The following is a 51,945-nucleotide window of genomic DNA, read 5'->3' as shown; positions in this document are numbered from 1 at the left end:
GCGGGTACTTCACCCTGCTCAACCTGTCCAGCCTCGAAACCATTCCGCCCACACCGGCGAAGCTCAGCTGGGACTGAGCAGGGAGTCATCCATGAACCTGATCGACTGCTACGTCACGAAGATCCTCGGCGAGCCGTACCGCAAGTTTGGTCACTGGTGGGTGTCGGCCGAGTACGAATCAGAAGGCCGCCCAGGCAAAACCGAACTCATGTTCCGCACCGAGGAAGCCGCCCGCGCGGCGAAGGTCGGGCACCACTTCTTGGCCTGAGGAGGCCGCAGGAGAACACCATGGCAAACGCCAGCGCGGCACCGGCCGCACGCATTCAGCCGCGCATCATCCGTGCCGGCGATGCCCCTCACTACCTCGGCATGTGCAGATCCGAATTCAACAAGACCGTCAGGCCGCATGTCAGCGAGTTCCCCATCGGGGAGCGCGGCATCGGCTTTGACCGGGAAGAACTGGACGCCTGGGTGAACGACTACATCCAGGCCATGGCAATTGCGAAAGAAGGCGCTCAGGGACGACAATCACCCGGCAGCGAGCGCCCATCAGGAGATAAGGGATGGCGCGAAAGACAATCACAGGCCTTTCCCAAAGGAACGGCATCTGGCACATCGACAAGAGGATCAACGGCGAGAGACTTTACGAAAGCACTGGAACTTGTGACCGGGCGGAAGCGGAAAAGTACCTGATCCACCGACTCGAGCAGATCCGCCAGCGCAAAGTGTATGGTGTTCGGCAGGTTCGGACGTTCCGGGAGGCGGCTACCAGGTACCTGCTTGAGCACAAGGATCAGCCGTCAATCAAGCTGACTGCCCTGTGCCTCCAGCAACTTGATCCATACCTGGGCGACCTGCCGCTGACGCACATTGACGACCAGGCGCTGGCCCCGTTCATTCGGGACCGGCAGACGGACGAAGATTTGCCGAATGGGAAAGTGAGGAAGGCGGTCAGCAACCGGACGGTGAACATTGCGATCGAGCGGGTGATTCGCGTTCTGTCTCTGGCTTGCCGGAAATGGCGGGATGAAGAGCGCAGGCCCTGGCTCGACAGCATTCCGCTGCTGGCCAAGCTGGAGGAGAAGAGAGCCAGTCGAAAGCCCTACCCGATGTCCTGGGATGAGCAGTCGATTCTCTTTGGGGAGTTGCCGGAGCATCTGCACAAGATGGCCCTGTTCAAGGTGAACACGGGCTGCCGCGAGCAGGAGGTCTGCAAACTGAGGTGGGATTGGGAGATTTCGGTACCCGAGCTGGGCACCAGCGTTTTCCTGATACCTGCCGATTTCGGGGGACGGCACGAGAACTCAGGCGTGAAGAACCGAGACGAGCGTCTGGTGGTGTTGAATAGCGTGGCAAAGTCGATCATCGACGGGCAGCGCGGGATCAGCCGGGAATGGGTGTTTCCCTATAACGGCACCGGAATGCACAGGATGAACGACTCGGCCTGGAAGAAAGCGAGGGTGCGCGCGGCAAAGCTCTGGCAGGAGCAAAATCTGAGGCCAGCACACCCTGGGTTCGCTTCCATCAGGGTTCACGACTTAAAGCACACCTTCGGCAGACGCCTGAAAGCAGCAGGTGTAACAGAGGAAGATCGGAAGTCGCTACTTGGCCACAAGAACGGCAGCGTGACCAGCCACTATTCTGGCGCGGAGCTGGGACAGTTGATAGAGGCGGCAAACAAAGTTTCAGCGACGGATTCGCGTGGGCCGGTGCTGACCATTTTGAAGAGGAGACAGGCTTAAAAACCTGAGAAGTCACGCAAAAGTCACGCACATGAAATAGGCCACCCCTTTCGGAAATGGCCTAAGTCATTGAAATATATGGTCGGGACGGAGTGATTCGAACACTCGACCCCTTGCACCCCATGCAAGTGCGCTACCGGGCTGCGCTACGCCCCGACTGGGCTTGAAGCATGTTCTCAATCCTGCCGAGAACGTTGAAGAATGTACCCTAACCTCCTGATAAATGAAACCTTTTTCTCAACAAAATTTCCACTTATCAGAAAAAAACCAGAGTCACTTCTTCAACACCACCAACACATCCTCCAACTCGACAATCATCTGCCGAATCAGCTGCTTGTACTGGCTCGATTCATCCTTCACCTCATCACTGGAGAGCCTTAACCGCGCCCCGCCAATGGTAAACCCCTGGTCATACAGCAGGGCGCGGATCTGGCGGATCATCAGCACATCCTGCCGCTGATAATACCGCCGGTTGCCCCGCCGCTTCACAGGGTTGAGCTGAGGAAACTCCTGCTCCCAATACCGCAGCACGTGTGGCTTTACGGCACACAACTCGCTCACTTCACCGATGGTGAAGTAGCGTTTGCCCGGTATGGGGGGCAGTTCGTCGTTATGGCTTGGTTCCAGCATAGGCCTCAACCCGGGCTTTCAACTTCTGCCCTGGACGAAAGGTGACGACGCGCCGTGCGGTGATCGGGATCTCTTCCCCTGTCTTGGGGTTGCGGCCCGGCCGCTGGCGTTTGTCGCGAAGGTCGAAGTTGCCGAAACCGGACAACTTGACCTGCTCGTTCTCTTCAAGTGCGTGCCGAATTTCTTCAAAAAACAGCTCGACCAGCTCCTTGGCCTCACGCTTGTTAAGCCCCAGCTCCTCGTACAGCCTTTCGGCCATCTCAGCTTTCGTCAGAGCACCCATGCCGTTATTTCCTTAACGTGGTGTTCAACCTTTGTTCGAGCGAGGTGAGGATGTTTTGCAGGGTAGTGTTCACCTCATCGTCGTTAAGAGTGCGCGATGGATGCTGCCAGGTCAAGCCAACGGCAAGGCTTTTTCTATCAGGATCAATGCCTTTACCTTGGTAGACATCAAACAGCCTGAGGTCTGTGAGCCATTCGCCTGCATTGTCACGAATTACTTCAAGCACGTCTTGAGACGCCACATCACGTCCGGCGATCAAGGCCAGGTCGCGACGGGTTTCCGGGAACTTGGAGAGTTCGCTGAATTTCGGCAGGCGGCCTTCGACCACATCACCCAGCACCAGCTCGAAGACGAACACCGGGCGGTCCAGGTCCAGGGCTTTGGCCAGCTCTGGGTGGAGGGCGCCGAGGTAGCCGACGTCCTTGCCGTCGCGCTGGATCACAGCGGTCTGGCCAGGGTGCAGGGCTGGGTGCTTGCCGGCGGCGAAGGTGTAGTCGCTCAGGGCGCCGCTGTAGCCCAGCAGGGCTTCGACATCGGCCTTGACGTCGAAGAAGTCGATGGTGTCACGACCGTTAGCCCAGCCTTCTGGCAGGCGGCTGCCGGTGACGACGCCGGCGATCATTGGCTGCTGCTGCAGGTTACCGAGCTGGCCGACGAAGCGCAGGCCGCTTTCGAACAGGCGCACGCGGTCTTGCTGGCGGTTGAGGTTGTGCTGCAGGGCCTTGACCAGGCCTGGCCACAACGAGGCGCGCATGGCGGCCATGTCGTTGGAGATCGGGTTGGCCAGCAGCAGTGGCTCGACGCCTGGGCTGAACAGCTCGAACAGCTTCGGGTCGATGAAGCTGTAGGTGATGGCTTCCTGGTAGCCGCGGGCGACCAGCAGGCGGCGCAGGTTTGGCAGCTCGCCGCGGGTTTCCGGGCGGGCTTGCGGCGCGAGGCGGGCTTGGGGGTAGCGCACGGGCAGGTTGTTGTAACCGTACAGGCGGGCCAGCTCTTCGATCAGGTCGACTTCCAGGCTGATATCGAAGCGGTGGCTTGGGACTTCTACAGTCCACTGCCCTGCCCCACTAGCTTTGGTAGCCAGGCCAAGGTTGTTGAGCAGCTGCTCGACCTGGGCCGGGTCCATCTCCATGCCGAGCATCTGGGTGATGCGGTCGGCGCGCAGGGTGACCGGGGCGACATTTGGCAGGTGCTGTTCGCTGACGGCTTCGACGATCGGGCCGGCTTCACCGCCGACGATGTCGAGGATCAGCTGGGTGGCGCGCTCCATGGCTTCACGGGCCAGCTGCGAGTCGACGCCGCGCTCGTAGCGGTGCGAGGCATCGGTGTGCAGGCCGTAGGAACGGGCCTTGCCGGCGACGGAGATCGGCTCGAAGAAGGCGCTTTCGAGGAACAGGTCGCGGGTTTTTTCGGTGTTCACACCGCTGTGCTCGCCACCCATGACGCCGGCGATGGCCAGGGCGCGGGTGTGGTCGGCGATCACCAGGGTGTCGGCACGCAGGGCCACTTCCTGGCCGTCGAGCAGGACCAGCTTCTCGCCCTCTTCGGCCATGCGCACGCGGATGCCGCCGTTGATTTCGGCGAGGTCGAAGGCGTGCATCGGCTGGCCGAGTTCGAGCATCACGTAGTTGGTGATGTCGACGGCGGCGTCGATGCTGCGCACGTCGCTGCGGCGCAGGCGCTCGACCATCCACAGCGGGGTTGGCTTGCTCAGGTCGACGTTGCGGATGACGCGGCCCAGGTAACGTGGGCAGGCCGCCGGGGCGCTGACTTCGACCGGGCGCACTTCGTCGTGGGCCGGGGCAACGGCGGGTACCACCGGGCGGGTGACCGGGGTGTCGTACAGGGCGCTGACGTCGCGGGCCAGGCCTGCGATGGACAGGCAGTCACCGCGGTTCGGGGTCAGGCCGATCTCGATGCTGGCGTCGTCCAGGCTCAGGTACTGGCGGATGTCTTCGCCCACCGGGGCGTCGGCGGCCAGTTCCAGCAGGCCGTCGTTCTCTTCGCTGATCTGCAGCTCGGCGGCCGAGCAGAGCATGCCGAACGACTCGATGCCGCGCAGCTTGGCCTTCTTGATCTTGAAGTCGCCTGGCAGTTCGGCGCCGATCATGGCGAACGGGATCTTGATGCCTGGGCGGGCGTTAGGCGCGCCGCACACGACCTGGAAGGTTTCCTGGCCGTTGCTCACCTGGCACACGCGCAGCTTGTCGGCGTCCGGGTGTTGTTCGGTGGCGAGGATCTCGCCCACGACGATGCCGCTGAACTGGCCGGCAGCGGGGGTCACGCTGTCGACTTCGAGGCCGGCCATGGACAGGCGGGCGACCAGTTCGTCACGGGAGACTTGCGGGTTTACCCAACCGCGCAGCCACTGTTCACTGAATTTCATGCTGTTCTCCTGGAAAAGTGCGTCGATGGGGCCTAGCGGAATTGCGCCAGGAACCGCAGGTCGTTATCGAAGAACAGACGCAAATCGTTGACGCCATAGCGCAGCATGGCCAGGCGCTCGGCGCCCATGCCGAAGGCGAAGCCCTGGAATTCTTCAGGGTCGATGCCAGACATGCGCAGCACGTTCGGGTGCACCATGCCGCAGCCCATGACTTCCAGCCAGCCGGTCTGCTTGCACACGCGGCAGCCCTTGCCGGAACACATCACGCACTGAATGTCGACTTCGGCGGACGGCTCGGTGAAGGGGAAGAACGACGGGCGGAAGCGGACGGCCAGTTCCTTTTCGAAGAACACCCGCAGGAATTCTTCGATGGTGCCCTTGAGGTCGGCGAAGTTGATGCCGCGGTCGATCAGCAGGCCTTCGACCTGGTGGAACATCGGCGAGTGGGTGATATCCGAGTCGCAGCGGTACACGCGGCCCGGGCAGACAATGCGGATCGGCGGCTGGGTGGACTCCATGGTCCGCACCTGCACCGGCGAGGTGTGGGTGCGCAGCAGCATGTTGGCATTGAAGTAGAAGGTGTCGTGCATCGCCCGGGCCGGGTGGTGGCCGGGGATGTTGAGCGCTTCGAAGTTGTGGTAGTCGTCTTCGACCTCGGGGCCTTCGGCGATGCCGTAGCCGATGTGGGTGAAGAACTGCTCGATGCGCTCGAGGGTACGGGTGATCGGGTGCAGCCCGCCGGTGGTCTGGCCACGGCCTGGCAGGGTCACGTCGATGCATTCGGCGGCCAGGCGAGCGCTGAGCTCGGCCTCTTCAAAGGCGGCCTTGCGTGCGTTGAGCACGACGGTGACGCGCTCTTTGGCGTCGTTGATCAGCGCGCCGACTTTCGGGCGCTCGTCGGCTGGCAGGTTGCCCAGGGTCTTCATCACCTGAGTCAGTTCACCCTTCTTGCCGAGGTACTGAACCCGGATCTGTTCCAGGGTATTGATGTCTTCAGCGCGCTCGACGGCCTCTAGGGCTTGGGAGACCAGCGCATCCAGGTTTTCCATGTACAGACTCCAGATACGAAAATAGGGGAAGAGCTTTGAAGGCTCTTCCCCTATCGATGACGTTCAATGCCCGGCGCCGCTAGCGCCGCCGGGTGATTGTCGCGGGTACTTAAGCCAGAACGGCTTTAGCTTTCTCGACAATCGCAGCAAACGCCGCTTTTTCGTTCACTGCCAGATCGGCCAGAACCTTACGGTCGATTTCGATCGAAGCCTTTTTCAGGCCAGCAATCAGACGGCTGTAGGACAGACCGTTGGTGCGGGCACCGGCGTTGATACGAGCGATCCACAGTGCGCGGAACTGACGCTTCTTCTGACGACGGTCACGGTAGGCATATTGACCTGCCTTGATGACAGCCTGCTTGGCAACGCGGAATACGCGCGAGCGTGCACCGTAGTAGCCTTTAGCCAGTTTCAGAATTTTCTTGTGACGCTTACGAGCGATGACGCCACGCTTAACACGAGCCATGAGTAACTTCCTCTATCTAAACCAGAATTAACGTACGCGCAGCATGCGCTCGACTTTTGCCACGTCAGACGGGTGCAGCAGGCTGGCACCGCGCAGTTGACGCTTACGCTTGGTCGACATTTTGGTCAGGATGTGGCTCTTGAAAGCGTGCTTGTGCTTGAAGCCGGAAGCGGTCTTCAGGAAGCGCTTCGCAGCACCGCTCTTGGTTTTCATTTTTGGCATGTTGGAACTCCGCATTCGATAAAATTACACAATAATCATCAGGCCTGCCGTGCCCGGGAGATTACTTCTTCTTTTTGGGGGCGATGACCATCATAAGCTGGCGTCCTTCCATCTTAGGATGCTGCTCAACGGTGCCGTATTCGGCGAGGTCGGTTTCGACCCGCTTCAACAGCTCCATGCCCAGCTCCTGGTGGGCCATCTCACGGCCGCGGAATCTCAGAGAGATCTTGGCCTTGTCCCCATCGGTAAGGAAACGTACCAGGTTGCGTAGTTTTACCTGGTAATCCCCTTCTTCCGTCCCTGGACGAAACTTGATTTCCTTGATCTGGATCTGCTTCTGGTTTTTCTTGGCTTCGTTAGCCTGCTTCTTCTTCTCGAAGAGGTGCTTGCCGTAGTCCATCACCTTGCAGACAGGCGGTACCGCGTCTGCAGAGATTTCCACCAGATCCAGCTTCGCTTCTTCAGCGATACGAAGCGCTTCATCAATCGAGACGATGCCAACCTGCTCGCCATCAGCGCCAATTAACCGAACCTCGCGGGCCGAGATATTCTCGTTGATCGGGGCCTTCGGTACAGCACGCTTATCGTTTCTCATTTCACGCTTAATAGTCATTACTCCGATTCTTGGCGTCCACGCCGGGAAACCGCTTGTGTCAGAAGCTCAACGAACTGGGCGACGGGCATGGAGCCCAGGTCTGCGCCTTCGCGAGTACGCACAGCGACGGTTCGTGTTTCGACTTCACGGTCCCCTATAACCAAAAGGTACGGGACCTTGAGCAAAGTATGCTCGCGGATTTTAAAGCCGATCTTCTCATTTCTCAAGTCCGACTTGGCACGGAAACCGCTACCGTTCAGGGCATTTTCCACTTCGAGGGCGAAATCGGCCTGTTTGTCGGTGATGTTCATGATCACCGCCTGGGTCGGTGCCAGCCACGCTGGGAACACGCCAGCGTAGTGCTCGATCAGCATGCCGATGAAGCGTTCGAACGAACCGAGGATCGCACGGTGCAGCATGACGGGGCGAACCCGGCTGTTATCTTCGGCGATATAGCTGGCATCCAGGCGTTCTGGCAGGTTCGGGTCATACTGCAGGGTACCGCACTGCCAGTTACGGCCGAGGCAGTCGCGCAGGGTGAACTCGATCTTCGGGCCGTAGAAGGCGCCCTCGCCCGGCTGGTATTCCCACTCCAGGCCCGACTCGTTCAGGGCGTCGGCCAGCGCGCCTTCGGCACGGTCCCACAGCTCTTCGGAGCCGACACGCTTGGCCGGGCGGGTGGACAGCTTCATGGCAATGTCGGTGAAGCCGAAGTCCTTGTACACGTCCAGGGTCAGCTTGATGAAGTCGGCGGCTTCTTTCTTCACCTGTTCTTCGGTGCAGAAGATGTGCGCGTCGTCCTGCACGAAGCCACGCACGCGCATGATGCCGTGCAGCGCGCCGGAAGGCTCATTGCGGTGGCAGGCACCGAACTCGGCCAGGCGCAGCGGCAGGTCGCGGTAGCTCTTCAGGCCCTGGTTGAACACCTGCACGTGGCACGGGCAGTTCATCGGCTTGACAGCGTAGTCACGGCTTTCCGACGAGGTGGTGAACATGTTTTCGGCGTAGTTCGACCAGTGGCCGGAGCGCTCCCAGAGGATGCGGTCGACGACCTGCGGGGTCTTGATTTCCTGGTAGCCGTTGACGCGCTGAACCTGGCGCATGTACTGCTCGAGCACCTGGTACACGGTCCAGCCGTTGGCGTGCCAGAACACCATGCCCGGGGCTTCTTCCTGCAGGTGGAAGAGGTCGAGCTGCTTGCCGATCTTGCGGTGGTCGCGCTTTTCGGCTTCTTCGATGCGCTGGATGTAGGCGGCCAGTTGCTTCTTGTCGGCCCAGGCGGTGCCGTAGACGCGTTGCAGCTGCTCGTTCTTGGCATCGCCGCGCCAGTAGGCGCCGGACAGCTTGGTCAGCTTGAAGGCCTTGAGGAAGCGCGTGTTCGGCACGTGCGGGCCACGGCACATGTCGACGTATTCTTCGTGGTAGTACAGGCCCATGGCCTGCTCGTCCGGCATGTCTTCGACCAGGCGCAGCTTGTAGTCTTCGCCACGGGCCTTGAACACTTCGATGACTTCGGCGCGCGGGGTCATCTTCTTGACCACGTCGTAGTCTTTTTCGATCAGCTCCATCATGCGCTTTTCGATGGCGGCCATGTCTTCAGGGGTGAAGGGGCGCTCGTAGGCGATGTCGTAATAGAAGCCTTCGTCGATCACCGGGCCGATCACCATCTTGGCGGTCGGGTACAGCTGCTTCACCGCGTGGCCGACCAGGTGGGCACACGAGTGGCGGATGATCTCCAGTCCCTCTGCATCTTTAGGGGTGATGATCTGCAGGGTGGCGTCGTGGTTGATCAGGTCGCAGGCATCGACCAGCTTGCCGTCGACCTTGCCGGCCACGGTGGCCTTGGCCAGGCCTGCGCCGATGGATGCGGCGACGTCGGCGACGGATACGGCGTGATCAAACGAACGTTGACTGCCATCGGGAAGAGTAATAACGGGCATGGCGCCTCCTCTCCTAGTGGTGACCCCTACCAAAGGTCACGTGGGTTGGGATGAGCCAGTACAAGATCCGACCTGCCTTCCCTTGGGGGAAGCCTGCCTCACAGTGGCAGAAGCCTTTGAGCTTGCCAGGGACGAACCAGAGTGACTGGAAAGAAAAAACATCGCAGCAAGGGCCTTGCTGCAAGCCGGGCATGCTAGCACGCGGGTTGCGTGGCCCGCAGAAATATTTGGAAATTACACCGCTTCGGTGAACTATCCCGGAAAAATCCCTATCAGACCTTGGGAAGCAACCTACTCTTGATGAGACCTTAACCCAAGGAGTAACTGGTTATGCGAGTACCGTCTCTTCTGGCCCTGGCGGCCGCTGGCGCCCTGCTGCTGCCCGTGGCTGCGAACGCTGGCAACTTCCCAGCCGGGAAGGAAGCCGGCTACATGGCCCAGTGCACCCAAGTCGCCAGCAGCCAAGGCGTCGACGCCGCCACCGCGAAAAAGCACTGCGACTGTGGTGCCCAGGCGATCAAAAAGAATTTCACCGACGCGGAAATCGCCGACCTGGACAGCAACGATGGCGTCGATGCCAAGCTGATGCAGAAGGCGCAAACCGTGGTGAAACAGAGCTGCGCGCCGAAGGGCTGAAACCTTAAAGCCAGAGCAGGCCCGGCATTATTTGCCGTGGATCAATATCCTGCGAAGGTAAAAGGCGCTAGATGCGCAGAATTAGACTATGATGTACCCCGTGCTCCGTAGCCTCGGCCGCATTGCACCACTGAAAAAACTAAATGTTCTGGAGATTCACCTCATGTCCAATCGCCAACAAGGCACCGTCAAATGGTTCAATGATGAAAAAGGCTACGGCTTCATCACCCCAGCAGGCGGCGGCGACGACCTGTTCGTACACTTCAAAGCCATCGAATCCGACGGCTTCAAGAGCCTGAAAGAAGGCCAGACTGTTTCCTTCGTCGCCGAGCGCGGCCAGAAGGGCATGCAGGCTGCGCAGGTTCGTCCGGAGTAATTCGGGCAGCTGTAAAAAAACCCGCCACATGTGGCGGGTTTTTTTATGGGTGCCTGTCAGCCCCAAACACATGCTTTTTTGTGGGAGCGGCCTTGTGTCGCGAAAGGGCCGCAACGCGGCCCCGGCATTTCATGTGGCGAAGCTGCAATTCTGGGGGCGCTGCGCCCCCCTTTCGCGACGCAAGGCCGCTCCCACAAGTGGGCAGTGTGCAGGCTTGGCCTATCAACCGCAGTTGACGCGGGTCACCACACCTTGCTCGTCCACGTTCAGGTTCAGGCGCTCGGAGCGGTACTCCAGCGTCACCACGTCGTGCGGCTTGAGAATGCGTGCCATCTGTGAACCACTGGCCTTGCGCGCCTGCTCCAGCAGGGCGGCGCTGCCCGGCTTGCCGATGGCGAAGTCGGCACCGCTGGCCTCGCAGCGGCCATCGTTGCCGGCCGGCGCCTCAGGCGCCTTGCCACCCCCCGAGTTGCCGCCAGTGCTGCAACCCGCCAGCACAGCAGCCACCGCCAGGGTTGCCAGGAAAGCACGGGTACGGAACATGAATCCTCCTAAATCGATCTGGGAACTGCCTGATCCGACAGCTCCAACAAGAGTTTGTTGCACAACCGGGAAAGTCTGCCTGATCTGACCAGCAGTGGCCAAAGGCAATCGTGACCGAATTTTACCGCGCAACCGACGAGTCGCTTGGTTGGCGCCGCAAAGTCATGATTTACTTTAGGAAGTGAAGGCACAGTGCCTTCTGCGAACACCAGGATCCGGTGTCCGCCCCTCCGCCCCGGCCCCCCAGCGAGAGCCTCTCATGAGCAGCCACAGCATCGACGCCGATATCAAGGTCAAATGGGCCGAAGGCCAGAGCGCCTACAGCCCCAGCACGCCCGAAGAGTTGCTGTTGATCGCCATCGACCTGTTGGTGCGCGACCGCGGCGGCGAGGCAGCGCGCAGCTTCATCGATCAGGTGTTCGAGCGCTACGCGCCGCATGCGGCTATTGCAATCGAGCCAAGCGCGCGCTGAGCAGGTCGAAAAAGCCCTGGGCGTCAGCCTCGTTCACCCACAGCACATTGGCCGGCTGCCTGAGCACGCCGTACCAGTCGGCGATGGTCTGGCCGAAGGTCGGGCCTTCGCGGCTGTCGACACTCATGTGGATACGCCGGCCGCTGAACAGCTCGGGTTTCAGCAGGTAGGCGATGACGCTGGCATCATGCACCGGACCACCGGGCATGCCGTACAGGTCCATGTCGTGCTTGATGTAGGCCTGCAGAATGTCCACCACTTTCTTGCTGGCCTGGTTGTTCACCGCCGCCAACTGCTTGAGGCGGGCGTCGCTGGTGAGGACTTTGTGGGTGACGTCCAGCGGCAGGTAGGTCAACTGCACGCCACTGGCCAGCACCACCTCGGCGGCATGGGGGTCGGCGTAGAGGTTGAACTCCGCCGCCGGGGTGATGTTGCCACCGTTGAAGTGGGCACCGCCCATGACCACCACTTCTTTGATGCCCATGGCGATCTCGGGTTGATGGATCAGCGCCAGGGCCAGGTTGGTCTGCGGGCCGAGCATGGCAAGGGTAATGCTGTGGGGCTTGGCACTGCCCAAGGTGTCGACCAGGTATTGCACGGCATTGCCAGCGGCCAGGGGCTGTTTCGGCTCGTGCACCGGCACGCCGGTCAGCCCCTCTTCGCCGTGAACGTCGGCGGCATAGATGGGCGTACGCACCAGCGGCCGCCCTGCCCCGGCGTACACCGGGATGTCTTCGCGGCCGGCCCATTCGCGGGCCAGGCGGGCGTTGCGCGAGGTCTTTTCCAGGCGCACGTTGCCAGCGACGGTGGTGATGGCGCGGATGTTGAGGTCTTCGGGCGAGGCCATGGCCAGGAACAGCGCGACCACGTCGTCGGCACCGGGGTCGGTGTCGATGATCAGGTCACGCGGGGCGGCCTGGAGGGTGGTGGTGGCGGCTGCGGCCATGAGGGTCAGTCCTTGTAGCAGAGGTTTGAACATAGCGGCACTCCTGTTGCCCTGAAATGGAATGCGATCACTGTGGGAACGGCCTTGCGTCGCGAAAGGGGTGCGCAGCGCCCCCAGGATCTCAGCTTCGCCGCAAAAATTGCCGGGGCCGCGTTGCGGCCCTTTCGCGACGCAAGGCCGCTCCCACAAAAAATCGCACCGCGTTTCGCTTGTTAGAAGGTGACCCCGGAAATCAGGGCGATGTTGCTGTAGGGCTGGCATTCGCCGGTGCGGACGATTGCCCGGGCGTTGCGCGACAGCAGCTTGAAGTCCTCATGGCTGTGCCATTCGCGCTTGCCCAGCTTGCCCTTCAGGCGCTCGACCTCGACCAGCGCCGGCGGCACCACCTTCTGCATCTCTTCGGCCAGCACATGCCGCTCCACCTGCAGTTCGCTCAACACGGCGCGCAGCACGCTGGCAAAGTCCGGGATCCCCGGCGTCAACGCCAGGTCGATCAGTTCGACACCGGGTGGCACCGGCAAGCCGGCATCGCCAATCACCAGGATGTCGCCATGGCCCATCCCGGCGATGGTCCGTGACAGGGCGACGTTGAGCAGCAGGGTCTTCTTCATGGGGTCAGCTCCGCCAGGTAGGGAATCGACGGCTGGGCACCGGCGCGGGTGACAGACAAGGCCGCGGCGCGCTGGCCGAACGCGATGGCCTCAGCCTCCCCATTGCCCTGCACCAGCGCAGCGGCAAAACCACCAATGAAGGTGTCGCCCGCCGCCGTGGTATCCAGCGGCTGCACCTTGGGCGCCGGGAAATGCTGGCTGCCGTCCCGGCTGACAAACAACGCCCCTTGCGCGCCCAGGGTGATGATCACCTTGCCTGCGCCCAGCTGCAGCAGGCGCTCCCCTGCGCGGCGGGCACTGTCCAAATCGTCGACCCGCTCGCCGGTCAAGGCTTCGGCCTCGCTTTCGTTGGGGGTGAGGTAGTCGATATGGGCAAACCAGTCCGCTGGCAGCGGGCCGGTGGCCGGCGCCGGGTTGAGGATCACTTGCTTGCCCAGCTCGCGGCCCCTGGCCAGGGTCCAGGCCACGGTCTCTACTGGCACCTCGAGCTGGCAGATGATCACCTCGGCGGCCTGCAGCAAGGCATCGAAACGCTGTACCGACTCCGGTGTCAGCAGCCCGTTGCCGCCCGGGATGATGACGATGCAGTTCTGGCTGGCAGCATCCACGGTGATCAGCGCCACGCCACTGGATACGCCAGGGCACACGCTTACCGCCTGGCAATCGATGCCTTCCACTTCCAGCGCCTGGCGCAACTGCTGGCCGTAGGCGTCATCGCCGACATTGCCCACCATCGCCACACTGCCCCCCAGCCGCGCCACCGCCACTGCCTGGTTGGCGCCCTTGCCGCCGGGCACGGTGAAAAAATGTTCCCCGGCCAGTGTTTCGCCGGCGCGTGGCAGCCGCTGGGCGCGAGCCACCAGGTCCATGTTGAGGCTGCCGACCACCACTACCTTGGCATGCATGGCGATTCCTTAGCGGTAATCATTGAACAGGTCCGGGCGCGGCCCGGTGGATTCGCGCAGCACGATGCGCGGCGAGACAATGCGCTGCTCGGCCCCTTCGCGGCGCGGCGTGGCGATGCGCGACAGCAGCAAGGCCGCTGCGCTCTCGCCAAGCTCGCGAATCGACTGGCCGACCGTGGTCAGCGGCGGGAATACATAGCGGCTCAGCTCGATATCGTCGAAGCCGATCACCGACAGCTCGCCCGGTACGTTGATGTTGCGCTCGGCGGCGGCGCGCAATACACCGAAACCGATCATGTCGTTGCCGGCGAAAATCGCCGTCGGCCGCTTGCCATCGAGCAGCTGCGCTGCGGCAACATGGCCACCGGGGCTGGTGAAATCACAATGCAGCACGCGGCCAGCCAGCACTTCGACCTCGGCCTCGGCCATCGCCCGGCGGAAGCCACTCAGGCGCAACTGGGTAACGCCGGTTTCGGCCGGGCCGCCGATGTAGGCGATGTCGCGATGGCCGAGTTCCAGCAGATGGCGGGTTGCCAGGTAGGCGCCCTGCTCGTGGTCGATGCGCACCAGGTCGGCGTCGACACCTTCCAGTTCACGGTCGACGATGACCATCGGCGTGCGCACACAGGCCAGGCTCTGCAGCAGGTCGGCATCCTCGCCCACCGATGCCACTACCAGGCCGTCGATGCGCTTTTCCAGCAGTACGCGCAAGTAGCTGCGCTGCTTCTGCGGGTTGTCGTCGGAGTTGCACAGGATCACGCAATAACCATTGCGCTCGCAGGCGTCCTCGATGCCCCGGGCCAGCTCGGCGAAGTACGGGTTGACGCTGTTGGGCACCAGCAGGCCGATGGTGGCCGTGCTGCGCGCCTTGAGCGAACGCGCCACGGCGCTGGGCACGTAGTCGAGTTCAACAATGGCTGCCTCGACCTTGAGCCGTACCTGCTCGCTGACCGGGCGGGTCTTGTTCAGGACATGTGACACGGTGGTGTAGGAAATGCCGGCGAGGGCCGCGACGTCTTTGATGGTTGCCATGTTGTCAGTTCCGCCGGCCTGCACGCCGGCTGCGATAAGTGTCGAGCACCACGGCGATGACGATCACCGCCCCGGTGATGATGCGTTTGGTCGGTTCCGATGCGCCGATCTGCGCAAGGCCTGCAGCCAGCACAGAAATGATCAGCACGCCGAAGAAGGTACTGATGACCGAGCCGCGCCCGCCCATCAGGCTGGTACCGCCGATCACCACGGCGGCGATCACCTGCAGCTCAAGGCCGGACCCGGCGTTGGGGTCGGCGGCTTCCAGGCGCGAAATCTGGAACAGCGCGGCCAGGCCGGCGAGCAGCCCCATCAGGGCGAACACCAGCACCTTGTACGGGCGCGGGTCGATGCCGGCCAGGCGCACAGCCTCTTCATTGGTACCGATGCCGATCAGGTAACGGCCGAACACCGTGCGGGTCAGTACCAGCTGGGCCAGCACGATCACCAGCAAGGCGATGACGAAAGCCGGTGAGATACCGAAGGCCACCGGGTTGGAAAACCAGGCGTAGGCGTCGCCGATATAGGCGGTGCGCGAGTCGGTGAACTGGTAGGCCAGGCCGCGGGCCATCTCCAGTACGCCGAGCGAGACGATGAACGACGGGATGCGCCAGGCCACGGTGACGCCACCGGTGATGCTGCCGGCCAGGGCGGCGACCGCCATGCCGAGCAGGGCTGCGGGCAGCACGCCCCAGCCCCAGCCGAGGATCGCCACGCTGACGGTGGAGGCCGCCAGTGCCAGTACCGAGCCGACCGACAGGTCGATGCCGCCGATGATCAGCACGAAGGTCATGCCCACGGCCAGCACCATCAGGTCGGGGATCTGGTTGGCCAGAGTGCTGAAGGTGGCGTACGACCAGAAGTGGCTGCTCAGGAACGAAAACAGCACGATCATCGCCAGCAAGGCGCCGGCCAGGCCCAGGTAGGTGCCCAGGCCGAAGTAGGTAGCGCTGCGGCGCACGGGGGCGCTGCCCGGGGTGTCTAGGGGTGTGGTCTTCATGCATCCATCCTGGGTGCTGCGTCATGCAGCAGGGCGTCACGTTTCTGGTAGCCGGCAAAGGCGGCAGCAAGGAGCTGGTCCTGGCTCCAGAATTCGCGGTCGAAGGTATCGATCAGGCGGCCGGCGGAGAGCACGGCAATGCGATCGCAGATCAGCATCAGTTCGCGCAGGTCGCTGGACACCACCACCAAGGCCTTGCCCTGGCGCGCCAGCTCGGCCAGCAGGCCATAGATGTCGAACTTGGCACCGACGTCGATGCCGCGGGTGGGCTCGTCGAACAGCAGCACCTGGCAGTCGCGCTCCAGCCAGCGGCCGATCACCACCTTCTGCTGGTTACCGCCAGACAGCTCGCCGACCGGCTGTGCCGGGCCAGCGCTGCGAATGCGCATGGCGCTGATCTGGCGCTCGGCCAGGGCCTTTTCCGCTTCGCCGTCGAGCACCCCGACACGGGACACGGCGGGCAGGTTGCCGAGGGCGATGTTGGCGCTGACCGATTGCGTCAGCAGCAGACCTTCGCCTTTACGGTCCTCGGTGATCAGGGCGATCCCGGCGTTGACCGCCGCCTTGGGTGAATCGATGGTCACCGCCTTGAGCGGCTGGCCGACCTCGATGCTGCCGCTGTCGGCGCGGTCGGCGCCGTAGATCAGCCGCAGCAGCTCGGTGCGCCCGGCGCCGATCAGCCCGGAGATGCCGAAGATCTCCCCCGCCCTGACCTGCAGCGATACCTCGCGCACCTTGTTGCCGCGGCTCAGCTTGTCGACCTTGAGCAACGGTGCGCCGATCGTGCGGCGGCCAAGGTCGATATGCTCGCCCAGTTCGCGGCCGACCATCAGGTTGACCAATTCGGCGCTGCTGTAGCGCTGGATCGGCTCGTCGCAGACCAGCTGGCCGTCGCGCAGCACGACGATGCGCTGGGCCACACGCTGCAACTCTTCAAGGCGATGCGAGATGTAGACGATGGCCACGCCGCGCTGGCGCAGGCGCTCGATCTGGGTGAACAGCAACTCCACTTCGCGGGCGGTGAGCATCGCCGTGGGCTCGTCGAAGATCAGCACATGGCAGTCGCCGATCAGGTTGCGGGCGATCTCGACCATCTGCTGATGGCCGATACCCAGCTCGCCGACCGGGGTGTCCGGGTCGATGGCATCCAGGCCGACCTGGGCCATGGCAGCCGTGGCCAGCTGGCGCAGGCGCTTGTGGCTGATCCAGCCGAAGCGGCTGGGCAGGTTGTCGAGGAACAGGTTTTCCGCCACGGTCAGGGTCGGCAGCAGGTTGAGCTCCTGCATGACCATGCGCACACCGAGGCGCTCGGCCTCGCTGCGGCTGGCCGGCGCATAGGCCTGGCCGCGGTAGCTCATGTGCCCGCTGCTGGGTGTTTCCAGGCCGCAGATGAGCTTGGACAATGTGCTCTTGCCCGCGCCGTTCTCGCCGGTCAGCGCCAGCACTTCGCCAGCGCGCAAGGCCAGGCTGACCTCGGCCAGCACCGGTTGCGCGTAGCGCTTGCCCAGGCCGCTGGCGGCAAGCACGACTTCATTGGCCGATGCTGGCATGGCCATCTCTCCTGCTTGGGGTCAGGGCTTGGTGATCAGTTCGACCGGGGTCTGGATGACGTTGTCGGCGTCCACGTCGGGCTTTTCACCCTTGAGCACCTTCAACGCCGCCTGGATGCCGAACACCGCCTGCTGGCTGGCAGCCTGGTCGAGGGTGGCGAGCACGCGGCCATCCTTGAGCATCGGCTTGATGGCGTTGATGTTGTCGTAACCCACCACCTGCACCTGGCCGGTCTTGCCGGCGGCGCGCACGGCCGAGACGGCACCCAGGGCCATGCTGTCGTTGCCGGCCAGCAGCGCCTTGAGGTCGGGGTATTCGTTGAGCATGGACGCGGCGACAGCGTTGCCCTTGTCGATCTCCCAGTTGCCGGACTGCACCGAGACGATCTTCATCCCGGCGGCATCCATGGCGTCCTTGAAGCCGGCGGTACGCTGCTGGGCATTGGTGGTGGTCGGCACGCCTTCGATGATGCCGACCTGGTCACCGGCCTTGAGCTTCTGCTGGGCCAGGTAGTCGCCGACCATGCGTGCGCCCTTGCGGTTGTCAGGGCCGACGAAGGGCACGCTGATGCCTTTGCTCTTGAGCAGTTCAGGGTCCAGGCGGTTGTCGATGTTGATGACGACGACGCCCTGGTCCATGGCTTTCTTCACCGCCGAGACCAGCGCCTTGGAGTCGGCCGGCGCAATCACCAGGGCCTTGGCGCCGGAATTGACCATTTGCTCGACGATGCGAATCTGCTCACCGGTATCGGTTTCGTTCTTGATGCCGTTGGCGACCAGGTCGAACTCGCCAGTGTGAGCTTTCTGGTAGTCCTTGGCACCGTCTTCCATGGTGCGGAAGAACTCGTTGGCCAGCGACTTCATGACCAGCGCGACCTTGGGTTTTTCCTCTGCATGGGCAGCAGACGGCAGCATGGCGAGGGACAGCGACGAGATGACGGCGAGCGCCAGCAGACGACCGGGGAACGGCAGCTTCATGGGAGATGACTCCGAATCTTGTGTTTTTTATCGGATCGCAAACGTTTGCGTTAGGTAACTATGGAAACAAGACCTGGTTTTGTCAAATCCGTTTCGCTGGCGGGGGCAAGACGCAAGCGGTGCTGATTATCCGGAATTTTTTCGAAAAACCGAACACCTTTCCTATGCTTGTTCGGGATTCCGAATGGAAAACGCCTTTGTGGGAGCGGCCTTGCGTCGCGAAAGGGCCGCAACGCGGCCCCGGCAATCCAAGCGGCGAAGCTGAAACCCTGGGGGTGCTTCGCACCCCTTTCGCGACGCAAGGCCGCTCCCACAAGAGACTGCGCGCAGCTGGTACGAAATCTGCCTGCTTTCACGCGCAACACAGCAAACACCTCATCAGGAAGAGAGAGAACAATAATTATGAATGCTGCATTGAAGTCCTTCGCCCCCAGCGCCCTGGCGCTGCTGCTGATCCTGCCTGCCACTGCCTCGGCGAAGGAAGCCGAAACCCAGCAGAAACTGGCCAACGTGGTCATCCTCGCCACCGGCGGCACCATTGCCGGCGCTGGCGCCAGCGCCGCCAACAGCGCCACTTACCAGGCCGCCAAGCTCGGCGTCGACAAGCTGATTGCCGGCGTGCCGGAACTGGCCGACCTGGCCAACGTGCGCGGCGAGCAGGTGATGCAGATCGCCTCCGAAAGCATCACCAACGACGACCTGTTGAAACTGGCCAAGCGCGTCGCCGAGCTTGCCGACAGCCAGGACGTGGATGGCATCGTCATCACCCACGGCACCGACACCCTCGAAGAGACTGCCTATTTCCTCAACCTGGTCGAGAAGACCGACAAGCCGATCGTGGTGGTCGGCTCGATGCGCCCGGGCACGGCGATGTCCGCCGACGGCATGCTCAACCTGTACAACGCCGTGGCGGTGGCCAGCGACAAGCAGTCGCGCGGCAAGGGCGTGCTGGTGACCATGAACGACGAGATCCAGTCCGGCCGCGACGTGAGCAAGTCGGTCAACATCAAGACCGAAGCGTTCAAGAGTGCCTGGGGCCCGATGGGCATGGTGGTGGAAGGCAAGTCGTACTGGTTCCGCTTGCCAGCCAAGCGCCATACCACCCAGTCGGAGTTCGACATCAAGCAGATCAGCAGCCTGCCGCAGGTGGACATTGCCTACAGCTACGGCAATGTGACCGATACCGCCTACAAGGCGCTGGCACAGAGCGGGGCGAAAGCGATCATCCATGCCGGTACCGGCAATGGCTCGGTGTCGTCGCGGGTGGTGCCGGCGCTGCAGGAGCTGCACAAGAACGGCGTGCAGATCATCCGCTCGTCCCACGTCAACCAGGGCGGCTTCGTGCTGCGCAATGCCGAACAGCCGGATGACAAGTACGACTGGGTGGTGGCCCATGACCTGAACCCACAGAAGGCGCGGATTCTGGCGATGGTGGCGATGACCAAGACCCAGGACAGCAAGGAGCTGCAGCGGATCTTCTGGGAGTACTGATAGCGGTATGACCTTGGGCTGGTGCATGGCCTGCACCGGCCCTTTCGCGGCTAAAGCCGCTCCCACAGGGGGGATGCGATACCTGTGGGAGCGGGTTTACCCGCGAAGAATCCAGCGCTGACCCAGTTGCGAAATACTTTGCCTTGAAATACTGTACGCACATACAGCACAACAAGGAATCGCCTCCGTGGCCAACACCGCCGAAGCAACCGCAAGCAGCTACCAACAACTGGGCCTGCGCATTCAGAAGATCATCAACAATCCCCTCGCCCAGCGCAGCCGCGCCGCGCTGATCTTCCGCCTGGAACACGAGTCGCCTGACGATTGGGAAACCCTGCTCGAGGAAATTGCCGAGAACGACAACGTCACCCTCGCCCACCGCGACGACGGCGGCGTACAGATCTTCTGGACCGTACCGAAGGAAGACTGAGGCTCAGGCCAGCGCCTGCAGGTAGGCACTGGCCTCGCGGTAACGGGCCAGCCGCGCCAGGTCGGCGGGGCCAGGCACGGGAATACGCGACAGGTCACTGTTGTCGGCCAGGTCGGCCAGCTTGACGGTGCGCGCCAACGGGTCACTGCCCAGGCGCACCACGAAATCCTGATAGCTTTCGCCCTTGTTCCGGCTCAGGGCCAGCAAGGCGGCGAGAATTTTCAGGGGGAAGCCCTCACGGGCCAAGTCGGAAAGGGTCAGCGACGTGTCTTCGATCACGTCGTGCAGCACCGCGACTATGCGCTGTTCTGGCGTGCTGACCCGCATCATCACCCGCAACGGGTGGAGGATATATGCTGCCCCACCCTTGTCGTATTGCCCTTCATGTGCCCTGGCGGCCACGGCAATGGCCCGCTCCAGCGTAGACATGAGGCCCTCCCCGTTTGGCTAGTCTCAGGGCAAGCATAGCCGGGTAAGGCTACAGATTACAGTTAACGCTGCGCACCATGCTGGATGACGATCGAATCGGTACCCAGCTTGGCCATGACCTCGGCCTTGCGCGCATCGGCTTCGGCCTTGCTCGGGAACGGCCCCATCAACACCACCGGCTTGCCATCACGGTATACGACCGAAGAAGGGATGCCTTTCTCGATCAAGCGTGCAGTCATGTCGGACAGCGCGCCCATGTTGGCGCCCTGGATCACTTCGACATCCCACCCCTCAGGAGCCGGTTGATCGGCCAGCGCCTCGGCACGGCGCTGCAGGTCGGCCCCGCCGCAGTATTCACGGATACGCAGGTTGTTGCCGCCATCATCGACGATGATTTCGTATTGGCCCTCGCCACCCTTGATCGCCACATAGCTGCGATAGGCCTCGTACTGGCCGGCATCGTCCTTGCCACGCACCTGCCCGCAGATTGTGCCCTTGGTGTCGATCCGCACGTTGCCGAACTTGGCGGTCTTGGGGTTGTGCAGGTGCTCGGCAACCTGTTTATGCACACCTTCGACCTCGTTCTCACAGCCCGCCAGGGCCAGCACTGCCAATACCACTGCCAGTTTGCGCACGCGTGTACCTCCAGATTCGAAGGGGCGGATTCTAACACGGCCACTCGGGGCACTGCCCGCGACCAAAGGTTACACGCTGCTTCGAGGGTAACCCGAAAGCAAAAAGGGCGCCCCTTGCGGGACGCCCTTCTTGATGCCCGGAAACCCGGGGCTTTGTTTGGTAGGCACAATTGGACTCGAACCAACGACCCCCACCATGTCAAGGTGGTGCTCTAACCAACTGAGCTATGTGCCTGTCGTGTGGTGCGAATATTAGTGATCGAATGCGCACCTGTAAAGCGTTTTTTTCAAAAAAATCAAAAACTTTCAGAAACCTGCAAGCGCTGGCAACCGCCACGCCGAACAGGCCCATAATGCAAAAAGGGCGCCCCCTGCGGGTCGCCCTTTTCGCTGCCCGCAGCGCGGGACTTTGTTTGGTAGGCACAATTGGACTCGAACCAACGACCCCCACCATGTCAAGGTGGTGCTCTAACCAACTGAGCTATGTGCCTGTCGTGTGGTGCGCATTCTACGCAATCCAAAAACCCTGTCAACACTTTTTTTCGCGCTAACTCACTGAATCTTAAACTGTTTATAGAGAGTGGCGAGCCGCAGGCCCGTAAAGGAATTTCAACAGACGACTAGCGGGTGTTTATTATTATTGATAGCATCGGTACATTCGTTAAAAATATAAAACACGAGGTTCCTGCAGCATGGCTAACACCCCCTACCCCCAGTCCTACTACGCCGCCTCGGCCAACCCGGTGCCGCCACGTCCGGCGCTGCAGGGTGAGGTGGAAACCGATATCTGCATCATCGGTGCCGGCTACACCGGCCTGTCCAGCGCGCTGTTCCTGCTGGAAAACGGCTTCAAGGTGAGCATCGTCGAAGCAGCCAAGGTCGGCTTCGGCGCATCGGGCCGCAACGGTGGTCAGATCGTCAACAGCTACAGCCGCGACATCGACGTCATCGAGCGCACTGTCGGCCCTAAAGAAGCACAGCTGCTCGGCAAGATGGCCTTCGAAGGCGGCCGTATCATTCGTGAGCGCGTGGCCAAGTACAACATTCAGTGCGACCTGAAGGACGGCGGCGTGTTCGCCGCGCTGACCGCCAAGCAGATGGGTCACCTGGAGTCGCAAAAACGCCTGTGGGAACGCTTCGGCCACACCCAGCTGGAGCTGATGGACAAGAAGCGCATCCGTGAAGTGGTTGCCTGCGACAACTATGTCGGCGGCATGCTGGACATGAGCGGCGGTCACATCCACCCGCTGAACCTGGCCCTGGGCGAAGCCGCCGCAGTCGAGTCGCTGGGCGGCATCATTTACGAGCAGACCCCGGCCATCCGTATCGAGCGTGGCGCCAACCCGGTTGTGCATACCCCGCAAGGCAAGGTCCGCGCCAAGTTCATCATCGTTGCCGGCAACGCCTACCTGGGCAACCTGGTACCGGAACTGGCCGCCAAGTCGATGCCGTGCGGCACCCAGGTGATCACCACCGAGCCGCTGGGCGAAGAACTGGCCCGCACCCTGCTGCCGCAGGACTACTGCGTGGAAGACTGCAACTACCTGCTCGACTACTACCGCCTGACCAGCGACAAGCGCCTGATCTTCGGCGGTGGCGTGGTGTACGGTGCACGCGACCCGGCCAACATCGAAGCGATCATTCGTCCGAAGATGCTCAAGGCCTTCCCACAGCTGAAGAACGTCAAGATCGACTACGCCTGGACCGGCAACTTCCTGCTGACCCTGTCGCGCCTGCCTCAGGTCGGCCGTATCGGCGACAACATCTACTACTCGCAGGGTTGCTCTGGCCACGGCGTGACTTACACCCACCTGGCGGGCAAGGTACTGGCCGAGGCCCTGCGCGGCCAGGCCGAACGTTTCGACGCCTTCGCCGGCCTGCCGCACTACCCGTTCCCGGGTGGCCAGATGCTGCGAGTGCCGTTCAGCGCCATGGGTGCCTGGTACTACAGCCTGCGCGATCGTCTGGGCTTCTGATGAGGTAAGCAGGCCTGGCCTCATCGCGGGTAAACCCGCTCCTACAGGGACCGTACAAGGTTCGAAACCATTGCAGTAGCTGTAGGATCGGGTTTACCCGCGATGAGGCCGGCGCAGGTAACTATTTACTCAGGCTGCGCACAGCCTGTTTTGCCGCCACTTCCTGGCCCGCCCGGGCCAGTTCATCGGCAGCCTGCAGCCAACGCTGACGGTCCACCTGGGCCGGCAGCTGGCGCGGCGGCTGCACCAGCACCGCCCAACTCCCCTCCTTCGCCCACGCCGAGGCAAAGTCATCGAACGCCATCAACTGGCGCCGATGCATCCCCGAGCGCAGCAATACGCGCTTCTTGAAGCTGTCATAGCCGATCAGCACCGCGTAACGCGGTTCGCTCCACCACGCCGAACCTTCTCGGTAACGCAGCAATACCGGATTGCCAGCGGCCACCTGGGTCAGCAGGGCATCCAGTTGCTTGTCCAGCGGGTACACCAGCATGCCGTACTCGCGGGCCACCCGCGGGATACTGGTTTCCAGCGCGTCGGCCCCCTTGGGCAGGTTCAGCGGTTTGTCCAGCAGCCCCGGGGTGATCGGCGCGCCTTGCTGGGACAGCAGCGCGGCCAAGGCCATCGAGCCACTGTGGTTGGCATTGCCGCGGTAGAACGGCACGCTACTGATCTCGACCCGCTGCGGCATGCCCTTGAGGCTGGCGGGCGGTGCACTGGCGCAGCCGCCCAGGGTCGCGGCCACCAGGCAGGCGGCCAACAGTCGACGCGGGACGGTTGCCCAGCGCTTGCAGGAATGTTGCTCCATGGACACTCGCTTGTTCCGATGCCAGGCAGGCAGCGCCCGGCTCTGGCCACCGATCATAGGGCGCCGCGTTGCGCGGGTATAGTCCGACAAGTGAACGGAACCAATCGGCTTGAGCCATCGACCTTTGATCAATGGAACGTCACGGCCGGGCAGCTAGACTAAAGCTGTGTCTGGAGGGCAAACCGCAGGTTGGCCCAAGAGAAGGAGGCACACATGAGCCTGACCATGGCAATCCTCATGCTGGTGGGTATGTGGCTGAGCGTCGCGGCCGCCATGCTGTGGGGTGTTCTGCGTATCGTGCGGCGTCATTCCCCGCATCACCACCTGCCACCGCAGGCCCCGGCCAAAGCGCAGCCTGTGCGCAGGGCGCGGCGGCATGCCAGGGCCCACTGAGGCCACTTCACCTGAATGCAAACGGGGCGCTTGGCGCCCCGTTGTCTTTTATCAGCCTTCTGCAGCTTCACGCTTGAGCCGCGCTCGGCGAGCCAGGATGTTGAGGATCTCGATCACCGTCGAGAAGGCCATCGCCGCGTACACATAGCCTTTCGGTACATGGGCGCCAAAACCTTCGGCGATCAGCGTCATGCCGATCATGATCAGGAAGCCCAGCGCCAGCATGACCACCGTCGGGTTGTCGTTGATGAAGTTGGCCAGCGGGTCGGCGGCCACCATCATGACGATGACGGCGGTGATCACGGCAATGATCATGATCGGCAGGTGCTCGGTCATGCCCACGGCGGTGATGATGCTGTCGACCGAGAAGACGATGTCCAGCAACAGGATCTGGAAGATCGCCGCGGCAAAGCCCAGGGTGACCGTGGAAGACACCTTGGCCTCTTCCTTGGCACCGTGCGGGTCGACGTTCTCGTGGATCTCCTTGGTGGCCTTCCACAGCAGGAACAGGCCGCCAGCGATCAGGATCACGTCCTTCCACGAGAAGGCATTACCGAACACTTCGAACACCGGGTCGGTCAACTGCACGATCCAGGCCACGGTGCTGAGCAGGGCCAGGCGCATGACCAGCGCCATGCTGATACCGATACGGCGTGCCTTGGAACGGTATTCAACGGGCAGTTTGTTGGTCAGGATCGAGATGAAGATCAGGTTGTCGATACCCAGTACCACTTCCATGGCCACCAACGTAGCCAGGGCGACCCAGGCGGTGGGGCTAGCGGCGAGTTCCAGCAAGTATTCCATTGTTCAAATCCTGAAGCGGCGGTTAGGGTCAGATTTCTTGGGTGTGGGTTTTCTTCTCGGCGTCCTTGGGCTTCTGGCCCTCGTGACCGATGGCATCGCTCAACGCCTGCTGGGCGGCCTTGTTGGTGTCGTCGATGGCCTGCTTGGCCGACTTGGCGGCTTGGTCGAGCATTTGCTGGGCAGACTTCTCGGCCTGGTCGCAACCCGCCAGGCTGAACAGCGCCAGGGCCAGCACCAGCGGGGTGCCAATGGATTTGAAATGCAGCATGGTGTCCTCGCTTGAAAAATCCCGGCGGCGCGAAGCGCCTGATGGGGTCGCATTCTAAAGACGCCAATAGTTCAGGAAAATTCGTATTTCCAGTGTGTATACTTCGGTTTTTTCGAATCGGGACCCGCGCGCGTGCTCAACTATCGACAGCTCCATTACTTCTGGGCCGTGGCCAAGACTGGCAGCATCGCCCGCGCCAGCGAGCAGCTGAACCTGACGCCGCAGACCATCAGCGGGCAGATCAGCCTGTTCGAGCAGACCTACGGGCTGGAGCTGTTCCAGCGGGTTGGTCGACAACTGGAGCTGACCGAGACCGGCCGTCAGGCACTGGTCTATGCCGAGCAGATGTTCCAGATCGGCGGCGAACTGGAGGCCATGCTCAGGGCCGGCCCGCAGGAGCAGATCCTGTTTCGCGTGGGGGTGGCCGACGTGGTGCCGAAGTCGATCGTCTACCGGCTGCTGGCCCCGACCATGGAGCTGGATGAAGTGCTGCGCATCAATTGCCGCGAAGACAAGCTCGAACGGCTACTGGCAGACCTGGCGATCCAGCGCCTGGACCTGGTGATTTCCGACAGCCCGATGCCCAGCCATCTGGATATCAAGGGTTATAGCCAGAAGCTCGGCGAATGCGGCCTGAGCTTCTTCGCCACCCCGGCCCTGGCCAGCCAGCATGCAGGCCCCTTCCCCGCCTGCCTGCAGGATGCGCCGCTACTGATTCCCGGGCCGGAAACCGTGGTGCGCAGCCGCCTGTTGCGCTGGCTGGGCGAGCAACAGGTGCAGCCCAGGATCGTTGGCGAGTTCGATGACAGTGCGCTGATGCAGGCATTCGGCCAGTCGGGCAGCGGGATATTCGTGGCGCCAAGTGTGATTGCCGAGGAGGTGTGCCGGCAGTATGGCGTCGCACTGATTGGCCAGACCGAAGCGGTGCATGAGTCGTTCTATGCCATTTCGGTGGAGCGCAAGGTCAAGCATCCGGGGATCGTGGCGATTACCGAGGGGGCACGGCGCGAACTGTTCCACTGGTAGTGGCGGCTCGCGAAAGGGCCGGGCCTGATTGTGCTAGAGTCGCGCCCTTTGAAGATTTCGAGACTCCGCTGCACATGACGCCTGTTCTCCGCCTTGTAAACCGCACCAGCCTGGTGACCCAAATCGTCATCGGCCTTGTCGCCGGCATCGCCCTGGCCCTGCTGGCACCCGCCATCGCCCGTGACCTGGGCTTTCTCGGCAAAGTGTTCGTCAGCGCCCTGAAGGCTGTCGCGCCGGTGCTGGTGTTCATTCTGGTCATGGCGTCGATCGCCAACCACCGCCACGGCCAGGAAACCCACATCCGCCCGATCCTCTGGCTGTACCTGCTGGGCACCTTCGCGGCCGCGGTGGTGGCCGTGGTCGCCAGCATGCTGTTCCCGTCGCAACTGGCCCTGAGTGCCAGCGAGGCGGCCCTCAGCGCGCCGGGCGGTATCAGCGAGGTGATGCAGAACCTACTGCTGAGCGCGGTCGACAACCCGATCAACGCCTTGCTCAACGCCAACTTCATCGGTGTGCTGACCTGGGCCATCGGCCTGGGCGTGGCCCTGCGCCACGCTGGCGACACCACCCGCACCGTGGTCGAAGACCTGTCCAATGGGGTGACCTTGATCGTGCGCGTGGTGATCCGCTTCGCCCCGCTGGGTATCTTCGGGCTGGTCAGCTCGACCCTGGCGCAGTCTGGCCTGGGCGCCCTGCTCGGCTACCTGCACCTGCTGGGTGTGCTGATCGGTTGCATGCTGTTCGTGGCGCTGGTGATGAACCCGCTGATCGTGTTCTGGAAAATCCGCCGCAACCCTTACCCGCTGACCTTGCTGTGCCTGCGCGAAAGCGGCATTACCGCGTTCTTCACCCGCAGTTCGGCCGCCAACATCCCGGTCAATCTGGCGCTGTCGGAGCGCCTGGGGCTGCATGAGGACACCTATTCGGTTTCGATCCCGCTGGGGGCGACCATCAACATGGCAGGCGCGGCAATCACCATCACCGTGCTGACCCTGGCGGCTGTGCACACCCTCGGCATTCCTGTCGACCTGCCCACTGCAGTGCTGCTGAGTGTGGTTGCGGCGGTGTGTGCCTGCGGCGCCTCTGGGGTTGCCGGGGGGTCGCTGTTGCTGATTCCGCTGGCGTGCAGCCTGTTCGGCATCCCCAGCGAGATTGCCATGCAAGTGGTGGCGGTGGGCTTCATCATTGGCGTGCTGCAGGATTCGGCGGAGACGGCGCTGAATTCGTCGACCGATGTGCTGTTTACTGCGGCGGCGTGCCAAGCCGAAGAGCGGCGTAACGCGTGAGGCCGCCGGGGCCGCCTTGCGGCCCCAATTGCCATGGACCGCGGCATTACCTACGCTAGTGGCCTTTCCCCAGCCATGAGACAGGGCCATGTCAGAACACCCAACCGCCGGCGAAGGTCGCCTCAGCAGCATCGAGATCCGCATTCTCGGCGCGCTCATCGAGAAGCAGGCCACCAGCCCGGAAAGCTACCCGCTGACCCTTAACGCCCTGGTCCTGGCCTGTAACCAGAAGACCAGCCGGGAACCTGTCATGAACCTCAGCCAAGGCCAGGTCGGCCAGGCCCTGCGCGCCCTCGAGGGCCAGGGCATGACCCGGTTGCAGATGGGCAGCCGTGCCGACCGCTGGGAACAGCGGGTGGACAAAGCCCTGGAACTGGTACCGGCGCAGCTGGTGCTGATGGGCCTGATGTTCCTGCGGGGGCCGCAGACCCTCAACGAACTGCTGACCCGCAGCAACCGCCTGCACGACTTCGACGACACCGAGCAGATCCAGCACCAACTGGAGCGCCTGATTTCACGCGACCTGGCCTTGCACCTGCCACGCCAGGCCGGGCAGCGGGAAGACCGCTATACCCATGCCCTGGGTGACCCGGCAGAAATCGAGGCGATTCTGGCAGCGCGCCAGCAAGACGGTGGTGCTCGCAGCAGTGGCAGCAGCGTGTCGGAAGAGCGTATCGAAGCCCTGGAGGCACGGATCGCGGCACTGGAAGCACGACTGGCCGAGCTGGAAGGCTGAGCCGGCTAGGGTTCAGGGTCGGGGAAATTGCGGCAGCTCTTGCGTTCGGCCAGTTCCCGGTCACTGGGGCGCTGGTCGACGAACACGGTACGGCCGTCTGCGTAGATTTCGAGGTAGCCCCAGTGCAGGTCCTGCTCTTTCTGCCCGGGCTTGGGGGGGATTAGCCACCAGGGTTCGCGGCTGATCAGGGTCATGGTGGAGCTCCTGAAGGTGTCTGCGGTAAGCATAGACACCTTCAGGTAATGCTTTGCTTGTGCCGGCCCTTTCGCGGCTTCAGCCGCGAAAGGCCGGTACAGGCTTACGCCGGTGCCGAAGTCCGGATCAGGTGATCGAACGCTGCCAGCGAGGCCTTGGCGCCCTCACCCACCGCGATGACGATCTGCTTGTACGGCACGGTGGTCACGTCACCTGCGGCAAACACACCCGGCACGCTGGTCTGGCCCTTGGCGTCGACGATGATCTCGCCACGTGGCGACAGCTCGACCGTGCCTTTGAGCCAATCAGTGTTCGGCAGCAGGCCGATCTGTACGAAGATGCCTTCCAGCGCCAGGTCATGCACCTCATCGGTGTTGCGGTCCTTGTAACGCAAACCCGTCACTTTTTCGCCATTGCCCACCACTTCGGTGGTCAGCGCGCTGGTGATCACCTTGACGTTCGGCAGGCTGTGCAGCTTGCGCTGCAGCACAGCATCCGCACGCAGCTGGCTGTCGAACTCGATCAGCGTCACCTGGGCGACGATACCGGCCAGGTCGATGGCCGCTTCCACGCCCGAGTTGCCGCCGCCGATCACCGCCACGCGCTTGCCCTTGAACAGCGGGCCGTCGCAGTGCGGGCAGTAGGCCACGCCGCGGGCGCGGTATTCCTGCTCGCCCGGCACGTTTATTTCGCGCCAGCGGGCGCCCGTGGCGAGGATCACCGTCTTGGCCTTGAGCGAGGCACCGCCGGCCAGGCGCACTTCGTGCAGGCCGCCGTCGGTACCCGGAATCAACGCTTCGCCGCGCTGCAGGTTCATGATATCGACGTCGTACTGCTTGACGTGTTCTTCCAGCGCCGTGGCCAGCTTCGGCCCTTCGGTTTCCTGCACCGAAATGAAGTTTTCGATGGCCAAGGTATCGAGCACCTGGCCGCCGAAACGCTCGGCAGCGACACCGGTGCGGATGCCTTTACGGGCGGCATAGATGGCCGCTGCGGCCCCCGCAGGGCCACCGCCGACCACCAGCACGTCGAAGGCGTCCTTGGCGTTGATCTTCTCGGCCTGGCGGGCACCGGCATTGGTGTCGAGCTTGCCGAGGATTTCTTCGAGGCCCATGCGGCCCTGGCCGAACACTTCGCCGTTCAGGTAGATGCTCGGCACCGCCATGATCTTGCGCGACTCGACTTCATCCTGGAACAGCGCACCGTCGATGGCCACGTGGCGCACATTGGGGTTGAGCACGGCCATCAGGTTCAGCGCCTGGACCACGTCCGGGCAGTTCTGGCACGACAGCGAGAAGTAGGTTTCGAAGGTGAACTCGCCTTCCAGCGCCTGGATCTGCTCGATCACCTCGCTACTGGCCTTGGACGGGTGGCCGCCGACTTGCAGCAGCGCCAGCACCAGGGAGGTGAATTCGTGGCCCATGGGGATGCCGGCGAAGCGCAGGCTAATGTCGGCACCCGGGCGGTTCAGCGAGAACGAAGGGCGACGGGCATCGCTGCCGTCCGCGCTGAAGGTAATGAGGTTCGACAGGCCGGCGATTTCCACCAGCAGGTCGTGCAGTTCGCGGGACTTCGCGCCGTCGTCGAGGGAGGCAACGATCTCGATCGGCTGGGTGACCCGCTCCAGGTAGGTTTTCAGTTGCGATTTAAGCGTGGCGTCCAACATACGGGCGATTCCTTTTTTCAAAACTCGGATACAAAAACGCCCAGGCGAGGTCGCCCGGGCGCTTTTACGGGGCGGTAGGTGTTTCAGCTTTGGCGGCTGGCTACCGCCCGCGACGTGCACATCGGCTTAGATCTTGCCGACCAGGTCCAGCGACGGCGCCAGAGTGGCTTCGCCTTCTTTCCACTTGGCCGGGCAAACTTCGCCTGGGTGAGCGGCAACGTACTGGGCAGCCTTGACTTTGCGCAGCAGCTCGGCTGCGTCGCGGCCAACACCACCGTCGTTCAGTTCGACGATCTTGATCTGGCCTTCCGGGTTGATCACGAAGGTACCGCGATCGGCCAGGCCGGCTTCTTCGATCAGCACGTCGAAGTTGCGCGAAATGACGTGGGTCGGGTCACCGATCAGCGGGTACTGGATCTTGCCGATGGTTTCCGAAGTGTCGTGCCAGGCTTTGTGGGTGAAGTGGGTGTCGGTCGATACGCCGTAGATTTCCACGCCCAGCTTCTGGAACTCGGCGTAGTTGTCGGCGAGGTCACCCAGCTCGGTCGGGCAAACGAAGGTGAAGTCGGCCGGGTAGAAGAACACGACGGACCACTTGCCTTTCAGGTCGGCTTCGCTGACCTGGACGAACTCGCCCTTGTGGTAGGCGGTGGCGTTGAACGGTTTGACCTGGCTGTTGATGATAGGCATGAGAGACGCTCCTTCATGGGGTTGGAATCAGTTGATGGAAAGAATCCTAACTGCTGGCCCCGACAAAGGCTCATTGGCAAAGCTCATGCTTGTGATTGGTTTTGGCTATAACCGCAGATAATTAATAGAAGGGAATGGGCTGAGCAAAGGATTGCGCGGTAGTCGAGGGCCTCATCACCGGGGGGCGGTGACGAGGCCCGCAGCCTCAGCGGGTGACGGTGCGCATGGTGACGAACTCTTCAGCGGCAGTCGGGTGCACGCCAATGGTGTCGTCGAACAACTGCTTGGTCGCTCCGGCCTTGAGGGCAATACCCAGGCCCTGGATGATCTCGCCGGCGTCCGGGCCGACCATGTGGCAGCCCAGTACCTTGTCGGTCTCGGCGTCCACCACCAGCTTCATCAGGGTCTTTTCCTGGATGTCGGTGAGGGTCAGCCTCATGGCGCGGAAGCGGCTCTCGAAGATCTGCACCTTGTGCCCGGCTGCCAGTGCCTGCTCCTCGGTGAGGCCGACAGTGCCGATCGGTGGCTGGCTGAACACCGCCGTCGGGATGTTCTGGTAATCCACCTTGCGGTACTGCTCTGGCTTGAACAGCCGCCTGGCCACGGCCATGCCTTCGGCCAGGGCCACCGGGGTGAGCTGCACGCGGCCGATCACATCGCCAATCGCGAGGATCGACGGTGCGGTGGTCTGGTACTGCTCGTCGACGCGGATGAAACCGCGGGCATCCAGTTCAACCCCGGTGTTTTCCAGGCCCAGGTTGTCGAGCATCGGGCGGCGGCCGGTGGCGTAGAACACGCAATCGGCGACCAGCTCGCGGCCGTCCTTGAGGGTGGCTTTCAGGCTGCCGTCCTCAAGCTTGTCAATGCGCTGGATGTCGGCGTTGAACTGCAGGTTCATGCCGCGCTTTTCCAGCTCTTCCTTGAGGTGGGTACGCACCGAGCCGTCGAAGCCCCGCAGGAACAGTTCCCCGCGATACAGCAAGGTGGTGTCGGCGCCCAGGCCCTGGAAGATGCCGGCGAACTCGACGGCGATATAACCACCGCCAACCACCAGCACGCGGCGCGGCAGTTCCTTGAGGTAGAACGCCTCGTTGGAGGTGATGGCCAGTTCCTTGCCCGGAATGTCCGGCACCTGCGGCCAGCCGCCGGTGGCAATCAGGATGTGCTCGGCGCTGAACCGCTGGCCGTCCACTTCCACCTCGTTGGCACCGGTGATGCGGGCATGGCCTTGCAGCAAGGTCACGCCACTGTTCACCAGCAGGTTGCGGTAGATGCCATTGAGGCGCTCGATCTCGCGGTTCTTGTTGGCGATCAGCGTGCCCCAGTCGAAATGGCCCTCTTCCAGGGTCCAGCCGAAGCCGGCGGCCTGTTCCAGTTCATCGGCGACATGGGCGCCGTAGACCAGCAGCTTCTTCGGCACGCAGCCGACGTTGACGCAGGTGCCACCGAGGTAGCGGCTCTCGGCCACTGCCACTTTTGCACCGAAGCCCGCAGCGAAGCGCGCTGCGCGCACGCCGCCGGAACCGGCGCCAATCACGAACAGATCAAAATCGTAGGCCATGTATTCACTCTCCTAGGCAGGCGCCCAGCATAACGCCGTTGTCTTGCGCGCACAAAAAAGCCACCCCGAAGGGTGGCTCCTTGAACCCGCATTGGCGTATCAGTACGCCTTGCCGGCCTTGTAGAAGTTCTCGAAGCAGAAGTTGGTCGCCTCGATGTAGCCTTCGGCGCCACCGCAGTCGAAACGCTTGCCCTTGAACTTGTAGGCAATCACGTTGCCTTCGGCGGCCTGTTTCATCAGCGCGTCGGTGATCTGGATCTCGCCACCTTTGCCTGGCTCGGTCTGTTCGATTTTCTCGAAGATGTCCGGGGTCAGGATGTAGCGACCGATGATCGCCAGGTTGGACGGGGCGTCTTCCGGCTTCGGCTTCTCGACCATGGAGTCGACGCGGAAAATGCCGTCCTTGATTTCTTCACCGGCGATGACGCCGTACTTGTTGGTTTCCTGCGGATCGACTTCCTGGATGGCAACGATCGAGCAGCGGTACTTCTTGTACAGCGCGACCATCTGCGCGAGCACGCCTTCGCCTTCGAGGTTGACGCACAGGTCATCCGCCAGGACCACGGCGAACGGTTCGTCACCGATCAGCGGGCGGCCGGTCAGGATGGCGTGGCCCAGGCCTTTCATTTCGGTCTGGCGGGTGTAGGAGAACGAGCATTCGTCGAGCAGGCGACGGATACCGACCAGGTATTTTTCCTTGTCGGTGCCCTTGATCTGGTTTTCCAGCTCGTAGCTGATGTCGAAGTGGTCTTCAAGCGCGCGCTTGCCGCGGCCGGTGACGATGGAAATCTCGTTCAGACCAGCGTCCAATGCTTCTTCAACGCCATACTGGATCAGTGGCTTGTTGACCACCGGCAGCATTTCCTTGGGCATGGCTTTGGTAGCTGGCAGGAAGCGAGTGCCGTAGCCGGCTGCCGGGAACAAGCATTTCTTGATCATAAACATCCTTAAACATAGGCGAAGCCTGTGGAATTCGGCGCAGTCTAATCAGGCGGCATGCAGCTTACAATGCCTTGCCTGCGACGACCGTTGCCATGATAGAGATAACCCAGTGTAGATAGTTCCAAAAAGTTCGTGAAAATCCCGTCATCCGGCCCCTTCGGGGCAGCCGCGAAAGGGCCGGCACGACGCGTGCTCAGCTGCCTGTGCCCTGCCCGATCAGCACCCCGTCGACCTGCTGGCCGTACAGGTTGACGCCGTCGTTGGCATGGAACTTCAGCCGTGTCTTTTCGACGGAACCCTCCACCAGGCGAGGGTCCTGGGGGCGCTCGTGGCGGTTGACCCAGGCAGCCACATCCCACGCCTGCTGATCGCTCAGGCTGCCCGGCTTACCCAGTGGCATGTTGTACTTGATGAACGAGGCTGCGGTATTGATCCGGTGCATGCCGGCGCCCCAGTTGTAGGAGTCCTTGCCCCAGAGCGGTGGCATCACATAGTCACCGGCTACCTTCTGCCCCTCGCCGTTGTCACCGTGACAGATAGCGCACTGATCACGGTAGACCTGCTGGCCGCGCTTGAAGTCGTAGCCACCTTTTGGCTGTGGCACCTCGGGGTAACCGCGACCGGCGATTTCCACGCCGGTGGGCGCCTGGGTCGAAAGCCAGTATGAATACACAGCCAGCGCCGTCATCTGCGGGCTGTCAGCGGCGGGCGGCTTGCCGTTCATGCTGAACTGGAAGCAGCCCTGGATACGCTCGGCGAAGGTGTTCACCTTGTCGTTCTTCTTGCGGTAGGCCGGGTACATCGGGTAAGCGCCCCACAACGGCGCGGAATGCGCCAGGCGGCCCTGATCGAGGTGGCAGTTGCTGCAGTTCATGCCATTGCCCACCGCCTCGGGCATCAACCGGCGGGTGTCGACGAACAGTGCGTGCCCCTCACGGACCATCTTGCCGAAGGCATTGTCCGGCAGCGCGCTTTCGGCTGGCGGTGCGAACCGTGGCGCCGCCTGGGCATCGGGGACTTTCAGCTGCGACTGGTCTTCCATGGCGATGGGGGCCTGGCTGGCAAAGGCACTGCCCGTGGCCAGCAGCAGCAAGGTTGGCAACAGGGTTTTCATGGCTTGGCCTCCGGGCTGGCGGGGTGGGCGAAGTACTCGGCAATTGCCTTGACCTCGGCGTCAGTCATGGCCTTGGCCACGTCTGCCATCAGCTGATTGGGGTCGTTGCTGCGGCTGCCGTCGCGCCAGCCGTTGAGCTGCGCCATCAGGTACGCCGCAGGCTGCCCGGCCAGCGGCGGGAAGTGCTCGCCTACCCCGCTGCCACCTGGGCCATGGCATTGCACGCAGCCGGGTATCTGCCGGCTCCAGTCGCCGTACAGGGCCAGGCGTTCGGTGGGGTTGGTCGCGATCTGCTGGCGACGCCAGTCCGGGGCAGGATCACTTGGCAGCGCGGCCAGGTACTGACTGACGGCCTCGATCTCATCGAGACTCAGGGCCTTGGCCAACGGCGCCATGACCGGCTGCTGGCGGCTGCCACTGCGCCAGTCGTGCAGCTGTTTGCTCAGGTAACCGGCCGGCAGGCCAGCCAGGCGGGGGAACCCTGCGGCGGCCATGCCCTTGCCGTCCGGGCCATGGCAGCCCAGGCAGGCCATGGCGGCGGGGTTGGCCCCGCCCTGGGTAAAGACTTTCTGGCCATCGGCGGCATGCGCCGCGGGCCAGGCCAGGATCAGCAGGCTGCCGATCACGACGCGACTCAACGGTGTCATCACGAATCTCCATTTCTTTTGTTATAAGCTTAGGCTTAAAAAACATAAGCAAATGGATACTAGCCCTGTAAGGGAATTCGCAACAACGCCCCAGCCGATCACCGGCTGGCAAATGGCCTGCTATGCGCCGATCCGTTGAGCCAGATCAACTCCCCGAGATGCACTGGGTCGTGGCCTCGCGCACATCACCCGGGCGCAGCGGGAAGTTGTTCAGGCGCTCATGCAGCTTGATGCTGCTGCCGCTGCCCCGCTTGTGGATGTCGAGCAAGGCTGCCGGCCCGGAACCTGCCGTAAGCTTTTGCGGCACGATCAGACGCAGGCCGTCGTCGCGCTGCTCCTCTACCAGAGGGTCACGGCTCTTGGCCAGGTGCGCCTTGATGCAATCGGCATATTCGCGCGGCGTCTTGCCGGACATCACATCCATGGTTTCATGGGATTGCTCAAGTTCCGACACACTGACACACCCTCCCAGCGCCAGGAACAACGCCGCCACCATCCACTTCATTTGCCGCACCTCGAATGACAAGAGAGCGTAGGACAACAGCGAGGCGGTTTTGCTCCCCGCTTTGGCCGTTTTATCCGCCAGCGGCCATCAGGCGCGGCAGCGCAAGCCGACATCGTGGTATCGTTCGCCTTTGCAGAACCAATCCTTGCGGAGCACCCCATGAAATTCGTACACCAGCGCGAGCACCTGAACGAGGACGACATCGTCGTCATCGAGTGCTCCCAGCGCTGCAACATCCGCCTGATGAACGACGCCAACTTCCGCAGCTTCAAGAACGGCGGCCGGCACACCTACCATGGTGGCCACTTCGATCGCTTCCCGGCCAAGATCACCGTGCCCAGCACCGGTTTCTGGAACATCACCATCGATACGGTGACCACCCGGCCGATCTCGGTCACGCGCAAGCCGACCCTGACCCACAAGATCAAGATCATCCGCCGCTCGTCGTCGAAACTCGGATAAGGCCCACCATGACCCAGAACATCAAATACGTCATCAAGTACAAGCTCGACGGCCAGCGCCGCTGGGACTTCGCGGTGATGGCCGACGCCTCGCACGAACAGGCCATGCAAGCCCTGCGCAAGATCCACGGCGAAGACGCCGAAAAGATCAGCGACATCCAGGTGAGCAAAGCACTGTAAGGCAGCGGCGACAAGGAGAAGCGCATGAGCAACTGGCCCGACCGTCGTATCCTCGATCTGCTGGGCATCGAGTTGCCCATTCTTCAAGCGCCGATGGCCGGTGCCACGGGTTCGGCCATGGCCATTGCCGTGGCCCGGGCTGGTGGCCTGGGTGCCCTGCCCTGCGCCATGCTCACGGGCGAGCAGGTGCGTAGCGAAATCGAGGCCTTCCGCACGGCCTGCCCTGGGCAGCCGCTGAACCTGAACTTCTTCTGCCACCAGCCGCCAGCGTCGGACCCCGAGCGCGACGCCCGCTGGAAACAGGCCCTCAAAGCGTACTACAGCGAAGTCGGTGCCGACTTCGATGCGCCTACGCCTGTTTCCAATCGCGCCCCCTTCGATGAACAGAGCTGCCTGCTGGTCGAGCAACTGCGCCCGGAGGTGGTGAGTTTCCACTTCGGCTTGCCGCACTCGGCACTGCTGCAGCGGGTCAAGGCCACGGGTGCCAAGGTGCTGTCCAGCGCCACCACGGTGGAAGAAGCGCAGTGGCTCGAAGCCAATGGCTGCGATGCGATCATCGCCATGGGCTATGAAGCCGGCGGCCATCGCGGCATGTTCCTCAGCGACGATATCACCAGCCAGATCGGCACCTTCGCCCTGGTGCCGCAGGTTGCCGATGCCGTGCGCCTGCCGGTGATCGCTGCCGGCGGCATTGGCGACCACCGCGGCCTGGTGGCAGCCCTGGCATTGGGCGCCAGCGCGGTGCAGATCGGCACCGCCTACCTGTTCTGCCCGGAGGCCAAGGTCTCCCCTGCCCACCGCCGCGCACTGGACAGCGCAGCGGCCAGCGACACCGCGTTGACCAACCTGTTCACCGGGCGCCCGGCACGTGGCATCAACAACCGCATCATGCGAGAGCTGGGGCCGATGAGCGAACTGGCGCCGCGCTTCCCGCTGGCCGGAGGTGCATTGATGCCACTGCGGGCGATTACCGATGCGCAAGGCAACAGCGATTTCAGCAACCTGTGGTCAGGGCAGGCGCTGCGCCTGGGCAGGCACATGCCGGCCGAGCAGCTGACCCGGCAGATTGCTGGCAAGGCCTTGGCGCAGATCCAGCAGTAGGTGTTGACTCCGTGCCCGCGAACAGGCTGGCACGGACAGCCGAAATTCTCCCAGGCTATAACCCTTCCTCCAGCCCCTTCCCGGCAAATGGTCTATCGCTATATAGTTCACACCATAACGATGACCATCCCAAGGAACTGTCTTCATGCGTATCCGCCTGTCCCACTTGGCCGCCACCAGCCTGGCCAGCCTGGTCACACTCAACAGCGCCTGGGCCGACGAGGTGCAGGTAGCTGTCGCGGCGAACTTCACCGCGCCGATCCAGGCCATCGCCAAGGACTTCGAAAAAGACACCGGCCACACGCTGGTCGCTGCCTATGGCGCCACCGGCCAGTTCTATGCGCAGATCAAGAATGGCGCGCCATTCGAAGTGTTCCTCGCGGCCGATGACAGCACCCCGAAGAAGCTGGAAGAAGAGCAGCAAATCGTCCCGGGCTCGCGCTTCACCTACGCCACCGGCACCCTGGCCCTGTGGTCGGCCAAGCCGGGCTACGTGGATGACAAAGGTGAGGTACTGAAGAACAACCAGTTCCAGCACCTGGCCATCGCCAACCCGAAAGCCGCCCCTTACGGCCTGGCGGCCACTCAGGTGCTGGACAAGCTGAAGTTGACCGAGGCCACCAAGGCCAAGATCGTCGAAGGCCAGAACATCACCCAGGCCTACCAGTTCGTCTCCACCGGCAACGCCGAACTGGGCTTCGTCGCCCTGTCGCAGATCTACAAGGACGGCAAGGTGGCAAGCGGTTCGGCCTGGATCGTCCCGGCCAACCTGCACGAGCCTATCCTGCAGGACGCGGTCATCCTCAACAAAGGCAAGGACAACCCGGCTGCCAAAGCCCTGGTCGACTACCTCAAAGGCCCGAAAGCCGCTGCGCTGATCAAGTCCTACGGTTATGAAATCTGATGCCGCTGGACGCCAGTGACTTCGGCGCGGTCTGGCTGACCCTCAAACTGGCCAGCCTGACCACGCTGATCCTGCTGATCGTCGGGACGCCCATCGCCTGGTGGCTGGCGCGCACGCGCTCGTGGCTGCGCGGGCCGGTGGGCGCGGTGGTGGCGCTGCCCCTGGTGCTGCCGCCAACGGTCATCGGCTTCTACATGCTGATCGCCCTCGGCCCGCATGGCTGGCTCGGCCAGGCTACCCAGGCATTGGGCCTGGGTACCGTGGTGTTCAGCTTCAGCGGCCTGGTGATCGGCTCGACGGTATACTCCATGCCTTTCGTGGTGCAGCCGCTGCAAAATGCCTTCAGCGCCATCGGCCAGCGCCCGCTGGAAGTGGCCGCGACCCTGCGCGCCAGCCCTTGGGATACCTTCGTCCATGTGGTGCTGCCGCTGGCGCGTCCCGGCTTCATCACCGCCAGCATCCTCGGGTTTGCTCATACCGTGGGCGAGTTCGGCGTGGTGCTGATGATCGGTGGCAACATCCCTGACAAGACCCGCGTGGTTTCGGTGCAGATATTCGATCACGTCGAGGCCATGGAATATTCGCAAGCCCACTGGCTGGCCGGTGCCATGCTGGTGTTCTCGTTCCTGGTACTGCTCCTGCTCTACACCGGGCGCCGTAGCAAGGCTGGCTGGAGCTGAAATGAGCGGATCGATTGTGGCGCGGCTGAAGCTGGCGCGTGACGACTTCACCCTGGACGTCGACCTGGACCTGCCCGGCCGCGGCATCAGCGCGCTGTTCGGCCACTCGGGCTCAGGCAAGACATCATGCCTGCGCTGCCTGGCCGGGCTCGAGCGGGCAGCCAGTGCCTACATCGAGGTCAACGGCGAGGTATGGGAAGACAGCGCCCGCAACCACTTATTGCCTGCGCACCTGCGCCCGGTGGGCTATGTGTTCCAGGAGGCCAGCCTGTTCCCGCATCTGTCGGTGCGCGGCAACCTGGAATTCGGCTGGCGGCGCATCGCCCCTGCCGAGCGCAGGGTCAGCCTGGAACAGGCCCGCGAGTTGCTGGGCATTGGCCACCTGCTCGAACGCAAGCCGGCCACCTTGTCAGGTGGCGAGGCGCAACGGGTCGGCATTGCCCGCGCCCTGCTGAGCAGCCCGCGGCTGCTGCTGATGGACGAACCGCTGGCCGCACTCGACGGGCCACGCAAGCGCGAAATCCTGCCATACCTGGAACGCCTGCACGACGAGCTGGACATCCCGCTGGTCTACGTCAGTCATGCCCAGGACGAAGTGGCGCGCCTGGCCGACCACCTGGTGCTGCTGGAACAAGGCCGGGCCATGGCCAGCGGGCCGATCGGCGAGACCTTGGCCCGCCTCGACCTGTCACTGGCCCAGGGCGAGGATGCCGGGGTGGTCTTCGAGGGCATCGTGGTCGGCCACGATCCGCACTACGGCCTGCTCGACCTGCGCCTGCCCGGCCATGAAGCGCCGCTGCTGCGTATCGCCCACCCGGCGCACAGCATGGGCAGCACGTTGCGGATCAAGGTCCAGGCCAGGGATGTGAGCCTGGCACTGCGCGCCGACAGCACCTCGAGCATTCTCAACCGGCTAGCGGTGCGGGTGCGCGAAACGCGCCCGGCAGACAACCCGGCGCATGTGCTGGTGAGCCTGGACGCCGGCGGCAATGCCCTGCTGGCGCGCATCACCCGGTTCTCGGCGGACCAGCTCGGCCTGCACACCGGCCAGGCGCTGTTCGCGCAGATCAAGTCGGTGGCACTGCTGGGTTGAGCATCATCGAAGCGGCCGTTGTCCATTGATCAGTGACCTGATCGAGGCCCGCCGCCGATGCTCGACTGCCCCCTGCCACCCAACCTGCACTATGTCGACGACAGCCAGCCGGGCCTGACCCGGCGCCGCTGGCGCGACCGTTTCATTTACCTCGATGCCCAGGGGCAGCGCATCCGCGACCAACAAACCCTGGCCCGCATCGCCGCCCTGGTGATCCCACCGGCCTACACCGATGTATGGATCTGCGCCGACCCGCAAGGTCACCTGCAGGCCACCGGCCGCGATGCCCGCGGCCGCAAGCAATACCGCTACCACGCCCAGTGGCGCGAACTGCGCGACCAGCACAAGTACGGGCGCATGCTGGCCTTTGCCCAGGCCCTGCCGAAACTGCGCGCACAACTGGAAACGCACCTGGCCCGGCCGGGCCTGGACCGGGAAAAGGTCATGGCGCTGGTGGTGAGCCTGCTCGATCACACGCTGATCCGCATCGGCAACGAGCGCTACCTGCGCGACAACCAGTCCTACGGCCTGACCACCCTGCGCAATCGCCACGTTCAGGTGCAGGGCAGCACCGTACGCTTCCAGTTCCGCGGCAAGCGTGGTGTCGAGCACAATGTCACGCTGCGCGACCGGCGCCTGGCCAACCTGCTCAAGCGCTGCATGGAACTGCCCGGGCAGGCGCTGTTCCAGTATCTGGACGAGAACGGCCAGCGGCACAGCATCGGCTCCAGCGAGGTCAACCAGTTTCTGCAGCAACTCACTGGCGCCGACTTCACCGCCAAGGACTACCGCACCTGGGCCGGCAGCAGCCTGGCGCTGAGCCTGCTGCGGCCATTGGCTTGGGAGCCGGAGAGTGAAGCCAAGCGCCAGGTCGCGGCCATCGTCAAGCAGGTGGCCGCACGCCTGGGCAATACCCCGGCAGTGTGCAGGCGCTGCTATATCCACCCGGCCGTACTCGAACACTACGCCCTCGGGCGCCTCGCCGACCTGCCTGAGCGCCGCGTGCGCAAGGGGCTGGATGCTGAAGAAGTGGCCTTGCTGCTGTTTCTTCAAGCACTGGAAACACAAGACGATGATTGAGCCGAACTATCCAGCCCATCATGCAGAGAAATTTCCCATAAAGCCCGAAGCCCCCTATTCTTGCCGTCGAGCACCTCGCCGACCTGCTTTGCAGCATTTTCTTCGGCACCTGCAACTAAAGACACGCAACAGAATTTGTCTTCCGGGGAATTACTATCCGCCGAAAGCGTCTTTAATGAGAAGGAAGAGGGACCAGCTCCCACCGTTGCGGTCCAATGGCCCGACGGATTTCGACATTACCAAGGAGAACTACATGCTGATACTCACCCGTAAGGTTGGCGAAAGTATCGTCATCAACGATGACATCAAAGTCACCATTCTGGGCGTTAAAGGGATGCAGGTGAGGATTGGCATCGATGCACCAAAAGATGTCCAGGTGCACCGGGAAGAGATCTTCAAGCGCATCCAGGCCGGCAGCCCGGCGCCGGAAAAGCACGACGACCAACACTGACCCGAGCCTCGTTTCAAGCCGCACGGACGCGCTTGACCGACTGGCACAAGCCACAACCTGAACCTCAGGTGCCGAGCAGCTCGCGCACCTTGGCGATCATCTTGTCCATGTCGAACGGCTTGTCGAAGACCGCAGCGAACAGCCTTGGGTCGGCCTTGCTGGCCTGCGCGCCGCTCATGAGAATCACCGGCAAGTCATTGAGCCCCAGTTCGTCGCGGATGGCCCGCGCCAGTTCCCCGCCGTCGAGCACTGGCATCATGTAGTCGGTGATCACCAGCTCCACGCGCTTTTCCTGCAACGCCTCCAGCGCCTTGCGCCCATTGCTCGCCTTTTCCACCAGAAAACCTTCGTCCTCCAGGGCAAAGCCGAGGATATCGGCGATCAGGTACTCGTCATCGACGATCAGGATGGTGTTCATCGGCAGGCTCCGTCAGCCAGCCCCTTGTGCGACCGGCGTACCCGAAAGCACGCCTGTGGCACCTTCGAACGCCTTGCGCAGGTCGATACCTTGCGGGCCGATGCGCAGTTCGTGCAGCGCCGGGTCGTGGTGGCTGTCGCGCACCTTCAGGATCGACAACATGCGCCGCAGCTGGGAATCCAGCTCGACGAAGCGCATCAGCATCAGGTTGTCGACGATGCTCGACAGGTCCGGCGCCGGGGCGGTGATTTCCGAACCGAAAATATCACGCATCTCCCAGGTGAGCATGACGCTGACATCCCGCGCCCGCAACTCACCTGCCAAAGCCCGGAAGAACGCATTGAGCCGCGCCGGGTCGACCGCCAGGCGGCTGAACGCGCCCAGGCTGTCGATCAACACACGCTTGCTGCCGTGCTGCTCGACTTGCCTGAGCAGACGAGCCCCCACCTGGTCCAGCAGGCCTTCGGTGGTCGGCTGCCAGCACAGGTGCAAGGCGCCGGAACGCTCGAGGGCGGCAAAGTCGTAGCCCAGCGCCGCAGCCTTCAGGCGTAGACGGGCAGGCGTTTCGTAAAAACCGAAGTGCAGTGCCGGCTGCTCCACGCTGCCTGCGGCCAGAAAAGCCAGGCCAATCGAGGTTTTGCCAATCCCCGAGGGCCCCATCAGCAGGCTGACCGAGCCCAGCGTCAGCCCCCCGCCCAGCATTTCGTCCAACGTCTCGACACCTGTGGACACCCGGCTCAAGGAGGCGGAGCCCAGCTGGCTGGGGTGGCTGTAAAGCGATTCCAGGCGCGGGTAGACGTGCAACCCGGCTTCATCGATCAGGCACTCGTGGCGGCCGGACAACGCCCCGCTGCCCCGCGTCTTGCGCAACTGCACGTGGCGCACGGCGCGGCTACCGACCAATTGCTCACCCAACTCGATCACGCCATCGACCATGGTGTGCTCCGGGCTGTTGTCATCCAGCCGGGCACTGGTCAGCAGCAACACGGTACAGCCGGCGAAAGCCGCGTGCCCTTGCAGCTCCGAGACGAACTTCTTGGTATCCAGCGCCGTTTCCGCACGCACCCGGGCATTGAGCACGCCATCGACGATCAGCAGGCTCGCCTGCTGCTTGCCGATTTCCTGGCGCAGCAACCGGACCACCGCATCGAGCCCCTCCTGTTCAAGGGTGTCGAAGGCACTGACGTACTGGATCTGGTCACCCACCATGCCTGGGTCGAAGAATTCGAGCGTCGCCAGGTACTGGAACAAGCGCTCATGGGACTCGCTGAGCAACGTCGCCACCAGCACCTTGCCGCCGCCCCGCACGTGGCCGCAGGCCAACTGGTTGGCCAGGATGGTCTTGCCCGCACCGGGCGGGCCCTGAACGATGTAGGAAGCGCCCGCAACCAGGCCGCCCTTGAGCAAGGCATCGAGCCCTTCGATCCCCGTGACCAGCCGTTTGAGTGCTTGAACCATGGTGGCTACCTGTCGGATTGTGCCCGCGCATCGGGCTGATAGGCCGGCAGATACAGGCGCATGCACGTGCCCTGGCCGAGCGTGCTGTCGACACGGATGGCGCCATTGCTCTGCTTGGCAAAACCGTAGACCTGGCTGAGGCCAAGGCCGGTGCCCTTGCCGAAAGCCTTGGTGGTGAAGAACGGCTCGAAGATACGCGGCAGCACCAGCGGGTCGATACCCTCCCCCGTGTCATTCACTTCGAAGCACACGAACGTGCCATGCAGCCCTTCGACTTCCCCTGCCAGTTCGACCGTGAGCACCGCCAGGTCGATCGTGCCCCGCTCGCCGATCGCATCGCGCGCATTGAACAGCAGATTGAGCAGCACCATCTGCAGCTGGCCGGCATCCACTTCAATCAGTGGCAGATCGGGCTGCAGGTATTCTTGCAACGCGATCTCACGCGGCAGCGCATGCTCCAGCAGGCCACGGGTGGAATCCAGCAGCTTGGCCGGGGCGATCAGTGACACATCGAGTTGCCGGTGGCGGGCGAAACTGAGCAGCTGCTGGGTCAGCTCGGTGCCGCGCTGCCCGGCATCGAGGATATGTTCGAGCATGCGTTGCACCCGCGCCGGGTCCTGGCTGGCCTGGGCCAGGCGCGCCGAGCTGATGATGATGGTCAGCAGGTTGTTGAAGTCGTGCGCCAGGCCGCCAGTAAGCTGGCCCAGCGCTTCGAGCTTCTGCGCCTGGAACAACTGGGCCCGCACGGCGTCGAGCTGCAGCGCCGATTCGCGCCGGTCGGTGATATCACGGGTGACCTTGGCCAGGCCGATGATCTGCCCCTGCTCGTCGCGGATGACATCGAGCGCAGCCAAGGCCCAGAATTGCGTGCCGTCCTTGCGCACGCGCCAGCCCTCGTCCTGCGCCACGCCCTGTTCCAGGGCCATTTTCAGCAGGCGCTCCGGGCGCCCTTCGGCACAATCCTGAGGCGTGAAGAACAGCGAGAAATGCCGGCCTATGACTTCTTCGGCGCGGTAACCCTTGATCCGCTGGGCGCCGGCATTCCAGGACACCACATGGCCGGTGGGGTCGAGCATGTAGATGGCGTAATCCACCACTGATTGCACCAGTTGCTCATAGCGGCTGGCGGGCATGACCGGGTGATCGATACAGTCGGCTGAAACCATGCATACTCCACAGGCACAGCAGGGGGGCCTGATTAGCTTAGCCAAGCGTACCCTTCTGCAACAGCGCGCGCTGTAACAGATTATCAGCGCTCGGGTTCGACCATGACCAGGCTGATGCGCCTCGGCATCGCCACTTTCAACAGCCACAGGCCCACCAGCAGGATCAGGCCGCCACCTGCCAACGCCATCAGGCGCTGCGGTTGCTGCTGCTCGCCATCGAACCCCAATAGCAGAAGGTAGCTACCGAGGGTGATCAGGCTGAGGTACAGAAAAGCGCCCAGCAGCAACACCTGCGCGAACAGCAGGCGCCAGAACAACCGGGGACGAACAGCACGCCCGGGAAGAACCGAAGGAGTGGCCTGGGACATGGCGTCACACTCATTGGATCCAATGAAGTGGGCAACAGTGGCGTAATGACAGCAAGGTGTCAATTGCCCTTTCGATCGACCCCCTCATTCCTTTGATCATAGGCGCTGCGTTTGACTCAACTATAACAATGGGTTATAAAGCGCACTTGATTGTCAGGCCCTTCTGCCTAGAAGCGCGCCGGTCGCCACGACCCTTTCAAGCGTGCGAGTGTGGTGGAATTGGTATACACAGCAGACTTAAAATCTGTCGGCGTGAGCCTTGCGGGTTCGAGTCCCGCCACTCGCACCAAACTCCTTTGAAAAGGCGCCCTTGCGGCGCCTTTTTGCTGCACGGCAGCAATCCCCTGGGCAACTGCTAGAGTGGAGTTTGTCCCCCTTCACCGGTATGCCGCCATGCGCTACTCCCTGTTCGATGGTCAACGCGACATCATGCTGCTGATCGCTCGCGTGCTGCTCATGATCCTTTTCCTGCTGTCCGGTTGGGCCAAGCTCACAGGCTTTGAAGGCACGGTCGGCTACATGACCTCGCTGGGCGCCCCTGCCCCGATGCTCGCGGCAGCGATTGCAGTGTTCATGGAGTTCATCGTCGGCATCCTGCTGATCCTGGGCTTCTACACCCGTCCGTTGGCCTTCCTGTTTGCCCTGTTCGTGCTGGGCACCGGGCTGCTGGGTCATCCCTTCTGGAACATGATCGACCCGGAGCGCGCCGCGAACATGACTCAGTTCCTGAAAAACCTCAGCATCTGCGGCGGCCTGCTGGCACTGGCAGTCAGCGGCCCAGGGCGCTACTCGGTCGACGGGCGCTGATTCAGTCGTCCAGGTCGTCGTGCCAGGCTGGGTGATCGCACGCTTCGTCATCGAGGTCATCCAGCAGCGCCTCGTCTTCCTCGACTTCGTCCTCGGCGCCTTGAGCGTCCGCTTCAGGGTCGTAGTCTTCATAGAGGAATTCGTGATCGAGCAGATGATCATGTTCGGGTTCGTGCAGGTCGTCTTCGTCGCGCATGGTGGCTCCTGGAATGCTGGCACGCCTTATAGGCGCATCGTTCGCCGTGGTCAATGGCGCGCCATTAATGCTGACTTAATCAGCGGGCCTCAGCTTGAAACCTCTCCCTTCAAAACGTTCGTTGCCCGCCTCGATGGCGGGCTTTTTTATGCGCACCGGGAATCGACACACCGCCAACGTGAACTTCACGAGTTTATGACAACCACTTTGACAATCTGACTCTGCTCCGTACTTTCTTTGGACCCGCCACTGGTTGGCGGGTTTTTCTTTTTCCGGGTATGTGAAATGCGTACCGAAAGTAGTCGCATCACTTGGCTGACCGCAGCAGTCGAAACCAGAAACGCCCGATAAAGATGAGGGAAGCCCGCCATTGAGCCGGGCTTTTACAGAGCTGCCAGCTGCAGGTCTGTGCCATTTGCTTACCCGTCATTTCGCTGTACACGCTTGCGGGGGTTGAAAAAAGGCCACCCGAATGTACTGTATATCCATACAGTCATCGTGACTTCCAAATCATCCGCCTGCGCATTCACGAGTGCCCAGCCGGATGCGGAGGAACGCATCACGGTTGGATGGCAATCGTGCCAGGCCAATGATTTTATCGTCAGGAGTATTTATGACCGTAAATATCAGTAATCTAACGATCACTACCCCCGTAGCCGTCTCTTCAACGAACCCCGTCGCGCTTGAACTCAACGGTGCTGTCGCCATCGCCGAGTTCCCGAGCGTGGTCAAAGTGCTCAGCGACGGGTCCGTCCAGTTCACAGCACCGACCAAAGGCGCTTCGAGCAAGAGCACCCACAGAACCCGTTGCGAGTGGTCAGAGACCCAGAACTGGACGCTGGCCAGCGCCCCAGACCACTGGAATCGCCAGACAATGACGTTGACCAAGGTCAACTCGGCGCAAAAGGTCGTCATCAGCCAGATGCACGTCAGGGGGGACGACAGCCCGCCAGTGAAGGTGTTCTGGAACAAGGGCAACATCACCATCGGCTTCCGGACGTCTTACAACCAGACCAACCCGGTGAACAGCACCCTCCTGCTGGGCGTGCCGCTCGGCACGAAATTCGACGTGATCATCCACGCCACCTCTGCCGGCATGGTCAAGGTGACCGCCAGGTGCAACGGCGTCTCCAAGTCATCGAGCGAACTGCAACTCGATGATACCTGGGACAGCCACTTGTTCGAGTTCCATGGTGGGGTCTACAACCAGGTCGACTACACCGACACCACGCCGGCCGATGATGGTTCAGTGTGCATCATCAGCGACCTTTCGCTGAGCCATGGCTAAATGCCGGGCAAAATGAAAAACCCCGCAGATTTTCATCTGCGGGGTTTTCGAAGAGTGGAGGCCGAGGTCGGAATCGAACCGGCGTAGACGGATTTGCAATCCGACCCAAGAATCGCCGCCTCATGCAGCCTAAACGACAAAATTAGTTCCAAAACGAATCGAGTTTGGCCGGGCTGTAACCCGCATTCTACAAGGGTCGCCGGAGAAGTTTTGGAACCGAAATTTCTGTTGCTTGGTACGTTAGCTTTCCCGAGCAATGCAGCGGCTACCGCCCACATTTTGAAGATTGCGGGACTGGCATCAATCGAAGATGATGGCGCTTAGCCAATGTCAGCTTGGTATCGTACGATGGATCGAAATGAGTTGTCGCGCCGCGCGCTCTTGCTCTTGGCAGTGGGCCTAATTTGCGACCAAGCAGCTGCGCGGGGTGGTGGACGAGGTGGCGGCAGGGGCGGATGGCGAGGCGGACGGGGCGGACGGGGCGGACGAGGCAATGGCGCAGGTGGACTCGTCATCTTCCTGTTTATTGCTATCGTTTGGGGCGGACTGTGGGCATTCGGCAAACTCTTTGGCCGTAAGCCTGACACCGTCGTTGGCAAAACGTCTTTACCTAGTTCGGCGGCATTACCAGGAACTACACCTCGCGAGCTCGCGCCCAGCAACCCTGCTAGACCTCCCCGCGAAAAATGGAGTGAACTTGGCCTTTGCCCTCGCTGCGGCAGTTCGATGCGCTTAAAGACTGCAAAAACAGGGCGATATGCAGGTCGCAGCTTCATGGGCTGTTCAACATATCCGCGCTGTAGAGGCATTCGAAACACATGACGACTGACCAGGTTTGAGTTAGCCCAATCTAACTACCAGTAATGCAGCAGTAGTGTGGAAAATCGACCTCAGGCCGCGCCAGCAGCGGCCTATGCGTCGAACCTATCTAATATGCATGGGCGAGTTTGGGCGACTTTCGCCCAGTAAAACCGAGAAGCTTTCGAGCGGTATTAGACAGCCTATGCCCCCACCCCGGCGTCCTGCCGATCACGATCCGTCCTGGCTCGTCACCTTCGCTGCCTTTTGGAAAACTCGTCACTGGACAAGCCGGATTATTAACCTGATCGATTGCTAGCCAGCCCACGCCCCTACCGAGGCTACGAGCGGCAAAAATGGTCAGCCTCGACCGACCGTTTTCGACCCATAGCTGCCGGTCAGATACCGACGAATTCAGCCAGACGCGATTATTGAAATGCTGAGCCTGTACAGTTGAGGTCCTTGGAACCGAGGCATGATTGAACGTACCTATCAATGACTAGCCCAACGTCACTATGGCTGTTCTATCAGCACCATAGGATTTTAGCGGCCCGCTTTCTCATCACATTCAAGAAAACCGTTTTCGATAGTCACTCGGACCGACCCCGAGACGACGCGTGAAGGCCCTTCTAAAACCATCGGTATTGGCATACCCCACGGTGTCGGCTAGGCGCTTGAGGGACACATCTGAATCCTCGATTAAGCGCCTGGCGGCATCGATGCGCGCCAGCTCCACGAACTCGGCCGGTGTCGAGCCGGCTTCGGCCTTGAAGGTCCGAGCAAAGTTACGCTCGCTCATGCCGGCGCGGGTAGCGAGAGCAGGGACGCTGAGGTCGGCCTTCAAATGCTGCAACACGTAATCCTGCACTGCCCTGATCACGCTGCGTTCAGCAGTTTGGGCTGCCAACTGCGCGCTGAACTGCGATTGCCCGCCTGGTCGTTTACAGAACATTACCATCTCTCGCGCCACTTTCAGCGCCAGCTCCCTGCCGTGATCCTCTTCTACCAGTGCCAAAGCTAAGTCCATACCCGCGGTGACACCAGCCGAAGTGTAGAGGTTGCCGTCCTTGATAAAAATGCTATCAGCGTCGACTTCGGTCTGCGGGTGCTCTTTGGCGAGTCTGGCGCTGGAATTCCAGTGGGTCGTGACGCGACGTCCGTCAAGCAGGCCGGCGGCGGCCAACAGGAAGGCGCCGCTGCAAACCGAGCCGATGCGGCGCACCTTCATAGCTTGTGCGCGCAGCCACTGCTGCAAGGCAGGGTTGAGCGCGATCTCGTCGATCTGCGGACCTCCGGCCACGAGCAAGGTATCGATCCTGCCTTTATAGGTTTCGAAGGTCTCGTCGATGGCGAGCTTCAAACCGCTTGAGCCTTTGATCATGCCTTTTTCGGTGCCGATCACTTCGACTCGGTAGGCCCGCGGGTTGCCCAATTGCTTAGCCGCCTCGGCGAAGACATCAGCTGGACCGACCACATCCAGCAGTTGAACGCGGGGGAAGGCAAGGAAGGCGATGCGCATGGTGTCTGTCCTCGTCGAATCATTGGCTGAAAATGTCGTAATGCTACTGTTTCAGCCAGTTTCTGTTTGGCTGAAAATAGCCTCCACAGCAAATTCAGTCAAACGGGAGACTCCCATGAACGCTCCATCCACACCCAACATTACTGGGGCTCAATCTGTAACCACCAGCACGACTTCCATCAAAAACTTGCCCATCAATTTGTTTGGCTCAGTTATGGGACTAGCTGGTCTGAGTATGGCCTGGCGATTGAGTGGCCAGTACTTGGGTATCGGCGGCGAGCTGGGTGAGGCGATAGGCGCGTTTGCCGGCCTGATCTTCGTTCTGCTGACCCTCGGCTACCTGACTAAATGGTTCAAACATCCCGAAGCGGTACGGGGCGAATTTAATCACCCGGTTGCCAGCAACTTTTTCGGCACTGTCACCATCGCGTTGTTGTTGCTTTCCGCTGTGGTGGCGCCTCACAGCTCGCTGGTCGGCGAAGCATTGTGGGTAGTGGGCAGCGTATTGACCGTATTGCTCGCCGTGCTGGTGGTTTCGCGCCTGCTGTCGGGCGCGCAGGACACGTTGAATGCAGTGCCGGTCTGGTTAATCCCGGGCGTTGCGACGCTTGATATCGCGGTCACCGGTGCGCACATGCCTATGGTTTGGGCTGCCGAGTTCAATCTGTTTGCACTGGCCGTGGGTGCGGTGCTGGCATTGGTTTTCTACACTCGGATTTTCTCGCGCCTTGTCCACAAGGCTCCCCTGGCCAAAGGCATGGTGCCTTCGCTGATGATCCTGATTGCGCCGTTTGAAGTCGGTTTCCTGGCGTACACCAATGTGTTTGGCGAGATCGACCGGTTTGCCAGCGTGCTGTTCTACTTCGGCTTATTCCTGTTCGTGGTGCTGAGCTTCAAAGTATTCCGTCGCGATGTGCCTTTTGCTCCTTCGTGGTGGGCAATCAGCTTTCCCATCGCGGCCCTGAGCAATGCTGCTCTGAAATACGCACATGCCCAGAACAACACTGTGCTGATGGCCATCGCCGTACTGATTTTGCTGTTCCTCACCGTGGCACTGAGCGTGCTGACTGTGAAAACACTGTCCAGCCTGGTGCGTGGCAAACTGTTAGCCAACTGACGTTTCATCTCCGTTAACCTCTCCTTTGGCGAGCCCTCGTGGCTCGCCTTTTTTCTGCCCTGAAAGGTCTCGACCCATGACTAACACCACCTCCTGGTTACTGCTGATCGGTGCCGGGTTCCTGGAGATCGCCTTTGCGGTTGGACTCAAATCCGCCAATGGCATGGAGCGGCCTTGGTTGCTCGCCGGCACCTTCGTGGCGTTGGCCGGCAGCTTGTCTTTACTGACGATGGCGCTGCGGGTCCTGCCAGTCGGCACCGCCTATGCGGTGTGGACCGGCATCGGCGCCGCAGGCACGGCCATCGTTGGCATGTATTGGTTAGGTGACGGGGTTTCGTTCTGGAGGTTCTTCTGGATTGGCGCGATTCTGGTGAGTGTCGCCGGGCTACACTGGTGGGCCTAATCAGGTCGAATCAACTTTCATTTTTTATGAGAAAGGAAAGTAATCGATTTTCAAATGCCAGCAGCGATGCGTACTTTAAGCAGAAAGCTTTGTGTCGATTTCCGTCTGTAACAACGGGCAGCTAAGGGTCGATGGCGGCATGTCACGTACGGCAGCTTTCGGTCCAGGCTGTGTGAAAACGCAAGTAAGTACGTCGAGTAGCGAAAGAAGCTGGGGCAGCCTGTTAATTCAGCAGATGTAGGTGCAGATTTACTTCAGTCGGGTATCAGGTGCGGCTTGTGCTATCTGGGTCTCGGCAGCGGCCCAGATAGCCGTATACGGACGTAAAGAAACGCTTGGACTCATGTCCTGATCGCTTCAATCAGTCCAGCGATGCCAAAGATGCTCATCATTCGTTTGAGGTTGTAAGCCAGCACGTGAAGGCTCATTTCGGTGCTTACCCTCGGTAGGGTTTTGGTCAGGAAGTGAGTGCTTCCCATCCAGTATTTGAGCG

61 protein-coding genes, 4 tRNA genes and 2 pseudogenes are annotated in these 51,945 nt (G+C 62.1%); 27 read left to right on the top strand and 40 right to left on the bottom strand.

Annotated elements, in window-relative coordinates; all coding sequences use genetic code 11:
- Positions 1-91 precede the first annotated feature (91 nt).
- Genes L6D64_RS26290 through L6D64_RS26280 form a run of 3 tightly spaced genes read left to right on the top strand, consistent with a single transcriptional unit; the run spans position 92 to position 1,742 of the window.
- Complete coding sequence (locus tag L6D64_RS26290) at positions 92-268, top strand: hypothetical protein (protein WP_182408860.1); 177 nt, start codon at positions 92-94, stop codon at positions 266-268.
- Positions 269-288: 20 nt separating this feature from the next.
- Positions 289-693, top strand: coding sequence for a helix-turn-helix transcriptional regulator (locus L6D64_RS26285; RefSeq protein ID WP_225903899.1), 405 nt, complete (start codon positions 289-291; stop codon positions 691-693).
- A complete protein-coding gene (locus L6D64_RS26280; RefSeq protein WP_236192609.1) occupies positions 579-1,742 on the top strand; it encodes a tyrosine-type recombinase/integrase in 1,164 nt (387 codons plus the stop codon). Before L6D64_RS26285 ends, L6D64_RS26280 begins: the two co-directional genes overlap by 115 nt.
- A gap of 79 nt (positions 1,743-1,821) precedes the next feature.
- On the opposite strand, the gene L6D64_RS26275 is transcribed toward L6D64_RS26280, so the two are convergent.
- The 9 genes from L6D64_RS26275 to thrS all read right to left on the bottom strand — a co-directional run bounded on the left by L6D64_RS26275 (position 1,822) and on the right by thrS (position 9,313).
- Positions 1,822-1,898: transfer RNA gene (locus tag L6D64_RS26275), tRNA-Pro, on the bottom strand.
- A 117-nt stretch (positions 1,899-2,015) separates the two neighbouring features.
- The gene (locus tag L6D64_RS26270) at positions 2,016-2,372 is read right to left on the bottom strand and encodes a MerR family transcriptional regulator (protein ID WP_008100384.1); all 357 of its coding nucleotides are present in this window, start codon (positions 2,370-2,372) and stop codon (positions 2,016-2,018) included.
- The gene (ihfA, locus tag L6D64_RS26265; RefSeq protein WP_003250679.1) at positions 2,353-2,655 is read right to left on the bottom strand and encodes an integration host factor subunit alpha; all 303 of its coding nucleotides are present in this window, start codon (positions 2,653-2,655) and stop codon (positions 2,353-2,355) included. Before ihfA ends, L6D64_RS26270 begins: the two co-directional genes overlap by 20 nt.
- 4 nt (positions 2,656-2,659) lie before the next feature.
- Positions 2,660-5,041 (bottom strand): phenylalanine--tRNA ligase subunit beta, encoded by a 2,382-nt coding sequence (gene pheT, locus L6D64_RS26260; RefSeq protein WP_176509497.1) that lies wholly within the window; start codon positions 5,039-5,041, stop codon positions 2,660-2,662.
- Positions 5,042-5,073: 32 nt separating this feature from the next.
- Positions 5,074-6,090, bottom strand: a complete 1,017-nt coding sequence (gene pheS / locus L6D64_RS26255; RefSeq protein WP_054887103.1) for a phenylalanine--tRNA ligase subunit alpha — start codon at positions 6,088-6,090, stop codon at positions 5,074-5,076.
- Positions 6,091-6,199: 109 nt separating this feature from the next.
- Positions 6,200-6,556, bottom strand: coding sequence for a 50S ribosomal protein L20 (gene rplT / locus L6D64_RS26250; protein ID WP_003250671.1), 357 nt, complete (start codon positions 6,554-6,556; stop codon positions 6,200-6,202).
- A gap of 27 nt (positions 6,557-6,583) precedes the next feature.
- Positions 6,584-6,778 (bottom strand): 50S ribosomal protein L35, encoded by a 195-nt coding sequence (gene rpmI, locus L6D64_RS26245; protein WP_003250667.1) that lies wholly within the window; start codon positions 6,776-6,778, stop codon positions 6,584-6,586.
- Between the two features lie 61 nt (positions 6,779-6,839).
- Positions 6,840-7,391, bottom strand: coding sequence for a translation initiation factor IF-3 (infC, locus tag L6D64_RS26240; RefSeq protein ID WP_176509498.1), 552 nt, complete (start codon positions 7,389-7,391; stop codon positions 6,840-6,842).
- On the bottom strand, positions 7,391-9,313 hold the full coding sequence (gene thrS / locus L6D64_RS26235) for a threonine--tRNA ligase (RefSeq protein WP_054887102.1): 1,923 nt from the start codon (positions 9,311-9,313) through the stop codon (positions 7,391-7,393). The genes infC and thrS overlap by 1 nt, the downstream gene beginning before the upstream one ends.
- 330 nt (positions 9,314-9,643) lie before the next feature.
- Here thrS and L6D64_RS26230 point away from each other — a divergent pair, with 330 nt between their 5' ends.
- Positions 9,644-9,949 (top strand): hypothetical protein, encoded by a 306-nt coding sequence (locus tag L6D64_RS26230; RefSeq protein WP_176509499.1) that lies wholly within the window; start codon positions 9,644-9,646, stop codon positions 9,947-9,949.
- 163 nt (positions 9,950-10,112) lie between these two features.
- Positions 10,113-10,325: a cold-shock protein gene (locus L6D64_RS26225; protein ID WP_003250656.1), complete on the top strand. Its 213-nt coding sequence runs from the start codon at positions 10,113-10,115 to the stop codon at positions 10,323-10,325.
- 222 nt (positions 10,326-10,547) lie between these two features.
- Here the strand turns inward: L6D64_RS26225 and L6D64_RS26220 are convergent, their stop codons facing one another.
- Positions 10,548-10,868 (bottom strand): I78 family peptidase inhibitor, encoded by a 321-nt coding sequence (locus tag L6D64_RS26220; RefSeq protein ID WP_176509500.1) that lies wholly within the window; start codon positions 10,866-10,868, stop codon positions 10,548-10,550.
- 259 nt (positions 10,869-11,127) lie between these two features.
- Here L6D64_RS26220 and L6D64_RS26215 point away from each other — a divergent pair, with 259 nt between their 5' ends.
- A complete protein-coding gene (locus tag L6D64_RS26215; RefSeq protein ID WP_099814504.1) occupies positions 11,128-11,340 on the top strand; it encodes a hypothetical protein in 213 nt (70 codons plus the stop codon).
- Here L6D64_RS26215 and L6D64_RS26210 read toward each other — a convergent pair.
- From L6D64_RS26210 to L6D64_RS26180, 7 genes are all read right to left on the bottom strand, one after another.
- Entirely contained in the window at positions 11,312-12,319 is a 1,008-nt protein-coding gene (locus L6D64_RS26210; RefSeq protein WP_176509501.1) for a nucleoside hydrolase, read from the bottom strand. The genes L6D64_RS26215 and L6D64_RS26210 overlap by 29 nt on opposite strands.
- Positions 12,320-12,498: 179 nt before the next feature.
- Positions 12,499-12,897 carry a D-ribose pyranase gene (gene rbsD / locus L6D64_RS26205; protein WP_176509502.1) on the bottom strand — a complete coding sequence of 133 codons (399 nt, stop codon included), beginning with the start codon at positions 12,895-12,897 and terminating at the stop codon, positions 12,499-12,501.
- Positions 12,894-13,802, bottom strand: coding sequence for a ribokinase (rbsK, locus tag L6D64_RS26200; protein WP_176509503.1), 909 nt, complete (start codon positions 13,800-13,802; stop codon positions 12,894-12,896). Before rbsK ends, rbsD begins: the two co-directional genes overlap by 4 nt.
- A 9-nt stretch (positions 13,803-13,811) precedes the next feature.
- Positions 13,812-14,834, bottom strand: coding sequence for a LacI family DNA-binding transcriptional regulator (locus L6D64_RS26195; RefSeq protein WP_176509504.1), 1,023 nt, complete (start codon positions 14,832-14,834; stop codon positions 13,812-13,814).
- A 4-nt stretch (positions 14,835-14,838) separates the two neighbouring features.
- The gene (locus tag L6D64_RS26190; RefSeq protein ID WP_176509505.1) at positions 14,839-15,834 is read right to left on the bottom strand and encodes an ABC transporter permease; all 996 of its coding nucleotides are present in this window, start codon (positions 15,832-15,834) and stop codon (positions 14,839-14,841) included.
- Positions 15,831-17,384 (bottom strand): sugar ABC transporter ATP-binding protein, encoded by a 1,554-nt coding sequence (locus L6D64_RS26185; RefSeq protein ID WP_176509506.1) that lies wholly within the window; start codon positions 17,382-17,384, stop codon positions 15,831-15,833. The genes L6D64_RS26190 and L6D64_RS26185 overlap by 4 nt, the downstream gene beginning before the upstream one ends.
- 21 nt (positions 17,385-17,405) lie before the next feature.
- Positions 17,406-18,362: a sugar ABC transporter substrate-binding protein gene (locus tag L6D64_RS26180; protein ID WP_176509507.1), complete on the bottom strand. Its 957-nt coding sequence runs from the start codon at positions 18,360-18,362 to the stop codon at positions 17,406-17,408.
- Between the two features lie 402 nt (positions 18,363-18,764).
- Here L6D64_RS26180 and L6D64_RS26175 point away from each other — a divergent pair, with 402 nt between their 5' ends.
- On the top strand, positions 18,765-19,853 hold the full coding sequence (locus L6D64_RS26175) for an asparaginase (protein WP_176509508.1): 1,089 nt from the start codon (positions 18,765-18,767) through the stop codon (positions 19,851-19,853).
- A 187-nt stretch (positions 19,854-20,040) separates the two neighbouring features.
- Positions 20,041-20,283, top strand: coding sequence for a DUF1654 domain-containing protein (locus L6D64_RS26170; RefSeq protein WP_054884963.1), 243 nt, complete (start codon positions 20,041-20,043; stop codon positions 20,281-20,283).
- A 3-nt stretch (positions 20,284-20,286) separates the two neighbouring features.
- Here the strand turns inward: L6D64_RS26170 and L6D64_RS26165 are convergent, their stop codons facing one another.
- From L6D64_RS26165 to L6D64_RS26150, 4 genes are all read right to left on the bottom strand, one after another.
- Positions 20,287-20,712: a GTP pyrophosphokinase gene (locus L6D64_RS26165; protein ID WP_054884962.1), complete on the bottom strand. Its 426-nt coding sequence runs from the start codon at positions 20,710-20,712 to the stop codon at positions 20,287-20,289.
- A gap of 62 nt (positions 20,713-20,774) precedes the next feature.
- Positions 20,775-21,347 (bottom strand): SPOR domain-containing protein, encoded by a 573-nt coding sequence (locus tag L6D64_RS26160; protein WP_176509509.1) that lies wholly within the window; start codon positions 21,345-21,347, stop codon positions 20,775-20,777.
- A gap of 158 nt (positions 21,348-21,505) precedes the next feature.
- Positions 21,506-21,582: transfer RNA gene (locus L6D64_RS26155), tRNA-Val, on the bottom strand.
- Positions 21,583-21,761: 179 nt separating this feature from the next.
- A tRNA-Val gene (locus L6D64_RS26150) sits at positions 21,762-21,838 on the bottom strand.
- 201 nt (positions 21,839-22,039) lie between these two features.
- Between L6D64_RS26150 and L6D64_RS26145 the strand changes: the two genes are divergently transcribed.
- Positions 22,040-23,323: an NAD(P)/FAD-dependent oxidoreductase gene (locus tag L6D64_RS26145; RefSeq protein WP_054884960.1), complete on the top strand. Its 1,284-nt coding sequence runs from the start codon at positions 22,040-22,042 to the stop codon at positions 23,321-23,323.
- A 121-nt stretch (positions 23,324-23,444) separates the two neighbouring features.
- On the opposite strand, the gene L6D64_RS26140 is transcribed toward L6D64_RS26145, so the two are convergent.
- Entirely contained in the window at positions 23,445-24,188 is a 744-nt protein-coding gene (locus tag L6D64_RS26140) for a peptidase C39 family protein (RefSeq protein WP_176509510.1), read from the bottom strand.
- A 156-nt stretch (positions 24,189-24,344) separates the two neighbouring features.
- Here L6D64_RS26140 and L6D64_RS26135 point away from each other — a divergent pair, with 156 nt between their 5' ends.
- Positions 24,345-24,524: a hypothetical protein gene (locus L6D64_RS26135; RefSeq protein ID WP_176509511.1), complete on the top strand. Its 180-nt coding sequence runs from the start codon at positions 24,345-24,347 to the stop codon at positions 24,522-24,524.
- 51 nt (positions 24,525-24,575) lie between these two features.
- Here the strand turns inward: L6D64_RS26135 and L6D64_RS26130 are convergent, their stop codons facing one another.
- Both L6D64_RS26130 and L6D64_RS26125 read right to left on the bottom strand, forming a co-directional pair.
- Positions 24,576-25,328, bottom strand: coding sequence for a TerC family protein (locus L6D64_RS26130; RefSeq protein WP_016391529.1), 753 nt, complete (start codon positions 25,326-25,328; stop codon positions 24,576-24,578).
- Between the two features lie 28 nt (positions 25,329-25,356).
- Complete coding sequence (locus tag L6D64_RS26125; RefSeq protein ID WP_176509512.1) at positions 25,357-25,596, bottom strand: hypothetical protein; 240 nt, start codon at positions 25,594-25,596, stop codon at positions 25,357-25,359.
- Between the two features lie 132 nt (positions 25,597-25,728).
- Here L6D64_RS26125 and nhaR point away from each other — a divergent pair, with 132 nt between their 5' ends.
- From nhaR to L6D64_RS26110, 3 genes are all read left to right on the top strand, one after another.
- Positions 25,729-26,622, top strand: coding sequence for a transcriptional activator NhaR (gene nhaR, locus L6D64_RS26120; protein WP_176509513.1), 894 nt, complete (start codon positions 25,729-25,731; stop codon positions 26,620-26,622).
- A 74-nt stretch (positions 26,623-26,696) separates the two neighbouring features.
- Complete coding sequence (gene sstT / locus L6D64_RS26115) at positions 26,697-27,908, top strand: serine/threonine transporter SstT (RefSeq protein ID WP_176509514.1); 1,212 nt, start codon at positions 26,697-26,699, stop codon at positions 27,906-27,908.
- Positions 27,909-27,996: 88 nt separating this feature from the next.
- Positions 27,997-28,644, top strand: coding sequence for a YceH family protein (locus tag L6D64_RS26110; RefSeq protein ID WP_176509515.1), 648 nt, complete (start codon positions 27,997-27,999; stop codon positions 28,642-28,644).
- Between the two features lie 5 nt (positions 28,645-28,649).
- Here the strand turns inward: L6D64_RS26110 and L6D64_RS26105 are convergent, their stop codons facing one another.
- From L6D64_RS26105 to L6D64_RS26070, 8 genes are all read right to left on the bottom strand, one after another.
- On the bottom strand, positions 28,650-28,838 hold the full coding sequence (locus L6D64_RS26105; RefSeq protein ID WP_176509516.1) for a hypothetical protein: 189 nt from the start codon (positions 28,836-28,838) through the stop codon (positions 28,650-28,652).
- Positions 28,839-28,942: 104 nt separating this feature from the next.
- Entirely contained in the window at positions 28,943-30,505 is a 1,563-nt protein-coding gene (gene ahpF, locus L6D64_RS26100) for an alkyl hydroperoxide reductase subunit F (RefSeq protein WP_176509517.1), read from the bottom strand.
- 126 nt (positions 30,506-30,631) lie between these two features.
- Entirely contained in the window at positions 30,632-31,195 is a 564-nt protein-coding gene (gene ahpC / locus L6D64_RS26095; RefSeq protein WP_054884952.1) for an alkyl hydroperoxide reductase subunit C, read from the bottom strand.
- Between the two features lie 205 nt (positions 31,196-31,400).
- Complete coding sequence (gene gorA / locus L6D64_RS26090) at positions 31,401-32,756, bottom strand: glutathione-disulfide reductase (RefSeq protein ID WP_176509518.1); 1,356 nt, start codon at positions 32,754-32,756, stop codon at positions 31,401-31,403.
- 99 nt (positions 32,757-32,855) lie between these two features.
- The gene (gene galU / locus L6D64_RS26085) at positions 32,856-33,695 is read right to left on the bottom strand and encodes a UTP--glucose-1-phosphate uridylyltransferase GalU (protein WP_054884950.1); all 840 of its coding nucleotides are present in this window, start codon (positions 33,693-33,695) and stop codon (positions 32,856-32,858) included.
- Between the two features lie 196 nt (positions 33,696-33,891).
- Positions 33,892-34,812 (bottom strand): c-type cytochrome, encoded by a 921-nt coding sequence (locus L6D64_RS26080; RefSeq protein ID WP_176509519.1) that lies wholly within the window; start codon positions 34,810-34,812, stop codon positions 33,892-33,894.
- A complete protein-coding gene (locus L6D64_RS26075) occupies positions 34,809-35,459 on the bottom strand; it encodes a c-type cytochrome (RefSeq protein ID WP_176509520.1) in 651 nt (216 codons plus the stop codon). Before L6D64_RS26075 ends, L6D64_RS26080 begins: the two co-directional genes overlap by 4 nt.
- Before the next feature lie 145 nt (positions 35,460-35,604).
- Positions 35,605-35,964, bottom strand: coding sequence for a hypothetical protein (locus tag L6D64_RS26070; protein WP_176509521.1), 360 nt, complete (start codon positions 35,962-35,964; stop codon positions 35,605-35,607).
- A 159-nt stretch (positions 35,965-36,123) separates the two neighbouring features.
- On the opposite strand from L6D64_RS26070, the gene L6D64_RS26065 reads away from it, so the two are divergent.
- The 8 genes from L6D64_RS26065 to csrA all read left to right on the top strand — a co-directional run bounded on the left by L6D64_RS26065 (position 36,124) and on the right by csrA (position 41,914).
- Positions 36,124-36,426, top strand: coding sequence for a DUF1883 domain-containing protein (locus L6D64_RS26065; protein ID WP_054884946.1), 303 nt, complete (start codon positions 36,124-36,126; stop codon positions 36,424-36,426).
- Between the two features lie 8 nt (positions 36,427-36,434).
- On the top strand, positions 36,435-36,605 hold the full coding sequence (locus tag L6D64_RS26060; protein ID WP_176509522.1) for a hypothetical protein: 171 nt from the start codon (positions 36,435-36,437) through the stop codon (positions 36,603-36,605).
- 24 nt (positions 36,606-36,629) lie between these two features.
- A complete protein-coding gene (locus L6D64_RS26055; protein ID WP_176509523.1) occupies positions 36,630-37,706 on the top strand; it encodes an NAD(P)H-dependent flavin oxidoreductase in 1,077 nt (358 codons plus the stop codon).
- Between the two features lie 145 nt (positions 37,707-37,851).
- The gene (modA, locus tag L6D64_RS26050; RefSeq protein WP_176509524.1) at positions 37,852-38,610 is read left to right on the top strand and encodes a molybdate ABC transporter substrate-binding protein; all 759 of its coding nucleotides are present in this window, start codon (positions 37,852-37,854) and stop codon (positions 38,608-38,610) included.
- The gene (gene modB / locus L6D64_RS26045; protein ID WP_176509525.1) at positions 38,610-39,290 is read left to right on the top strand and encodes a molybdate ABC transporter permease subunit; all 681 of its coding nucleotides are present in this window, start codon (positions 38,610-38,612) and stop codon (positions 39,288-39,290) included. The genes modA and modB overlap by 1 nt, the downstream gene beginning before the upstream one ends.
- A gap of 1 nt (position 39,291) precedes the next feature.
- Positions 39,292-40,383 carry a molybdenum ABC transporter ATP-binding protein gene (modC, locus tag L6D64_RS26040; RefSeq protein ID WP_176509526.1) on the top strand — a complete coding sequence of 364 codons (1,092 nt, stop codon included), beginning with the start codon at positions 39,292-39,294 and terminating at the stop codon, positions 40,381-40,383.
- Positions 40,384-40,440: 57 nt separating this feature from the next.
- Positions 40,441-41,463 carry a DNA topoisomerase IB gene (locus tag L6D64_RS26035; protein ID WP_176509527.1) on the top strand — a complete coding sequence of 341 codons (1,023 nt, stop codon included), beginning with the start codon at positions 40,441-40,443 and terminating at the stop codon, positions 41,461-41,463.
- Between the two features lie 253 nt (positions 41,464-41,716).
- Positions 41,717-41,914, top strand: a complete 198-nt coding sequence (gene csrA / locus L6D64_RS26030) for a carbon storage regulator CsrA (protein WP_012315047.1) — start codon at positions 41,717-41,719, stop codon at positions 41,912-41,914.
- A 64-nt stretch (positions 41,915-41,978) separates the two neighbouring features.
- Here the strand turns inward: csrA and L6D64_RS26025 are convergent, their stop codons facing one another.
- The 5 genes and pseudogenes from L6D64_RS26025 to L6D64_RS26010 form a co-directional block, all read right to left on the bottom strand.
- Complete coding sequence (locus L6D64_RS26025; RefSeq protein ID WP_054884940.1) at positions 41,979-42,332, bottom strand: response regulator; 354 nt, start codon at positions 42,330-42,332, stop codon at positions 41,979-41,981.
- 12 nt (positions 42,333-42,344) lie between these two features.
- Positions 42,345-43,790, bottom strand: a complete 1,446-nt coding sequence (locus L6D64_RS26020; RefSeq protein ID WP_176509528.1) for an ATPase domain-containing protein — start codon at positions 43,788-43,790, stop codon at positions 42,345-42,347.
- A 5-nt stretch (positions 43,791-43,795) separates the two neighbouring features.
- Positions 43,796-44,299 carry a two-component system sensor histidine kinase NtrB gene (locus L6D64_RS28670; RefSeq protein WP_437182026.1) on the bottom strand — a complete coding sequence of 168 codons (504 nt, stop codon included), beginning with the start codon at positions 44,297-44,299 and terminating at the stop codon, positions 43,796-43,798.
- Between the two features lie 21 nt (positions 44,300-44,320).
- Positions 44,321-44,923, bottom strand: a pseudogene (locus L6D64_RS28665) (PAS domain S-box protein); the annotation flags it as partial.
- A gap of 116 nt (positions 44,924-45,039) precedes the next feature.
- Positions 45,040-45,324 (bottom strand): hypothetical protein, encoded by a 285-nt coding sequence (locus tag L6D64_RS26010; RefSeq protein ID WP_176509530.1) that lies wholly within the window; start codon positions 45,322-45,324, stop codon positions 45,040-45,042.
- A 204-nt stretch (positions 45,325-45,528) separates the two neighbouring features.
- On the opposite strand from L6D64_RS26010, the gene L6D64_RS26005 reads away from it, so the two are divergent.
- Together L6D64_RS26005 and L6D64_RS26000 are read left to right on the top strand one after the other, a co-directional pair.
- Positions 45,529-45,613, top strand: a tRNA-Leu gene (locus L6D64_RS26005).
- A 104-nt stretch (positions 45,614-45,717) separates the two neighbouring features.
- Positions 45,718-46,131 (top strand): DoxX family protein, encoded by a 414-nt coding sequence (locus L6D64_RS26000; RefSeq protein ID WP_176509531.1) that lies wholly within the window; start codon positions 45,718-45,720, stop codon positions 46,129-46,131.
- A 1-nt stretch (position 46,132) separates the two neighbouring features.
- On the opposite strand, the gene L6D64_RS25995 is transcribed toward L6D64_RS26000, so the two are convergent.
- Positions 46,133-46,327 (bottom strand): hypothetical protein, encoded by a 195-nt coding sequence (locus L6D64_RS25995; RefSeq protein WP_176509532.1) that lies wholly within the window; start codon positions 46,325-46,327, stop codon positions 46,133-46,135.
- Between the two features lie 613 nt (positions 46,328-46,940).
- On the opposite strand from L6D64_RS25995, the gene L6D64_RS25990 reads away from it, so the two are divergent.
- Positions 46,941-47,615 carry a polysaccharide lyase family 7 protein gene (locus L6D64_RS25990; protein ID WP_176509533.1) on the top strand — a complete coding sequence of 225 codons (675 nt, stop codon included), beginning with the start codon at positions 46,941-46,943 and terminating at the stop codon, positions 47,613-47,615.
- Between the two features lie 327 nt (positions 47,616-47,942).
- A complete protein-coding gene (locus tag L6D64_RS28325) occupies positions 47,943-48,437 on the top strand; it encodes a topoisomerase DNA-binding C4 zinc finger domain-containing protein (protein ID WP_176509534.1) in 495 nt (164 codons plus the stop codon).
- A 544-nt stretch (positions 48,438-48,981) separates the two neighbouring features.
- Here L6D64_RS28325 and L6D64_RS25980 read toward each other — a convergent pair.
- A complete protein-coding gene (locus L6D64_RS25980; protein WP_176509535.1) occupies positions 48,982-49,932 on the bottom strand; it encodes a GlxA family transcriptional regulator in 951 nt (316 codons plus the stop codon).
- A gap of 115 nt (positions 49,933-50,047) precedes the next feature.
- On the opposite strand from L6D64_RS25980, the gene L6D64_RS25975 reads away from it, so the two are divergent.
- Entirely contained in the window at positions 50,048-51,049 is a 1,002-nt protein-coding gene (locus tag L6D64_RS25975) for an SLAC1 anion channel family protein (protein WP_176509536.1), read from the top strand.
- A 76-nt stretch (positions 51,050-51,125) separates the two neighbouring features.
- Positions 51,126-51,452 (top strand): DMT family transporter, encoded by a 327-nt coding sequence (locus L6D64_RS25970; protein WP_176509537.1) that lies wholly within the window; start codon positions 51,126-51,128, stop codon positions 51,450-51,452.
- 341 nt (positions 51,453-51,793) lie between these two features.
- Here L6D64_RS25970 and L6D64_RS25965 read toward each other — a convergent pair.
- A pseudogene (locus L6D64_RS25965) lies at positions 51,794-51,945 on the bottom strand (IS5/IS1182 family transposase); the annotation flags it as partial.

It is taken from the genome of Pseudomonas urethralis (assembly GCF_021602465.1).
GTDB lineage: Bacteria > Pseudomonadota > Gammaproteobacteria > Pseudomonadales > Pseudomonadaceae > Aquipseudomonas > Aquipseudomonas vlassakiae.
The sequence above is the reverse complement of the archived record's forward strand: the minus strand, read 5'-3'. Positions and strand labels throughout refer to the sequence as shown.

Excerpts from the sequence above, each read along its gene's own strand:
- L6D64_RS26290 (WP_182408860.1), top strand. The coding sequence starts at position 92 with ATGAACCTGATCGACTGCTACGTCACGAAGATCCTCGGCGAGCCGTAC.
- L6D64_RS26285 (WP_225903899.1), top strand. The coding sequence starts at position 289 with ATGGCAAACGCCAGCGCGGCACCGGCCGCACGCATTCAGCCGCGCATC.
- L6D64_RS26270 (WP_008100384.1), bottom strand. The coding sequence starts at position 2,372 with ATGCTGGAACCAAGCCATAACGACGAACTGCCCCCCATACCGGGCAAA.
- ihfA (WP_003250679.1), bottom strand. The coding sequence starts at position 2,655 with ATGGGTGCTCTGACGAAAGCTGAGATGGCCGAAAGGCTGTACGAGGAG.
- pheT (WP_176509497.1), bottom strand. The coding sequence starts at position 5,041 with ATGAAATTCAGTGAACAGTGGCTGCGCGGTTGGGTAAACCCGCAAGTC.
- pheS (WP_054887103.1), bottom strand. The coding sequence starts at position 6,090 with ATGGAAAACCTGGATGCGCTGGTCTCCCAAGCCCTAGAGGCCGTCGAG.
- rplT (WP_003250671.1), bottom strand. The coding sequence starts at position 6,556 with ATGGCTCGTGTTAAGCGTGGCGTCATCGCTCGTAAGCGTCACAAGAAA.
- rpmI (WP_003250667.1), bottom strand. The coding sequence starts at position 6,778 with ATGCCAAAAATGAAAACCAAGAGCGGTGCTGCGAAGCGCTTCCTGAAG.
- infC (WP_176509498.1), bottom strand. The coding sequence starts at position 7,391 with ATGACTATTAAGCGTGAAATGAGAAACGATAAGCGTGCTGTACCGAAG.
- thrS (WP_054887102.1), bottom strand. The coding sequence starts at position 9,313 with ATGCCCGTTATTACTCTTCCCGATGGCAGTCAACGTTCGTTTGATCAC.
- L6D64_RS26230 (WP_176509499.1), top strand. The coding sequence starts at position 9,644 with ATGCGAGTACCGTCTCTTCTGGCCCTGGCGGCCGCTGGCGCCCTGCTG.
- L6D64_RS26225 (WP_003250656.1), top strand. The coding sequence starts at position 10,113 with ATGTCCAATCGCCAACAAGGCACCGTCAAATGGTTCAATGATGAAAAA.
- L6D64_RS26220 (WP_176509500.1), bottom strand. The coding sequence starts at position 10,868 with ATGTTCCGTACCCGTGCTTTCCTGGCAACCCTGGCGGTGGCTGCTGTG.
- L6D64_RS26215 (WP_099814504.1), top strand. The coding sequence starts at position 11,128 with ATGAGCAGCCACAGCATCGACGCCGATATCAAGGTCAAATGGGCCGAA.
- L6D64_RS26210 (WP_176509501.1), bottom strand. The coding sequence starts at position 12,319 with ATGTTCAAACCTCTGCTACAAGGACTGACCCTCATGGCCGCAGCCGCC.
- rbsD (WP_176509502.1), bottom strand. The coding sequence starts at position 12,897 with ATGAAGAAGACCCTGCTGCTCAACGTCGCCCTGTCACGGACCATCGCC.
- rbsK (WP_176509503.1), bottom strand. The coding sequence starts at position 13,802 with ATGCATGCCAAGGTAGTGGTGGTCGGCAGCCTCAACATGGACCTGGTG.
- L6D64_RS26195 (WP_176509504.1), bottom strand. The coding sequence starts at position 14,834 with ATGGCAACCATCAAAGACGTCGCGGCCCTCGCCGGCATTTCCTACACC.
- L6D64_RS26190 (WP_176509505.1), bottom strand. The coding sequence starts at position 15,834 with ATGAAGACCACACCCCTAGACACCCCGGGCAGCGCCCCCGTGCGCCGC.
- L6D64_RS26185 (WP_176509506.1), bottom strand. The coding sequence starts at position 17,384 with ATGCCAGCATCGGCCAATGAAGTCGTGCTTGCCGCCAGCGGCCTGGGC.
- L6D64_RS26180 (WP_176509507.1), bottom strand. The coding sequence starts at position 18,362 with ATGAAGCTGCCGTTCCCCGGTCGTCTGCTGGCGCTCGCCGTCATCTCG.
- L6D64_RS26175 (WP_176509508.1), top strand. The coding sequence starts at position 18,765 with ATGAATGCTGCATTGAAGTCCTTCGCCCCCAGCGCCCTGGCGCTGCTG.
- L6D64_RS26165 (WP_054884962.1), bottom strand. The coding sequence starts at position 20,712 with ATGTCTACGCTGGAGCGGGCCATTGCCGTGGCCGCCAGGGCACATGAA.
- L6D64_RS26145 (WP_054884960.1), top strand. The coding sequence starts at position 22,040 with ATGGCTAACACCCCCTACCCCCAGTCCTACTACGCCGCCTCGGCCAAC.
- L6D64_RS26140 (WP_176509510.1), bottom strand. The coding sequence starts at position 24,188 with ATGATCGGTGGCCAGAGCCGGGCGCTGCCTGCCTGGCATCGGAACAAG.
- L6D64_RS26135 (WP_176509511.1), top strand. The coding sequence starts at position 24,345 with ATGAGCCTGACCATGGCAATCCTCATGCTGGTGGGTATGTGGCTGAGC.
- L6D64_RS26130 (WP_016391529.1), bottom strand. The coding sequence starts at position 25,328 with ATGGAATACTTGCTGGAACTCGCCGCTAGCCCCACCGCCTGGGTCGCC.
- L6D64_RS26125 (WP_176509512.1), bottom strand. The coding sequence starts at position 25,596 with ATGCTGCATTTCAAATCCATTGGCACCCCGCTGGTGCTGGCCCTGGCG.
- sstT (WP_176509514.1), top strand. The coding sequence starts at position 26,697 with ATGACGCCTGTTCTCCGCCTTGTAAACCGCACCAGCCTGGTGACCCAA.
- L6D64_RS26110 (WP_176509515.1), top strand. The coding sequence starts at position 27,997 with ATGTCAGAACACCCAACCGCCGGCGAAGGTCGCCTCAGCAGCATCGAG.
- L6D64_RS26105 (WP_176509516.1), bottom strand. The coding sequence starts at position 28,838 with ATGACCCTGATCAGCCGCGAACCCTGGTGGCTAATCCCCCCCAAGCCC.
- ahpF (WP_176509517.1), bottom strand. The coding sequence starts at position 30,505 with ATGTTGGACGCCACGCTTAAATCGCAACTGAAAACCTACCTGGAGCGG.
- ahpC (WP_054884952.1), bottom strand. The coding sequence starts at position 31,195 with ATGCCTATCATCAACAGCCAGGTCAAACCGTTCAACGCCACCGCCTAC.
- gorA (WP_176509518.1), bottom strand. The coding sequence starts at position 32,756 with ATGGCCTACGATTTTGATCTGTTCGTGATTGGCGCCGGTTCCGGCGGC.
- galU (WP_054884950.1), bottom strand. The coding sequence starts at position 33,695 with ATGATCAAGAAATGCTTGTTCCCGGCAGCCGGCTACGGCACTCGCTTC.
- L6D64_RS26080 (WP_176509519.1), bottom strand. The coding sequence starts at position 34,812 with ATGAAAACCCTGTTGCCAACCTTGCTGCTGCTGGCCACGGGCAGTGCC.
- L6D64_RS26075 (WP_176509520.1), bottom strand. The coding sequence starts at position 35,459 with ATGACACCGTTGAGTCGCGTCGTGATCGGCAGCCTGCTGATCCTGGCC.
- L6D64_RS26070 (WP_176509521.1), bottom strand. The coding sequence starts at position 35,964 with ATGAAGTGGATGGTGGCGGCGTTGTTCCTGGCGCTGGGAGGGTGTGTC.
- L6D64_RS26065 (WP_054884946.1), top strand. The coding sequence starts at position 36,124 with ATGAAATTCGTACACCAGCGCGAGCACCTGAACGAGGACGACATCGTC.
- L6D64_RS26060 (WP_176509522.1), top strand. The coding sequence starts at position 36,435 with ATGACCCAGAACATCAAATACGTCATCAAGTACAAGCTCGACGGCCAG.
- L6D64_RS26055 (WP_176509523.1), top strand. The coding sequence starts at position 36,630 with ATGAGCAACTGGCCCGACCGTCGTATCCTCGATCTGCTGGGCATCGAG.
- modA (WP_176509524.1), top strand. The coding sequence starts at position 37,852 with ATGCGTATCCGCCTGTCCCACTTGGCCGCCACCAGCCTGGCCAGCCTG.
- modB (WP_176509525.1), top strand. The coding sequence starts at position 38,610 with ATGCCGCTGGACGCCAGTGACTTCGGCGCGGTCTGGCTGACCCTCAAA.
- modC (WP_176509526.1), top strand. The coding sequence starts at position 39,292 with ATGAGCGGATCGATTGTGGCGCGGCTGAAGCTGGCGCGTGACGACTTC.
- L6D64_RS26035 (WP_176509527.1), top strand. The coding sequence starts at position 40,441 with ATGCTCGACTGCCCCCTGCCACCCAACCTGCACTATGTCGACGACAGC.
- csrA (WP_012315047.1), top strand. The coding sequence starts at position 41,717 with ATGCTGATACTCACCCGTAAGGTTGGCGAAAGTATCGTCATCAACGAT.
- L6D64_RS26025 (WP_054884940.1), bottom strand. The coding sequence starts at position 42,332 with ATGAACACCATCCTGATCGTCGATGACGAGTACCTGATCGCCGATATC.
- L6D64_RS26020 (WP_176509528.1), bottom strand. The coding sequence starts at position 43,790 with ATGGTTCAAGCACTCAAACGGCTGGTCACGGGGATCGAAGGGCTCGAT.
- L6D64_RS26010 (WP_176509530.1), bottom strand. The coding sequence starts at position 45,324 with ATGTCCCAGGCCACTCCTTCGGTTCTTCCCGGGCGTGCTGTTCGTCCC.
- L6D64_RS26000 (WP_176509531.1), top strand. The coding sequence starts at position 45,718 with ATGCGCTACTCCCTGTTCGATGGTCAACGCGACATCATGCTGCTGATC.
- L6D64_RS25995 (WP_176509532.1), bottom strand. The coding sequence starts at position 46,327 with ATGCGCGACGAAGACGACCTGCACGAACCCGAACATGATCATCTGCTC.
- L6D64_RS25990 (WP_176509533.1), top strand. The coding sequence starts at position 46,941 with ATGACCGTAAATATCAGTAATCTAACGATCACTACCCCCGTAGCCGTC.
- L6D64_RS28325 (WP_176509534.1), top strand. The coding sequence starts at position 47,943 with ATGTCAGCTTGGTATCGTACGATGGATCGAAATGAGTTGTCGCGCCGC.
- L6D64_RS25980 (WP_176509535.1), bottom strand. The coding sequence starts at position 49,932 with ATGCGCATCGCCTTCCTTGCCTTCCCCCGCGTTCAACTGCTGGATGTG.
- L6D64_RS25975 (WP_176509536.1), top strand. The coding sequence starts at position 50,048 with ATGAACGCTCCATCCACACCCAACATTACTGGGGCTCAATCTGTAACC.
- L6D64_RS25970 (WP_176509537.1), top strand. The coding sequence starts at position 51,126 with ATGACTAACACCACCTCCTGGTTACTGCTGATCGGTGCCGGGTTCCTG.